The 54881-nt window shown below is 67.1% G+C and carries 56 protein-coding genes (1 of these 56 running past the window's edge); 30 read left to right on the top strand and 26 right to left on the bottom strand.

Features of this window, described 5'->3' with window-relative positions:
• The 11 genes from AC1DYS_RS24245 to AC1DYS_RS24195 all read left to right on the top strand — a co-directional run.
• A protein-coding gene (locus AC1DYS_RS24245) for an HAD-IA family hydrolase (RefSeq protein WP_477903926.1) crosses the window boundary here: on the top strand, positions 1 to 599 show its 3' portion. The gene continues 82 nt to the left of window position 1, outside the view; 599 of the gene's 681 nt are visible here — the last part of the coding sequence; its start codon lies beyond the left edge, outside the window; the stop codon is at positions 597 to 599.
• An 18-nt stretch (positions 600 to 617) separates the two neighbouring features.
• Complete coding sequence (locus AC1DYS_RS24240) at positions 618 to 1691, top strand: class 1 fructose-bisphosphatase (RefSeq protein ID WP_477903924.1); 1074 nt, start codon at positions 618 to 620, stop codon at positions 1689 to 1691.
• 35 nt (positions 1692 to 1726) lie between these two features.
• The gene (locus AC1DYS_RS24235; protein WP_477903922.1) at positions 1727 to 2605 is read left to right on the top strand and encodes a phosphoribulokinase; all 879 of its coding nucleotides are present in this window, start codon (positions 1727 to 1729) and stop codon (positions 2603 to 2605) included.
• An 8-nt stretch (positions 2606 to 2613) separates the two neighbouring features.
• Positions 2614 to 4683 carry a transketolase gene (gene tkt, locus AC1DYS_RS24230; RefSeq protein WP_477903920.1) on the top strand — a complete coding sequence of 690 codons (2070 nt, stop codon included), beginning with the start codon at positions 2614 to 2616 and terminating at the stop codon, positions 4681 to 4683.
• 40 nt (positions 4684 to 4723) lie between these two features.
• Entirely contained in the window at positions 4724 to 5743 is a 1020-nt protein-coding gene (gene gap, locus AC1DYS_RS24225; RefSeq protein WP_477903918.1) for a type I glyceraldehyde-3-phosphate dehydrogenase, read from the top strand.
• A 16-nt stretch (positions 5744 to 5759) separates the two neighbouring features.
• On the top strand, positions 5760 to 6941 hold the full coding sequence (locus AC1DYS_RS24220; RefSeq protein ID WP_477903916.1) for a phosphoglycerate kinase: 1182 nt from the start codon (positions 5760 to 5762) through the stop codon (positions 6939 to 6941).
• 34 nt (positions 6942 to 6975) lie between these two features.
• Positions 6976 to 8034, top strand: coding sequence for a class II fructose-bisphosphate aldolase (fba, locus tag AC1DYS_RS24215; RefSeq protein ID WP_477903914.1), 1059 nt, complete (start codon positions 6976 to 6978; stop codon positions 8032 to 8034).
• A gap of 39 nt (positions 8035 to 8073) precedes the next feature.
• On the top strand, positions 8074 to 9051 hold the full coding sequence (locus tag AC1DYS_RS24210) for an alpha/beta fold hydrolase (protein WP_477903912.1): 978 nt from the start codon (positions 8074 to 8076) through the stop codon (positions 9049 to 9051).
• Positions 9048 to 10418: a HAMP domain-containing protein gene (locus AC1DYS_RS24205; protein WP_477903910.1), complete on the top strand. Its 1371-nt coding sequence runs from the start codon at positions 9048 to 9050 to the stop codon at positions 10416 to 10418. Before AC1DYS_RS24210 ends, AC1DYS_RS24205 begins: the two co-directional genes overlap by 4 nt.
• Positions 10415 to 11044 (top strand): response regulator, encoded by a 630-nt coding sequence (locus AC1DYS_RS24200; protein WP_047491782.1) that lies wholly within the window; start codon positions 10415 to 10417, stop codon positions 11042 to 11044. Before AC1DYS_RS24205 ends, AC1DYS_RS24200 begins: the two co-directional genes overlap by 4 nt.
• A 173-nt stretch (positions 11045 to 11217) precedes the next feature.
• Positions 11218 to 11856, top strand: a complete 639-nt coding sequence (locus tag AC1DYS_RS24195) for a M48 family metalloprotease (protein ID WP_477903908.1) — start codon at positions 11218 to 11220, stop codon at positions 11854 to 11856.
• 212 nt (positions 11857 to 12068) lie between these two features.
• On the opposite strand, the gene AC1DYS_RS24190 is transcribed toward AC1DYS_RS24195, so the two are convergent.
• From AC1DYS_RS24190 to AC1DYS_RS24150, 9 genes are all read right to left on the bottom strand, one after another.
• Positions 12069 to 13193, bottom strand: a complete 1125-nt coding sequence (locus AC1DYS_RS24190) for a methyl-accepting chemotaxis protein (protein ID WP_477903906.1) — start codon at positions 13191 to 13193, stop codon at positions 12069 to 12071.
• 161 nt (positions 13194 to 13354) lie between these two features.
• Positions 13355 to 14026: an HAD family hydrolase gene (locus AC1DYS_RS24185; protein WP_477903904.1), complete on the bottom strand. Its 672-nt coding sequence runs from the start codon at positions 14024 to 14026 to the stop codon at positions 13355 to 13357.
• Positions 14027 to 14033: 7 nt separating this feature from the next.
• On the bottom strand, positions 14034 to 15902 hold the full coding sequence (pabB, locus tag AC1DYS_RS24180) for an aminodeoxychorismate synthase component I (RefSeq protein ID WP_477903902.1): 1869 nt from the start codon (positions 15900 to 15902) through the stop codon (positions 14034 to 14036).
• A gap of 7 nt (positions 15903 to 15909) precedes the next feature.
• A complete protein-coding gene (fae, locus tag AC1DYS_RS24175; RefSeq protein ID WP_477903900.1) occupies positions 15910 to 16443 on the bottom strand; it encodes a formaldehyde-activating enzyme in 534 nt (177 codons plus the stop codon).
• 39 nt (positions 16444 to 16482) lie between these two features.
• Positions 16483 to 17295, bottom strand: a complete 813-nt coding sequence (locus AC1DYS_RS24170; protein WP_477903898.1) for a formylmethanofuran dehydrogenase subunit C — start codon at positions 17293 to 17295, stop codon at positions 16483 to 16485.
• The gene (fhcD, locus tag AC1DYS_RS24165; protein ID WP_477903896.1) at positions 17292 to 18206 is read right to left on the bottom strand and encodes a formylmethanofuran--tetrahydromethanopterin N-formyltransferase; all 915 of its coding nucleotides are present in this window, start codon (positions 18204 to 18206) and stop codon (positions 17292 to 17294) included. The genes AC1DYS_RS24170 and fhcD overlap by 4 nt, the downstream gene beginning before the upstream one ends.
• Positions 18207 to 18309: 103 nt before the next feature.
• Positions 18310 to 19992 (bottom strand): formylmethanofuran dehydrogenase subunit A, encoded by a 1683-nt coding sequence (locus AC1DYS_RS24160; RefSeq protein WP_477903894.1) that lies wholly within the window; start codon positions 19990 to 19992, stop codon positions 18310 to 18312.
• Positions 19992 to 21254, bottom strand: coding sequence for a molybdopterin-binding domain-containing protein (locus AC1DYS_RS24155; protein ID WP_477903892.1), 1263 nt, complete (start codon positions 21252 to 21254; stop codon positions 19992 to 19994). The genes AC1DYS_RS24160 and AC1DYS_RS24155 overlap by 1 nt, the downstream gene beginning before the upstream one ends.
• 219 nt (positions 21255 to 21473) lie before the next feature.
• Positions 21474 to 22187 (bottom strand): HisA/HisF-related TIM barrel protein, encoded by a 714-nt coding sequence (locus tag AC1DYS_RS24150; RefSeq protein ID WP_477903890.1) that lies wholly within the window; start codon positions 22185 to 22187, stop codon positions 21474 to 21476.
• A gap of 22 nt (positions 22188 to 22209) precedes the next feature.
• Between AC1DYS_RS24150 and AC1DYS_RS24145 the strand changes: the two genes are divergently transcribed.
• From AC1DYS_RS24145 to AC1DYS_RS24120, 6 genes are all read left to right on the top strand, one after another.
• Entirely contained in the window at positions 22210 to 23187 is a 978-nt protein-coding gene (locus AC1DYS_RS24145) for an ATP-grasp domain-containing protein (protein ID WP_477903888.1), read from the top strand.
• Positions 23180 to 24328, top strand: a complete 1149-nt coding sequence (locus AC1DYS_RS24140; protein WP_477903886.1) for a hydantoinase/oxoprolinase family protein — start codon at positions 23180 to 23182, stop codon at positions 24326 to 24328. The genes AC1DYS_RS24145 and AC1DYS_RS24140 overlap by 8 nt, the downstream gene beginning before the upstream one ends.
• Entirely contained in the window at positions 24328 to 24927 is a 600-nt protein-coding gene (locus AC1DYS_RS24135) for an amino acid kinase family protein (protein ID WP_477903884.1), read from the top strand. Before AC1DYS_RS24140 ends, AC1DYS_RS24135 begins: the two co-directional genes overlap by 1 nt.
• Positions 24928 to 25671: 744 nt before the next feature.
• Positions 25672 to 26145: a hypothetical protein gene (locus tag AC1DYS_RS24130; RefSeq protein ID WP_477903882.1), complete on the top strand. Its 474-nt coding sequence runs from the start codon at positions 25672 to 25674 to the stop codon at positions 26143 to 26145.
• 11 nt (positions 26146 to 26156) lie between these two features.
• Positions 26157 to 26954: a hypothetical protein gene (locus AC1DYS_RS24125; protein ID WP_477903880.1), complete on the top strand. Its 798-nt coding sequence runs from the start codon at positions 26157 to 26159 to the stop codon at positions 26952 to 26954.
• 60 nt (positions 26955 to 27014) lie between these two features.
• Positions 27015 to 27740 (top strand): hypothetical protein, encoded by a 726-nt coding sequence (locus AC1DYS_RS24120; protein ID WP_477903878.1) that lies wholly within the window; start codon positions 27015 to 27017, stop codon positions 27738 to 27740.
• Positions 27741 to 27894: 154 nt separating this feature from the next.
• Here AC1DYS_RS24120 and AC1DYS_RS24115 read toward each other — a convergent pair whose 3' ends face one another.
• From AC1DYS_RS24115 to AC1DYS_RS24090, 6 genes are all read right to left on the bottom strand, one after another.
• A complete protein-coding gene (locus tag AC1DYS_RS24115; protein WP_477903876.1) occupies positions 27895 to 28725 on the bottom strand; it encodes a (5-formylfuran-3-yl)methyl phosphate synthase in 831 nt (276 codons plus the stop codon).
• Complete coding sequence (locus AC1DYS_RS24110) at positions 28725 to 29294, bottom strand: DUF447 domain-containing protein (RefSeq protein WP_477904172.1); 570 nt, start codon at positions 29292 to 29294, stop codon at positions 28725 to 28727. The genes AC1DYS_RS24115 and AC1DYS_RS24110 overlap by 1 nt, the downstream gene beginning before the upstream one ends.
• A gap of 105 nt (positions 29295 to 29399) precedes the next feature.
• Positions 29400 to 30800 (bottom strand): DUF6513 domain-containing protein, encoded by a 1401-nt coding sequence (locus tag AC1DYS_RS24105; protein WP_477903874.1) that lies wholly within the window; start codon positions 30798 to 30800, stop codon positions 29400 to 29402.
• A 36-nt stretch (positions 30801 to 30836) separates the two neighbouring features.
• Positions 30837 to 31505: a flavoprotein gene (locus tag AC1DYS_RS24100; protein WP_477903872.1), complete on the bottom strand. Its 669-nt coding sequence runs from the start codon at positions 31503 to 31505 to the stop codon at positions 30837 to 30839.
• Positions 31438 to 33492, bottom strand: a complete 2055-nt coding sequence (locus tag AC1DYS_RS24095; RefSeq protein ID WP_477903870.1) for a sigma-54-dependent Fis family transcriptional regulator — start codon at positions 33490 to 33492, stop codon at positions 31438 to 31440. The genes AC1DYS_RS24100 and AC1DYS_RS24095 overlap by 68 nt, the downstream gene beginning before the upstream one ends.
• 33 nt (positions 33493 to 33525) lie before the next feature.
• The gene (locus AC1DYS_RS24090; protein WP_477903868.1) at positions 33526 to 33816 is read right to left on the bottom strand and encodes a hypothetical protein; all 291 of its coding nucleotides are present in this window, start codon (positions 33814 to 33816) and stop codon (positions 33526 to 33528) included.
• On the opposite strand from AC1DYS_RS24090, the gene AC1DYS_RS24085 reads away from it, so the two are divergent.
• On the top strand, positions 33806 to 34252 hold the full coding sequence (locus AC1DYS_RS24085; protein WP_477903866.1) for a dihydroneopterin aldolase: 447 nt from the start codon (positions 33806 to 33808) through the stop codon (positions 34250 to 34252). The two genes, AC1DYS_RS24090 and AC1DYS_RS24085, sit on opposite strands and share 11 nt — an antisense overlap.
• A gap of 88 nt (positions 34253 to 34340) precedes the next feature.
• On the opposite strand, the gene fae (AC1DYS_RS24080) is transcribed toward AC1DYS_RS24085, so the two are convergent.
• The 8 genes from fae (AC1DYS_RS24080) to AC1DYS_RS24045 all read right to left on the bottom strand — a co-directional run bounded on the left by fae (AC1DYS_RS24080) (position 34341) and on the right by AC1DYS_RS24045 (position 41734).
• Positions 34341 to 34850: a formaldehyde-activating enzyme gene (gene fae, locus AC1DYS_RS24080; protein WP_477903864.1), complete on the bottom strand. Its 510-nt coding sequence runs from the start codon at positions 34848 to 34850 to the stop codon at positions 34341 to 34343.
• Positions 34851 to 34940: 90 nt separating this feature from the next.
• A complete protein-coding gene (locus AC1DYS_RS24075; RefSeq protein ID WP_477904170.1) occupies positions 34941 to 35792 on the bottom strand; it encodes a triphosphoribosyl-dephospho-CoA synthase in 852 nt (283 codons plus the stop codon).
• 31 nt (positions 35793 to 35823) lie between these two features.
• Complete coding sequence (locus AC1DYS_RS24070; protein ID WP_477903862.1) at positions 35824 to 36768, bottom strand: ATP-grasp domain-containing protein; 945 nt, start codon at positions 36766 to 36768, stop codon at positions 35824 to 35826.
• 202 nt (positions 36769 to 36970) lie between these two features.
• Complete coding sequence (mch, locus tag AC1DYS_RS24065; RefSeq protein WP_477903860.1) at positions 36971 to 37975, bottom strand: methenyltetrahydromethanopterin cyclohydrolase; 1005 nt, start codon at positions 37973 to 37975, stop codon at positions 36971 to 36973.
• Positions 37972 to 39126, bottom strand: a complete 1155-nt coding sequence (locus AC1DYS_RS24060; protein ID WP_477903858.1) for an ATP-grasp domain-containing protein — start codon at positions 39124 to 39126, stop codon at positions 37972 to 37974. Before AC1DYS_RS24060 ends, mch begins: the two co-directional genes overlap by 4 nt.
• The gene (locus AC1DYS_RS24055) at positions 39123 to 40046 is read right to left on the bottom strand and encodes an NAD(P)-dependent methylenetetrahydromethanopterin dehydrogenase (RefSeq protein ID WP_477903856.1); all 924 of its coding nucleotides are present in this window, start codon (positions 40044 to 40046) and stop codon (positions 39123 to 39125) included. The genes AC1DYS_RS24060 and AC1DYS_RS24055 overlap by 4 nt, the downstream gene beginning before the upstream one ends.
• Before the next feature lie 38 nt (positions 40047 to 40084).
• Positions 40085 to 41116 (bottom strand): beta-ribofuranosylaminobenzene 5'-phosphate synthase family protein, encoded by a 1032-nt coding sequence (locus tag AC1DYS_RS24050; RefSeq protein ID WP_477903854.1) that lies wholly within the window; start codon positions 41114 to 41116, stop codon positions 40085 to 40087.
• Between the two features lie 228 nt (positions 41117 to 41344).
• Positions 41345 to 41734 (bottom strand): 4a-hydroxytetrahydrobiopterin dehydratase, encoded by a 390-nt coding sequence (locus AC1DYS_RS24045; RefSeq protein ID WP_477903853.1) that lies wholly within the window; start codon positions 41732 to 41734, stop codon positions 41345 to 41347.
• 102 nt (positions 41735 to 41836) lie between these two features.
• Here AC1DYS_RS24045 and AC1DYS_RS24040 point away from each other — a divergent pair, with 102 nt between their 5' ends.
• The 4 genes from AC1DYS_RS24040 (at position 41837) to AC1DYS_RS24025 (ending at position 45096) form a co-directional block, all read left to right on the top strand.
• Positions 41837 to 42604, top strand: a complete 768-nt coding sequence (locus AC1DYS_RS24040; protein WP_477903852.1) for a pentapeptide repeat-containing protein — start codon at positions 41837 to 41839, stop codon at positions 42602 to 42604.
• Between the two features lie 45 nt (positions 42605 to 42649).
• On the top strand, positions 42650 to 43180 hold the full coding sequence (locus AC1DYS_RS24035; protein ID WP_477903850.1) for a GNAT family N-acetyltransferase: 531 nt from the start codon (positions 42650 to 42652) through the stop codon (positions 43178 to 43180).
• Positions 43177 to 43911: an AAA family ATPase gene (locus tag AC1DYS_RS24030; RefSeq protein ID WP_477903848.1), complete on the top strand. Its 735-nt coding sequence runs from the start codon at positions 43177 to 43179 to the stop codon at positions 43909 to 43911. Before AC1DYS_RS24035 ends, AC1DYS_RS24030 begins: the two co-directional genes overlap by 4 nt.
• 189 nt (positions 43912 to 44100) lie before the next feature.
• Positions 44101 to 45096: a sensor domain-containing diguanylate cyclase gene (locus AC1DYS_RS24025; RefSeq protein WP_477903846.1), complete on the top strand. Its 996-nt coding sequence runs from the start codon at positions 44101 to 44103 to the stop codon at positions 45094 to 45096.
• A gap of 28 nt (positions 45097 to 45124) precedes the next feature.
• Here the strand turns inward: AC1DYS_RS24025 and AC1DYS_RS24020 are convergent, their stop codons facing one another.
• Both AC1DYS_RS24020 and AC1DYS_RS24015 read right to left on the bottom strand, forming a co-directional pair.
• On the bottom strand, positions 45125 to 48175 hold the full coding sequence (locus AC1DYS_RS24020) for a sensor histidine kinase (RefSeq protein ID WP_477903844.1): 3051 nt from the start codon (positions 48173 to 48175) through the stop codon (positions 45125 to 45127).
• Positions 48159 to 48812 carry a response regulator gene (locus AC1DYS_RS24015; RefSeq protein WP_477903842.1) on the bottom strand — a complete coding sequence of 218 codons (654 nt, stop codon included), beginning with the start codon at positions 48810 to 48812 and terminating at the stop codon, positions 48159 to 48161. The genes AC1DYS_RS24020 and AC1DYS_RS24015 overlap by 17 nt, the downstream gene beginning before the upstream one ends.
• Positions 48813 to 48995: 183 nt before the next feature.
• Here AC1DYS_RS24015 and AC1DYS_RS24010 point away from each other — a divergent pair, with 183 nt between their 5' ends.
• The 8 genes from AC1DYS_RS24010 to AC1DYS_RS23975 all read left to right on the top strand — a co-directional run bounded on the left by AC1DYS_RS24010 (position 48996) and on the right by AC1DYS_RS23975 (position 54554).
• Positions 48996 to 49433, top strand: a complete 438-nt coding sequence (locus tag AC1DYS_RS24010; RefSeq protein WP_477903840.1) for a winged helix-turn-helix domain-containing protein — start codon at positions 48996 to 48998, stop codon at positions 49431 to 49433.
• Positions 49434 to 49485: 52 nt separating this feature from the next.
• A complete protein-coding gene (locus AC1DYS_RS24005) occupies positions 49486 to 49944 on the top strand; it encodes a DUF4440 domain-containing protein (protein WP_477903838.1) in 459 nt (152 codons plus the stop codon).
• 13 nt (positions 49945 to 49957) lie between these two features.
• Complete coding sequence (locus AC1DYS_RS24000) at positions 49958 to 50434, top strand: type IV pilin protein (RefSeq protein ID WP_477903836.1); 477 nt, start codon at positions 49958 to 49960, stop codon at positions 50432 to 50434.
• Positions 50435 to 50562: 128 nt separating this feature from the next.
• Positions 50563 to 51714, top strand: coding sequence for an ABC transporter substrate-binding protein (locus AC1DYS_RS23995; protein ID WP_477903834.1), 1152 nt, complete (start codon positions 50563 to 50565; stop codon positions 51712 to 51714).
• 40 nt (positions 51715 to 51754) lie between these two features.
• The gene (locus AC1DYS_RS23990) at positions 51755 to 52888 is read left to right on the top strand and encodes an ABC transporter substrate-binding protein (protein WP_477903832.1); all 1134 of its coding nucleotides are present in this window, start codon (positions 51755 to 51757) and stop codon (positions 52886 to 52888) included.
• 15 nt (positions 52889 to 52903) lie between these two features.
• Positions 52904 to 53602: a hypothetical protein gene (locus tag AC1DYS_RS23985; RefSeq protein ID WP_477903831.1), complete on the top strand. Its 699-nt coding sequence runs from the start codon at positions 52904 to 52906 to the stop codon at positions 53600 to 53602.
• On the top strand, positions 53602 to 54129 hold the full coding sequence (locus AC1DYS_RS23980; protein WP_477903829.1) for a GTP-binding protein: 528 nt from the start codon (positions 53602 to 53604) through the stop codon (positions 54127 to 54129). The genes AC1DYS_RS23985 and AC1DYS_RS23980 overlap by 1 nt, the downstream gene beginning before the upstream one ends.
• Positions 54126 to 54554, top strand: coding sequence for a roadblock/LC7 domain-containing protein (locus tag AC1DYS_RS23975; RefSeq protein WP_477903827.1), 429 nt, complete (start codon positions 54126 to 54128; stop codon positions 54552 to 54554). Before AC1DYS_RS23980 ends, AC1DYS_RS23975 begins: the two co-directional genes overlap by 4 nt.
• Before the next feature lie 24 nt (positions 54555 to 54578).
• Here AC1DYS_RS23975 and AC1DYS_RS23970 read toward each other — a convergent pair.
• Positions 54579 to 54881: hypothetical protein (locus tag AC1DYS_RS23970; protein ID WP_477903825.1), on the bottom strand; the 303-nt coding region annotated here is incomplete at its 5' end.

The following is a 54881-nucleotide window of genomic DNA, read 5'->3' as shown; positions in this document are numbered from 1 at the left end:
CGCTTGCCGAAGCCGAGCTGCCGAGCTTCGAGCTCGCCACCGTGCGCAGCTGGATCGGCGACGGGCCCGATGCGCTCATCCTGCGCGCGCTAGAAGCCAGCCGCCTGCGCGACGTCGACCTGCCTTCGCTCGCCGCTCGCCTGCGCCAGCGCTTCGACGCCGCCACGCTGGCCACGCCTTCCGCGCAGGGCGATGCCTTCAACGGCATCAAGGCGCTGCTGTCGCAACTCGACGAGCGTTACCCGATGGCGGTGGTCACGAACAAGCCAACTCCGCTGGCCCGCGTGGTAATCGAGGCCGCCGGCCTGCTCGATCACTTTGCACAAGTGCATGGCGCCGACGTGGCCGAGCAGCGCAAACCCTCGCCGCTGCTGATCCAGCAGGCGGCCCGCCAGCTCGGCATCGCAACGAAAGATGTGCTGCTGGTCGGCGATGGCCCGGCCGACCTCGCCTCTGCCCGCGCGGCAGGCTGCCAGTTCGCGTGGGTCAGCTGGGGCTACGGCCCGGCGCCGACCGGCGACGTGTGGCGCCTCGATGCCCCGGCCGAGCTGCTGGCGCGGCTGCCCGCGCACGACGCGCAGCGCACACCCATTCATTAGCAAAACAGGAGACTCGCCATGCTCACCGGAGGACGATCGACACTGACCCAGTTCCTGATCGAGGAACGCCGCCACCACCCCGATGCCACGGGCGACCTGAACGCCCTCATCACCGACGTCTCGCTCGCCTGCAAGACCATCGCGCGCAAGGTGGCCTACGGCGCACTCGACGGGGTACTGGGCAGCGCAGGGACGGGCAATGTGCAGGGAGAAGAGCAGAAGACGCTCGACGTGCTCAGCAACAACATGTTCCTGCGTGCCAACGAGTGGGGCGGCCACCTCGCGGGCATGGTGTCCGAAGAACTGGAGAAGCCGTACACGCTGCCGCCCGAGTACCCGCGCGGCAAGTACCTGCTGCTGTTCGACCCGCTCGACGGCTCGTCGAACATCGACGTCAACGTGTCGGTGGGCAGCATCTTCTCGGTGCTGCGCGCCGTTACGCCGGGCGAAGACCCCTCGCCGCAAGACTTCTTGCAGCCCGGCACGCAGCAGGTGTGCGCCGGCTACGCGATCTACGGCCCATCGACCATGCTGGTGCTCACGCTCGGCCGCGGCACGCACGCGTTCACGCTCGACCCGCTGCTCGGCGAATGGGTGCTCAGCCACCCCAACCTGCAGATCCCCGAGAAGACCTGCGAGTTCGCGATCAACGCATCGAACAGCCGCTTCTGGGAGCCGGCCGTGAAGCGCTACGTCGACGAATGCCTGGCCGGCCAGACCGGCACGCGGGGTGCCGACTTCAACATGCGCTGGATCGCCTCGCTGGTGGCCGAGACGCACCGCATCCTGATGCGCGGCGGCGTGTTTCTCTACCCGAAGGACAGCAAGGACCCATCACGCGCCGGCCGCCTGCGGCTGCTGTACGAGGCCAACCCGATCTCGTTCCTGATCGAGCAGGCGGGCGGTGGCGCGAGCACCGGCCGCACGCGGCTGATGGAGGTGCAGCCCGAGTCTCTGCACCAGCGCATCGGCTTCGTGTTCGGCTCGCAGCACGAAGTGGCGCGCATCGAGAAGTACCACCGCGACGAACCGGCTGCGAACTACGACTCGCCCTTGTTCGGCAAGCGCGGCCTCTTCGCCGCCACGGTCTAAACGCTTCCAAACGACTTGCACACGGAGGCACAGCCATGTCCGCCAAACACCCCATCGTCGCCATCACCGGATCGTCCGGCGCCGGCACCACCTCGGTCACCAAGACCTTCGAGAACATCTTTCGCCGCGAGAACGTGTCCGCCGCCATCGTCGAGGGCGACAGCTTTCACCGCTACGACCGCCAGGCCATGAAGGTCGCGATGGCCGAGGCCGAGCAGAACAACAAGCCGCACTTCAGCCACTTCGGTGAAGACGCGAACCTGTTCGCCGAGCTGCAGGAGCTGTTTCGCAGCTACGCCGAGACCGGCACCGGCCAGAGCCGCAAGTACCTGCACAACGATGAAGAGGCCGCGCCCTACAAGCAGCCGGCCGGCACCTTCACCGCGTGGGAGCCGCTGCCTTCGAGCGACATCCTGTTCTATGAAGGCCTGCACGGCGGCGTAACCACCGACAAGGTCGACGTGGCCCGCTTCGCCGACCTGCTGATCGGCGTGGTGCCGGTGATCAACCTCGAGTGGATCCAGAAGATCCACCGCGACCGCAGCACGCGCGGCTACTCTACCGAGGCGGTGACCGACGTGATCCTGCGCCGCATGCACGAGTACGTGGAGTACATCTGCCCGCAGTTCACGCGCACGCACATCAACTTCCAGCGCGTACCGGTGGTCGACACCTCCGACCCGTTCATCGCACGCACCATCCCCACGGCCGACGAGAGCCTGGTCGTGATCCGCTTCGCGAACCCGCGCGGCTTCGACTTCCCCTACCTGCTGAGCATGCTGCACGACTCGTTCATGTCGCGCGCCAACACGCTCGTGGTGCCGGGCGGAAAGATGGAGCTCGCAATGCAGCTGATCTTCACGCCGATGATCATGCGGCTCGTCGAGCACCGCAAAAATCTGCTCGCTGCGTGAGGGCCGCCATGAAGACGAATCAACTTCACGCGACCCGCACCCAGTGCGCCAACGCCCTGCGCATGCTCGCCGTCGATGCGGTGCAGGCCGCAAACTCCGGCCACCCCGGCATGCCGATGGGCATGGCCGACATCGCCGAGACGCTGTGGCGCCATCACCTGCGCCACGACCCTGCGGACCCGCAGTGGCCCGACCGCGACCGCTTCGTCGTCTCGAACGGCCACGGCTCGATGCTGCTGTATGCGCTGCTGCACCTGAGCGGCTACGACCTGCCGATCGACGACCTGAAGCGCTTTCGCCAGCTGCACTCGCGCACGCCCGGCCACCCCGAGGTCGACGTGACGCCGGGTGTCGAGACGACCACCGGCCCGCTCGGCCAGGGCATCTCCAACGCGGTGGGCATGGCGCTGGCCGAGAAGCTGCTGGCCGACGAGTTCAACCGCCCCGGCCACACGGTGGTCGACCACCGCACCTACGTCTTCCTTGGAGACGGCTGCCTGATGGAAGGCATCAGCCACGAGGTGTGCTCGCTGGCCGGCACCTGGAAGCTCAACAAGCTCGTCGCCTTCTACGACGACAACGGCATCTCGATCGACGGCGACGTTCGCGGCTGGTTCACCGACGACACACCCGCGCGCTTCGAGGCCTACGGCTGGACGGTGCTGCGCAATGTCGATGGCCACGACGTTGACGCGCTCGACCGCGCGATGGAGGCAGCCCACGCGTCGTCCGACAAGCCGGTGCTGGTGTGCTGCAAGACGACCATCGGCCACGGCTCGCCCAACCGCGCCGGCACGGCCAAGGCCCACGGTGAAGCGCTCGGTGCCGACGAGATCGCACTGACACGCGCGGCGCTGAACTGGACGGCCGCGCCCTTCGAGGTGCCGGCCGACATCGAACAGGCCTGGTCGGCACTCGAGCGCGGCGCCGCATTGCACGCTGCGTGGCAGGCGCGCTGGGATGCCTACACGCTGGCCTACCCCGAACTCGCGCGCGAGTTGCAGCGCCGCCAGCGCCGCGGCGGCCCGCTCACCGTGCAGGCCGAAGACGCACTCGCTACCGCCTGCGCCACGGCCGAAAGCACGCGCGCTGCCATTGCCACGCGCAAGGCTTCGCAAGACGTGCTGCAAGACATCGGCCCCGCGATGCCCGAGCTGCTCGGCGGCTCCGCCGACCTCACCGGCTCCAATCTCACCGACTGGAAGGGCCACCGGCCGCTGAAGGGCAGCGCCACCGGCAACCACGTGCACTACGGCGTGCGCGAGTTCGGCATGGCGGCCATCATGAACGGCGTCGCGTTGCATGGTGGCTTCCGCCCGTTTGCCGGCACCTTCCTCGCGTTCTCGGACTACGCACGCAATGGCGTGCGCATGTCGGCGCTGATGAAGCTGCCGGTGGTCTACGTGTTCACGCACGACTCGATCGGCCTCGGCGAAGACGGGCCGACGCACCAGCCGGTGGAACACGCGTCGAGCCTGCGCCTGATTCCGAATGTGGACGTATGGCGGCCGGGCGATGCCACCGAAACCGCCGTGGCATGGCGCCAGTCATTGCGCCGCGCCGATGGGCCGAGCTGCCTGCTGCTCTCGCGCCAGGCGCTGCCGCATGCCGGTGATGGGCGCGCTCGCGTCGAGGCCGTCGCCCGTGGCGCCTACGTGCTGCGCCGCCCTGAGCATGAGGCGGTTGCCTTGCTGGCCAGCGGCTCCGAACTCGGCGTCGCACTCGCCGCCGCGCGCCTGCTCGCCTACGAAGGCATCGCCGCACGCGTGGTGTCGGTGCCTTGCATGGACGTGTTCGAGCGGCAGGACGAGAGCTATCGCCGCGAGGTTGTGCCGCGCCATCTGCCGCGCCTGGCCATCGAGGCCGGCAGCACCGGCCTGTGGTGGAAGTTCGTCGGCGAGTACGGCGACGTGGTGGGCATCGACCGCTTCGGCGAGTCGGCTCCCGCGGGTGACCTGTTCAAGCTCTTCGGCATCACCGCCGAGGCCGTGGCCGCACGTGCCCGCGCGCTGGTGAGCAAGGCGCCGCCCGATGACGCCGTTGCTGCCGACAAGCGCTTCGTGCTGTCGTCCAACTGATCTCTCCTCTTCAACCATCCACCATCTGCGAGGCTTTCTCTTGAGCACCCGAATCGCCATCAACGGCTACGGCCGGATCGGCCGCAATGTCTTGCGCGCCCTGTTCGAATCGCAACGCCTGCGAGCGTCGTCCGACATCGAGATCGTGGCCATCAACGACCTCGGCGACGCGCGAGTCAACGCCCACCTCACACGCCACGACACCACGCACGGCCCCTTCGGCTTCCCTGTCTCGCACGAGGGCAACGAGCTGGTGGTCGACGGCAAGCGCATCCAGGTGAGTTCCATCCGCAGCCCGTCCGAGCTGCCGTGGAAGACGTTGGGCATCGACATCGTGATGGAGTGCACCGGCCTCTTCACCACCAAGGCCAAGGCCAGCGCGCACATCGCCGCCGGTGCGAAGAAGGTGCTGATCAGCGCACCGGGCGGTGCCGATGTCGACGCGACCGTGGTCTACGGCGTGAACCATGGCGTGCTGCGGGCCGAGCACACGGTGGTGTCGAACGCCTCGTGCACCACCAACTGCCTGGCACCGGTAGCCAAGGTGCTGAACGACGGCGTGGGCATCGACAACGGCTTGATGACCACCATCCACAGCTACACCAACGACCAGGTGCTGACCGACGTCTATCACGAAGACCTGCGCCGCGCCCGCTCGGCCACGCAGTCGATGATCCCGACCAAGACCGGCGCCGCCGCCGCAGTGGGCCTGGTACTGCCGGAACTCGCGGGCCGGCTCGACGGCTTCGCGGTGCGCGTGCCGACGATCAATGTCTCGCTGGTCGACCTGGTGTTCACCGCGAATCGCGAGACCAGCGTCGACGAGGTCAATGCGTTGATGCGCGAGGCCAGCGCGGCAGGCCCGCTGGCCGGCCTGCTGGGCTACACCGACGAGCCGCTCGTGTCGGTCGACTTCAACCACGACCCGCGCTCAAGCGTGTTCGACGCCACCTGCACCAAGGTCTCGGGCCGGCTGGTGAAGGTCTGCGCCTGGTACGACAACGAGTGGGGCTTCTCCAACCGCATGATCGACACGGCCCTGGCCATGGCGCGCGCCTGACGCACCGGGGCACGAGATGGCTTTCAAGACCCTCGATCAGATCAACCTGCGCGGCCAGCGCGTGTTCATCCGCTGTGACCTGAACGTGCCGCTCGACGCAGCCGGCCGCATCAGCGACGACACCCGCATCCGCGCCAGCCTCGATGGCATCCGCCAGGCCACGCAGCAAGGCGGCCGCGTGATGGTGACCTCGCACCTCGGCCGGCCGACCGAAGGCTCGCTGGAACCGCGGGACTCGCTCAAGCCGGTGGCTCAGCGCCTGAGCCAGTTGCTGGGCACGGCGGTGCCGCTGGTCACCGACTGGCTCGACCGCCCGTTCGACGTGCGCCCCGGCGAGGTGGTGATGCTGGAGAACTGCCGCGCTCACGTCGGCGAGAAGGCCAACGCGCCGGCGCTCGCACGCCGCATGGCCGCGCTGTGCGATGTCTACGTGAACGACGCCTTCGGCACCGCCCACCGCGCCGAGGCCACCACCGAAGCGCTGGCCCGCCTGGCGAACGAAGCCTGCGCCGGCCCGCTGATGGCGTCGGAGCTGCAGGCGCTGGGCCGCGCGATGGCCCAGCCCGAGCGGCCGATGGCGGCCATCGTCGGCGGCTCCAAGGTGTCGACCAAGCTGGCCATCCTGAACGCGCTGGCGCAGCAGGTGGAGTTGCTGGTGGTGGGTGGCGGCATGGCCAACACCTTTCTGCTCGCGGCCGGCCAACCCGTGGGCAAGTCGCTCTGTGAGCCGGGGCTGGTGGACGCGGCGCGCGAGGTGATGGCCACGCTGCAAGCGCGTGGCGGGCGGCTCTTTTTGCCGAGCGACGTGGTGGTGGCGCACGAGGTCTCGGACGCCGCGGTGCCGGCCATCAAGACCGTGTCGGAGGTGGGCGGTGCCGACCTGATCCTCGACTTCGGCCCGCAGTCCATGCGCCAGCTGGTGGACGAGCTGGCGCGGTGCAAGACCATCGTCTGGAACGGACCGCTGGGCGTGTTCGAGATCGAGAAGTTCTCCCACGGCACGCGCATGCTGGCCACGGCCATTGCCGAGTCGAAGGCGTTTTCGATCGCCGGCGGCGGTGACACCGTGGCCGCCGTCAACCAGTTCGGCGTGGCCGACCGCATCGACTACGTGTCGACCGCGGGCGGTGCCTTCCTCGAATTCCTGGAAGGCAAGACCCTGCCCGCCGTGCGTGCGCTCGAAGACCGCGTGCACTGACGGACCCCTTTTTCAAAACCGACCGGAGCCCACCATGGCCATGATTTCCCTGCGACAACTGCTGGACCACGCTGCCGAGCAGCGCTACGGCGTGCCGGCCTTCAACGTGAACAACCTGGAGCAGATCCAGGCCATCATGCAGGCCGCCGAGAAGACCGACAGCCCGGTGATCCTGCAGGCCTCGGCCGGCGCGCGCAAATACGCCGGCGAGCCCTTCCTGCGCAAGATGGTCGAGGCCGCCGCCGAGATGTACCCCGACATCCCGATCGTGATGCACCAGGACCACGGCGCGAGCCCGTCGGTGTGCATGCAGTCGATCCGCTCGGGCTTCACCAGCGTGATGATGGATGGCTCGCTGATGGAAGACGCCAAGACGCCGTCGAGCTACGACTACAACATCGGCGTGACGCGCCGCGTCACCGAGATGGCGCATGCGGTGGGCGTGTCGGTCGAGGGCGAACTCGGCTGCCTGGGCTCGCTGGAGTCGGGCACCGCGGGCGAGGAAGACGGCGTCGGCGCGGCTGGCCAGCTCACGCACGACCAGATGCTGACCGACCCCGAGCAGGCGGCCGACTTCGTCGCACAGACCGGCGTCGATGCGCTGGCGATCGCCATCGGCACCAGCCACGGTGCCTACAAGTTCAGCCGCAAGCCGACCGGTGACATCCTCGCGATCGACCGCATCAAGGCCATCCATGCGCGCATCCCGAACACGCACCTCGTGATGCACGGATCGTCGTCGGTGCCGCAGGAGTGGCTGGCGATCATCCGCGAGCACGGCGGCGACATCAAGGAGACCTACGGCGTGCCGGTCGAAGAGATCCAGGAAGGCATTCGCCACGGCGTGCGCAAGGTCAACATCGACACCGACATCCGCCTCGCAATGACGGGTGCGATGCGGCGCGCGATGAACCGCGACCGCGGCGAGTTCGACCCGCGCAAGTTCTTCAAGGACGCCACGGTCGCTGCGCGCGATGTGTGCATCGAGCGCTTCGAGGCCTTCGGCTGCGCGGGCATGGCGTCGCGCATCAAGCCGATGCCGCTGGACGCCGCGGCGCAAGCCTATGCAAAGACGGCGCAAGGAAAGCACTGAAGTCTGAAAGCTGCGCTGCGGGCTACCATGCCCGTGGCCATGCACACCGCTTCTTCATCGCGCACGTTCTACCCCGAGCTTGCACCGTATCGGGTGCATGAGCTGCCGGTGACGAGCGGCCATGTGCTGCATGTGGAAGAAGCCGGCCGCGCCGATGGCATTGCCGCACTGGTGCTGCATGGCGGCCCCGGCTCCGGCAGCTCGCCGCTGCTGCGCCGCTTCTTCGACCCGGCCCGCTACCGCATCGTTTGCCCTGACCAGCGCGGTGCCGGCAAGAGCCGGCCGCGAGGCAGCACGGTCGACAACACAACCGACCATCTGATTGCGGATCTGGAGACGGTGCGCGAGGCGTTGGGTATTGAGCGCTGGCTGGTGGTCGGTGGGTCGTGGGGTGCTGCGCTCGCCATCGCCTATGCAGCCGCGCACCCCCGTGCGGTGGCCGGGCTGCAGCTGCGCGCCACGTTTCTTGCGCGTGATGAAGACATCACACGGTTCTTCCAACCGGCGGATGGCGCGCATGCCGGGGCGTGGGCGCAGTTCGCTTCCATTGCACCGGCGGATCAGCGGCATGCACTGCTGCCCTTCCTGGCGCGCGAGCTGAACCGCGACGACGACACGGCCCGCCACGTCGCAATCGCCTGGTGGCGCTGGGAGAGCACGCAGGCCACCGGCACGGTGACGCAGCAACCGCCCTCAGGCGCAGCGCTCGAAGCGCTGGTCGACCGCTACCGCGTGCAAAGCCACTACCTGCTGCACCGCTGCTGGCTTGATGCACCGCCGCTGCTCGATCGCTGCGCATTCGTGCCCAAGGTGCCGACCCTGTTGCTGCACGGCGCCGACGACCGCATCTGCCGCCCCGAGGCCTCGCTCGCGGTGCACTCGCGTTTGCCGCACAGCCGGCTGCAAATCATCGAAGGCGCTGGTCACGACCCGACCCATCCGGCCATGGTGCAGGCCACGGTCGAGGCGCTGGATTCCTACGCGGCGGATGGCAACTTCGAGGCTGTTGCGTCATGACACTGCGGCTGAAGATCCACATCATCGTCGGTCTCCTGACGCTGCTGTTCCTGTTCGCGATGCTGGCCCTGCAGCTGCGCAGCATGCGCGAGTCGGTGAACGAAGAAGTGGTCGCAGCCAACCGCGTGGCGGCGCAGTTTCTCAACCGCACCGTGTGGCGCTACGCAGCGCAAGGCACGCCGGCGGTGCTGGGTTTCCTGCAGAGCATGGGGCGCGTGCGCTCCAACGACATCACGCTGGTCGACAAGCAGGGCGAGGTGCTCTACAGCTCGCCGGTATCACCGTACAAATCGGGCCGCGATGCGCCCGACTGGTTCGACGCGTTGGTCGCCCCGCCGCTGGCCGTGCAGTCGCTCGACCTGCCCGACGGCAAGCTCACCGTGCAGGCCAACGCCTCGCGCGCGGTGCTCGATGCGTGGGATGAAGCCATCACGCTGGTGCTCGGCGCGATAGTCATGCTGGTGGTTCTCAACGGGCTGGTGTACTGGCTGGTGGGGCGCACCCTGCGGCCCTTCGGACAGATCGTGCGCGCCCTCAACCAGCTGGAAGGCGGCCGCTTCGACGTCACCCTGCCGCCCTTGCCCGGGGCGGAGGCCGGCACCATCGGCAAGGCCTTCAACCGCATGGTGGGCATGCTGCAAAACCACATCGAAACCGAACGCCGCGCCGTGCGCGCGGAGCTGCAGCTGTCGGAAAGCCGGGAGCTCACCCGTTGGGTCGACCACCAGATCGAACAGGAGCGCCACCTGATCGCGCGCGAGCTGCACGACGAACTGGGCCAGTCGGTCACGGCGATGCGCAGCATGGCGCTCTCCATCGCGCAGCGCATGCGCACGCTCGACCCGCAGGCCGAGCAGGCGGCACGCCTCATCGCCGAAGAATCTTCGCGCCTGTACGACGCGATGCACGGCATCATCCCCCGCCTCACGCCGCTGGTGCTCGACAACTTCGGCCTCGCCGAGGCCCTGGCCGACCTGGTCGAGCGCACGCGCCGCAGCCACCCCGGCGTGCAGATCGACCTGCACGCCGACATGGCCGATGCACAGCTCGGCAGCGAAGCCGCGCTGGCGCTGTACCGGGCTGCGCAAGAGGGCATCACCAACGCGTTGCGCCACGGCCGGGCGCAGCACGTGGCCGTGCGCCTGAGCCCCCGCAACGGCAGCATCGAACTCGAACTGATCGACGACGGCGTGGGTCTCAACGGAGACTGGGCCGACAAGAAAGGCCACCATGGCGTGCGCTGGCTCGCCGAACGCGTGCAGGGCCTGGGCGGCAACTTCGAGCTGGTGCCGGCCCAGCCCCGCGGCGTGAAACTGACCGTTCTGCTTCCCCTGCCCGCTCCACGAACCGAGGCGATGACCGAATGATCCGAGTGATGCTCGTCGACGACCACGCGCTGGTGCGCATGGGTTTCCGCATGCTGCTGGCCGATGCCCAGATCGAGGTGGTGGCCGAGGCCGACACCGGCGAACAGGCTTGCATCGACTACCCGAAAGTCAAGCCCGACGTGGTCGTGATGGACCTGTCCATGCCCGGCATGGGCGGGCTCGAGGCTGTGCGCCGCCTGCTGGCGCAAGACCCGAAGGCCCGCGTGCTGGCGCTGTCGGCCCACGAAGACACGGCGCATCCACGGCGGGTGATGCAGGCCGGCGCGCTGGGTTACCTCAACAAGCGCAGCGCTCCCGATGCGCTCATCGCGGCCGTCACCTCCGTTGCGGCGTCCCGCCCGTATGTGGACGCGCAAACGGCTCAAGTGCTGGCGCTGGCCCAGGTGAAGGGCGATGCCAACCCCGCCGAGACGCTCAGCGAACGCGAGTTCTCGGTCTTCCTGCAGCTCGCTAAAGGCCTCAGCGTGGCGCAGATTGCCGCCAACCTGAACCTGTCGCCCAGCACGGTGGGCACCCACCTGTACCACGTGAAGCAGAAGCTCGGCGCCAGCAACCAGTCCGAGCTGACGCTGGTGGCGCTGCACTGGGGATTGATCCAGGCCTGATACGGCGTGGATCAGGCCTGGCGCCGCCGGGAACCGCATTTGCCCGTGCAAGACCGCACGGCGCCCCCCGATTCGAGGTAACCCCCTAAGGTAAACCCTTGGATCGGGCCCGCTTATTGCGCCGTAATAGCCCATAAGGGCCTGCGGTTCGGGCCCGGTGCGGGAGTTTTGACATGCGGTGGTGGTGGTTCATCGGAGTCGCACTGGTGGCGGGCGTTGCCCGCGGCGAAGACATCGTCGAGGTGCTGGAACGCTCACAACAAGTGCGCCTGGACGGCCTGCCCGCCGCACCGGTCGCCAGCGAGCGCGCCCAGAAAGTGCGCGACAGCTTCGACATGCTCGTGCGCACCCTCGGGCTGGAAGGCAGCGTCGAGCTGCGAGTGATCCGCGGCAGCACCCTGGCCGAGACCCTGCACGGTCGGGTGGTGGTCGCTAACGAAGCCATGGGCGACTGGCCCGAAGAAGATCGCCTGTTCGTGCTGGCGCACGAATTGGGTCACGTCGCGCTGGCGCACTGGTCGCAAATGGGCGTGATGTACCAGAAATGGGTGCCCGGCATGGTCACCCCGCAGCAGACCGACGCGGTCTCGGCGCTGCTGGGGCGCGAGGCCTCGCAGCTGGCTTACCAGCAGGAGTACGAGGCCGATGCCTTCGCGTCACGCACTCTGGAGGGGATGGGCGTCTCGCGGCAAGACGTGTTCTCCGTCTTCGTGCACCTCGGCCCGCGCAAGGACACGGCCACCCACCCCGGCACGCAGAAGCGCTTGGCCTCGTTGCGCGCGGCAGAGGCCAAGCCGACCGCGGCGCCTTGAGTAGGCTGAGCGGACTTCCTGAAGTCTGTCAGCAGCAGTCCCTAAGGCGACGCTGAATGAGTCCCTGCGAGGCGGCGCGCCTCGGTTTGGGATGGGCTGCAAGGCGCAAAGCGCAGCGATACCCGCAGGTATCGCGAGCATTTGCAACGCCGCAGACCGCCCCAAGCGAGGATGCGCCGTCCGCGAGGGACTTGTTCAGCGTTGCCTAAGCCTCAGGCCACCACGCGGAACGAACTCATCGCCTCGGTGAGCCGGCCCGACTGGCCCTTGAGCGACTGAGCCGCCGCCGCCAGCTCTTCCACCAACGCAGCGTTCTGCTGCGTCATCGTGTCGAGCTGCGAGATGGACTGGTGCACCTGGCCGATGCCGCTGCTCTGCGATTCGCCCGCTTCGGCAATGCCTTTGATCAGGCTCGCCACCTGGCTCACGCTGTCGACGATCTCACGCATCGTGCGGCCGGCGTCGGTGACGAGCTTCGAGCCGGCGTTGACCTTCTCCGTCGAGTCGCCGATCAGCGTCTTGATCTCGCGCGCGGCTGTGGAGCTGCGCTGCGCCAGGCTGCGCACCTCTTCGGCCACTACGGCAAAGCCCCGGCCCTGCTCGCCGGCACGTGCCGCCTCGACCGCTGCATTCAGCGCGAGGATGTTGGTCTGGTAGGCGATGCTGTCGATCACGCCGATGATCTCGCCGATCTTGCCGGCGCTGGTGTTGATCTCGTCCATGCGCACGATCACGTCCTGCATGGTCTGTGCGCCGCGCGCCGCGATCTCGCTCGACACGGTGACCACGCTGTGGGCCTCGCGCGTGCTTTCTGAATTGCTCTGCACCGTGGCGGCCAGCTGCGACATCGAGCTCGCCGTCTGCTGCAGCGCGCTTGCCTGCTGCTCGGTGCGGTTCGACAGGTCGGTGTTGCCGCTGGCGATCTCGTCGGAGGCGGTGTTCACGCTCTCCACCGTCTGCCGCACGTCGAGCACCATGGTGCGCAGCTTCTTGCGCATCGAGTTCAGCTCGGCACGCAGCCAGGAGATCTCGTCCTTGCCGTTGGACGTGATCTTGGTCTCGAGATCACCGCCGGCAATGCGGACCACGCACTGCACGGTCGATTCGACAGACTCCTTGATGCTGCCGCGGATCAGCCACCCGGCGAGCAAGGCCAGCGCGCACCCGACTGCCGCGCACAGGCCGAACCACCACGCGGCCGCGTCAGCGCGCTCGGTCAGTGAGGCGCGCAGCGCTGCATCGGTCGACTGGGCGTCGGCCGCCAAGCCCTGCACGAACCATGAGGCCGCAGCGCCCATCGAGAGCACGATCACGCCCATCAGGACGAAGCCGATCATGACTCGCCTGACCAGACTGACTTGCCGAATCCATTCCATGAACTTGTCTCCTTACTGCCGAGTTCGGACCCCACGGGGTGAGGCCAGCGTTCGGTCTGTAGCCAGGGAGGATAAGCCGACTCCTCCAAATCCGTGTACTGAGAAAAACGGAGAAACGGCCCTCAAATCTCCCTTTCAATCACGGGCCAAGCGGCTTGCACGGCATGTTCACGCAAGCTCGCATCCGGGCTCACCGCCACAGGGTGCGACACGGCTTGCAAGAGCGGAAGGTCACTCCTCGAATCGGAGTAGAACCACGATTGTTCGAAGGACCGCAGGCCCTCGGGCCATGGCGGCGTCTGTTTGGCGAGCCAGTCGAGCACGCGGGTCACCTTGTGTTCCCGGTAACAAGGCTCGCCGGCGATCTCGCCGGTCAGGAAGCCCCCCTTCTGCTCGGCTTCCGTCGACACCAGCTGCGTGATGCCGAAGAGGCGCGAAAAGGGTTCGGCAATGAAGCGCGTCGTCGCGGTGACGATGGCGCACAGGTCGCCCGCAGATCGGTGCCGCGCCACCAGCTCGTGCATGCTGCGCGGCACCTGCGGCGCCATCGCGGCTTCGAACTCGCGGCCCCAGGCGTCGATCTGCTGTCGGGGGTACACCGACAGCGGCGCCACGGTGACACGGTGCATGTCGTGGATGTCCAGCGTGCCGGCCACGTACTGGTGGCAATACCCGAGGTAGGTCTCCGGCGCCTCGGGCGGCAAGACGCCGCGTGCCACCAGGAAGCGCGTCCAGGCCATGCCGCTGTCGAAGGAGATCAGGGTGTGATCCAGGTCGAACAGCGCGAGGTTCATGGGTGCGTCACGCGGAGGCCAACTCGTGGGACAGCAGGTGCGCGGGCAACACGCCGCGCAGGGAATTGCACACCACGATCGCCTGTGCGCGGCGCAGATCCGCCATGCCGAGACTGCGCTCGACGGTGGCCCACCCCGGGTCGGCCAGCAGCCGCGCGCGCATCACGCCCGGCAAGGCGCCATCGCCGAGCGGCGGCGTGCACCAGCGGCCGTCGATCTGCAGGAACACCGAGCTCCGGCCTCCTTCGACCAGGCGGCCATCGGCGGTGAAGAAGAGGCTGTCGAACGCACCGGCCCGCTCGGCCGCTTGAACGCCGGCGTCGTAGTGCTGGCGCAGCGTGGTCTTGTGGGCTGCGAGGGGGTTGCACTCGGGCAGTGGCTGCGATGCAATCAGCACGCCGACCGGGCCTGCCGGCAGCGGCGCCAGCGGCGCATGGGTGATGGCAATCTGACCGTCATGTGCGAGCGCCACGCGCAGGCGCGACGGTGCCTTGGCCGGCAGCTCGGCGATGGTGGCATCCACCGCGGCGCGCACCTGCTCGCCGTCGAAAGCGAAACCGAGTGCCCGTGCACTGCGCTCCAGCCGGGCCAGGTGCTGGTCGAGGTGGCGCGCTTCGCCGCGCCGTGCCCACAGCGTCTCGAAGAGCTGGAAGCCGGGGTCGAGCCCGGTGAGGAAACGCGCTTTCAGCAAACACTCTTCGAATTCGTCGTCGGCGCGGCTGTCGAGCACGATGCCGGCGCCGACACCCAGGCGCGCTGGCCGCAGCCCGCGCTCTTCGGCGCCCAGCGTGAGCGTGCGGATGGCCACGCTCAGGCAGAAGTCGCCGATGCGTGCCTCGTTGGTGTCATCGCCCTGCGGCGCATCGACCCAGCCGATGGCGCCGCAATACAGCCCGCGCGGCGTCGTCTCCAAGCCCGCGATCAGCTCCATCGTGTGGTGCTTGGGCGCGCCGGTGATCGAGCCGCACGGGAACACCGCACGCAGCACGTCGGCAAAGCCCAGCTCGGGCTTCACCTGCGCGTTGACGGTCGATGTCATCTGGAACAGCGTGGCGTAGGGCTCGATCGAGAACAGCGCCGGCACCTTCACCGAGCCCGTCTGCGCGATGCGGCCGAGATCGTTGCGCAGCAGGTCGACGATCATCAAGTTCTCGGCGCGGTTCTTGATGTCGAGCGAGAGCAGGCGCGCGGTTTCGCTGTCGCTCTCGGGAGCATCGATGCGCGGTGCGGTGCCTTTCATCGGCCGCGCCGTCAGCAAGCCGCCGTCGTTGCGCAGAAAGAGTTCGGGCGAGCGTGACAGCACGTGCGTGGTGCCCACGCCTTCGCCTTCGGCGGGCAAGGCGATCAACGCGCCATAGGCCACCGGCTGTCTCGCACGCAGGCGCCGGTACAGATCCACCGGCGAACCATAGGCGTCGCCATGCAATCGATAGGTGTAGTTGACCTGGTAGGTCTCGCCCGCGCGAATGGCCTCGTGGATGCGGTCGATCGCCCGCGTGAAGCCCGGCCGGTCGACACTGGGCAGCAGGTTCATCACGCCGGAGGCGCCCTCGCCGCCGCGCGATGCCAACCACTCGGCCACCTCGTCGCTCGACAACCGCGCGAGGTCGCGGAACATCAGCACCCGCAGCGACGACGCATCGTTCGGCTGCAGCGCCGCATGCCCCGCCTTCATCAGCTTGGCGCCCCACTCGTAGTCGCCCAGCAGCACCGCATGCAGGCCGGCCCGCAAGTCTGCGTCCACCAAGGCCCACACCGCGTCGAGCGTCGACGGGTCGACGCAGCGGTGCTCACGCTCGAAGCCGGTGTAAAGCCGGCTCAGCGGATCGCCACGCGTCGCGTGGCAGTCATCGAGCAAAGCAAAGACATCGCTCATCGAGAGATCAGCTCCAGTCGTCCATGTCGTGTTTGATCTTGTGGCGGTTCGCGATGAGTTGATCGACGGACGGCTCATTGTTCAAGGCACGCTTGATCGCCAGCATCGTCGCCTCGTGGTTCGTGCGGTACATGTCTTTCTTATCGAGGTTCGGGTCCTTCGCGCAGCGCGGGTCGATCCACACCAGGCTGATGATGCAGAGCTCGTTGGCGATGTCTTTCGGGATCGTGCCGTCGATCAGGCAGTCGACCACCGCATCGGCGGTGGCGCTCTGCACCACGCCGCCGTAGAGGTCGATGTTGGCGAAGTCCTTCAGCGTGACCTTGGGCACGATGATCGTGGCCGGGCGCACGAGCTGATTGCAGGCGCGGATGGCAAACATCGCGGTGTGGCCCTTGCTCTGCGCCATCATGTTCGCGAAGGCCTGGCCGACCGGGCCGTCGGTGCGGCCGATCAGGATCTCGGGCATCGCGTCGGTGAACTGGCCTTCGCGGGCGAACACGGTGGCTTCGCCGGCGTGGAAGAGATAGTCCTTGCTCATGGTTCAGTGTCTCGGAGAGTTGAATGGAAAAGGGTGAGCTTACCGAGCCACGATGAGCTCGCCCCGGCCGTCTGACGCCAAGTCGCCCAGGTGGCGCTCGACGGCACGCGCCGGCAGCTGCGTGAACGGCCCGCCATGGCGCGCGAGGTCTCGTGCCAGCAGTTGCCAGAACACCCGCGCTTCGACCAGCGCCGGCACGAAAGTCATCGCGATGTCGGGCGCTGCCCCCGTGAACACCACGCTGCCGCGCCGCATGCCGTAGCCCACGTGCGCACCGACCTGCCCGCCGATGCCGATGGTGCCAGCCACCATGCGCGAGGCGGCAAAGTCGCCCACGTTGCCGAACACCAGTGCCGTGCCGCGCCGCATGCGGTCGCCGAAGCGTGCGCCGGCGTTGCCTTTCACGATGAGCGTGCCGCCGCGCATGCCGTCCACGCTGCCGGGCAAGGTGCTGGCTGCGAAATCGCCTGCATCGCCTTCGACGGTGAACTGACCGCCTGCCATTTCGCAGGCAGCGAGCAGGCCGGCATGGCCTTTCACCTGCAACTCACCGCCGCTCATGCAGCCGCCGGCGTAGTGGCCGGCCGGCCCGTTGACGGTGATGCGCCCGCTGGCCATCTGCCAGCCCACGCGGTCGAAGCGCGACAGGTCGCCTTCGAACGCCAGCGCGTCATCCTTGTCGTCTGCCTTGACGGTGAAGAACTCGCCCAGCGGCACCAGCGCATTGCCGTGGCCCACGCGCACCTGTTCGATCTGTGCAGGCGACAGCCCCGCAAGCGCGGCCGGCAGCACGCCCCGCATGTCCACGCGCAACGCAGGCGCCTGCCGCAGTGTCAAACGCCAGCCGCTCATGTGGATGCTCCCGCCGCGAGCAGCTTGCGCAAATGAAAGTGGAAGGGCCCGAGCTTGCCGCCGTAGTTGCCGGCGGAGATGCGCAGCAAGCCGCCGGCTGAGCCGAGCGCAATGCCGGCCTGCATGCCGGCGAGCATGGCCGCGCCCACATCGGCTTCGGTGAGGCCGTCGATCACGATCTCCATCACGCAGCGCGTTTCGGGCGTGATCTCGCTCTTGGCAGCGAGGCCATACAGGCTGGGGCAAAACGCATCGTTGGTCGACGCACTCAGCGTGGCGTACTTGCTGCCCACCTTGGAGCCGGAGCGCACCACGCCACCCGGGAACGGCATGATCACGTTGGGCAAGGCCTTCATTGCCGCGACCGCCGCCTCGGAGACTGCAAGCGCCGCATCGGTGTCGCGGCACAGCAGCAGCAGGTTGCCGCCGCCCACGCACTTCACCACCGCCGTCGTCTCCTGCGCGACGAACTCGCCGTCCATCACCGGGATGCGCCAGTAGCGCACGCCGTTGATCACCTTCGAGATCTGCCAGCCATCACCGAAGAAGCGCAGGTTCTTGCCGAGTGCAATGGCCTCGCCTTCAGCGATGCCGGCGAACACGGCCGTGGTCGGGCACGTCAGCACGCATTGGCCCACACGCCGCTCGACCTGCTTCGCCAACTCCTTGCCCGACATGGAGAAGATCAGCACGCTGACGCCCGGCCGGCCGTCGGGTGTTTCATCGCCGCTCAGCTCGCGCTCGATGCCGGCTTCGCAGCCGCAGGCGATCACCGAGGTGGCAAAGCCGGTGGCCGACACCGCCGCGTTCAAGGCCCAGGTCAAGTTGTGCGCCGTGATGATGAGGCGCGTGGCCTTCATCGGAAAAGCTTCGGCAAAGCTGTCGTCAATCGCAACGCCGTTTTCGATCATGCGGCCACCTCCGCAACGACGAAGCGACTCGATCCCGTGCGGCGTCGGCGGCTTGACCGCATTGCGCTGGTCGATCCCCCAAGGGGGCCCCTCGCCCTTCGCTTCATGTGGCCGCCTCAAAAAGAGCCGCAGGCAACAGCCGGCCGCCATTGCAGCAACTGCACAGCTCATCGTGGCTGATGGCCGCAGAGTCGAAGTTCACCGAACCATGAGATGCCATGTGTTTTCTCAGGTAGGTCTCGATGCCGCGGTCGTATTCCGGCTCGACGAAATGGGTGCCGCCCGTCGGCACAGCCATCACGCGGCCGGCGCGTGCGACCAGCGTGCCGTCTTTGTAGACATGCTCGGGCGTGCTGAACATGGCTTCGCGGTCGGCGTTCTCGCGGTACACCGCGATGTCGGCCGCCGCGCCCACGCCCAGGTGGCCGCGGTCTCGCAACCCAAGCAGCCGGGCCGGGCCAGCGCGGGTCATGATGGCAATCTCGTGCAGGCTCAGTTCGCGCGTGATCGAGCCGAGCGCGCTATTCGCCGCCACGTTGGGGTGGATCTTCGCGAGCTGCTCGTTGCGGAAGCTCTTGTCCATCAACAGGCGGATCAAGTGCGGGTAGCTGGTGAACGGCCCGCCGTTCGGGTGGTCGGTGGTCAGCGCCACGCGCCATGGGTCTTTCACGAGCAAGAAGATCTCCAGCCCGATGGCCCACTGCAAGGCGTTGACGTAGCTCTGCTCGCGGTAGCGGAAAGGCACGACACCACAGCCCGCATCGCACTCGATGTCGGCGCCGACCCACTTGCGCGGGCTCGCGAGGCCCGACTGCGCGTGCTGGCGCATGCTGTCGCCCGACGCGGTGACGGTCTGGCCGAACATGATCTGGCCGACGTCGATGCTGATGTTCGGGTTCGCATTAACCGCCTCGGCCAGCTGCAGCGCAGCCGACGAAAACTTCTTCGCGCCCTCGGTGCCGTAGGCGTGGAACTGCACATGCGTCAGGTGCGCCGGCAGGCCTTCGAGCGCGTCAATGGTGTCGAGCGTTGATTGAATGTTGCCCGCCACGCCCAGGTTGCTGCCATGGATGTGCAGCGGGTGCGGCACGCCGAGCTCGCGCAGCGCGCGCGCCAGCGTGTGCACCACCTGCCGCGGCGTCACCTGCCAGTGCACGTGGTTCTCGTCGACGTCGAGCTTGCGCTGGTTGAACTTGAAGGCCGAGATGCCAGCCGGGTTGACCACCTTCACGCCCATGGCCTTGCTGGCGCGGATGGTCCAGGCCATGTAGTCGCGGATGCGCTCGAAGTCCTGCTTCTCCGCCAGCATCTGCAAGAAGAGCTCGTCGTTGCCGAGCATCACGTAGGCGCCGTGGTCGAGCACGGGGATGTCGCCCATCTCCATGTGCGTGTGCCGCGCGTTCGACGGCATCATGGCCGGCTCAAAGGCCGCCGTGTAACCCATCTCCACATAGCGGTACCCGGTGGCCAGCGTGCCCGGCGTGCAGCCGTTGCACGAGGCCAGCTCCAGCAGGTTGTCGGGCAAGGCGTACGGGTTGGCGCCGTTGCGCTGCATCTCGGGCAGCAACAGGCGCGACAGGTTCACCTTGCCGCCGCCGATGTGCGTGTGCATGTCGATGCCGCCGGCCATCACGACGCAGCCGCTCGCGTCGACCTCTTCGTCGACGGGCTCCTGCGGCGCCAGCGCGACGATGCGGCCGTCGCGCACGCCGACGTCGCGCACGTCGGCACTGCTTCCGTTGGTTGGGTCGATCACGCGCCCACCGCGTAAGCGCAAACTGCTCATCAAACCTTCTCCAAGATGCGGTCGACCACGCTGGCCAGCGTCGGCAGCGTGTCTTCATACACCGCGTACAGCGGCAGCACCACCGAGCCGTCCGCGCGGAACAGATGCCCCGGCGAGCCGATGCCCGGCGTAGACACCGGGATGAACACCGAGGCCCGCGCTCTCGCCAGATCGGGATGGCCGAGCATGATGGTCGGCAGTGCCGTCGCAGGTAGCGCTACGTCGGGGTCGAAGCTCGACACCCACAGCAGGCTGTCGACCGCCTGGTCAGCCAGCAGGCGCTGCGCATCGAAGCACATCGGTTCGTGTTCCAGGCCGAGCGGCCCCGCGCGCGAGCGCAGCGGCAGGCCCGACATCCACCCAAACACCTGGTTCACCGTGCCTGCACCGTTGCCGCCACCCAGCCACATGGCCGCCGCGCGCGTGCTCATGTTGAGCGTGCCGACCGTGCGGTTCATGCTCTCGACGATCAAGGCGCCTTGCGCCGGCAGCTTGCGCGTCTCGCCGACGAACACCGCGTAGCGGGCCTGCTGCAAGCGCGTGGCCAGCGCCTTCAGCGCAGCCGGCGCTTCACGCACCGCGCGCCCGGACACCAGTGCCGACAGCGTGGCCACCGTCGCGAACAAGTCGCCTTGCAAGGGAATGGATTCGACGGTGACACCGGGACGCGTGGCCAGGCCCGCGAGCACCGCATCGTCGGCCGCGCTCGCGCCGATCACCACCACATGCCGCTTGGCGACCAGGGCCTCGCCCACGCCGCAGCGCTCGAAGAAGTTGGGTGCCTGCTCGACCGGCGTGCCGCCCACGCAGACGATCACGTCGGCGCGCGTTCGCACTTCGGCCAGCGTGGTGAAGAAGGCACCGCGGTCTTGCGAGGCCCGCAGCGTGGCCATCAGGGCCGTGCCTTCGGCAGCATCGGAGATGGCGCCCGTCTTGCACGCCAGGCGGTACAGCGCACGCGCGCCCGACACGTCGGTGCCCAGGCCGCCGAACAGCGGTTGGCGGCTGGCGGCGAGCAGCTTGGCGGCCGCGGCAACGGCCTCGTCGAGGGTGCAGTCTTTGCCATCCACTTGCGGCGAGGCCGTGCTGGGCTCGGCCGAGAACCGCGCCAGCGCGCGGCTGGCACAGGCGCAGCCGGTGCCCGACAGGGTCAAGGCACCCGAGGCATCGACCTGCACGGTCGAGGTGTCGCAAAGCAGCAGGCAGAACGGGCAGGTCCAGCGCGTGGCGCCAGCGCGCGGGATCACGGAGGTTTCGGTCATGTGCCCACTTTCACGCAAACGATGTGCCACGAGACAAGCCCGGGCAGCGGCGATTTTTCACTCGCTGCGCCGGCCAGAACCGAGACACTGTGTCGCGTTTCTGGCGGTTCGAAGGCCTTGCGGCTGCTGCGAGCCGCGGCATCGGCTGGCACGAAACGTGATGCATCGCCGGGTCATGAACGCATGTGCTTCATCCGCAGCAACCCTTAGAACCCCCCCTCAAACCGACAGGCGGGGCAGCTTCAGGTCGTGCAAGGCGCTGGCCACCAGCCAGGCCGATGCGTCGGCTTCGCGGGCCAAGGCCAGGTCGGCTTCGCTGTTGATGCCGCCGGCGCCGATGAGCTGGGTTTGCGGCGACCGCGCGGCCACTTCAAGCAGCGTGGCTACGTCGGGCCCGGTGCCGGCACCGACGCGCTCCAGCGTCATCACGATGACGCGCGGCGGCCACAGCGCGGGCGACTCCCAGCAGCCGGCCGGGTCCATGCGCTCGCCGTTGCGGCGGTCGAGCGACAGGATGCCGCGGCCCGGTGATGTGAACTGCGACGTGAAACACGCTTCGAGTGCCTTGCGCGAACGCAGCGATTCGCTGCCGAAGACCGGCACCAGGCGCTCTGCCATTGGCCCCAGCCCTGCACACAGGGCCTGGGCCTGCGACGCGTCGGCAAAGCCGGCGTCCAGCCACAGCTCGATGCCCGGCAAGGCCTCGAGAAGTTGCCGCACAACGGCGACGTGGCCCACCCCGCCTTGCAAGGCATCGAGGTCGGCGACATACAGCTGCCGCGCCGCGCTGTGTTCGCACAGGATGCGCGCGACGGTCAGCGGCTCGCTGCTCGCACACAGTGCCGAGACGATCGGTTGGTAATGCTGCCGATCACCACGCACGGCACGGACCACCTGGCCTTGCAGCAGGTCGATGACGGGAATCACATTCATGTGGGACGGACAGGAAGCATCGATGAAACATGTGTTCGTGTACGAGTATCTCAGCGGGGGCGGGCTGATCCCTTCTGCCCACGACCCTTCCATCAACGACGAAGCCGCTGCCGCCGAATTGCTGCCGCTGGGCTTGTCGATGCGCGACGCGCTGGCGCAAGACTTGTTGCAGGTCGACGGCGTGCAGTTGACGGTCGCCGCCAGCTCGCGCGCACCGCGCGTGCCGGGCAACGCGGAGCCGGTGCGGCCGCGCGCGGGCGAGTCGGCCTTCGATTTCGTGGCGCGCCAGGCCGCCTTGCATGACGTAGTCTGGATCGTCGCGCCCGAGACCGGCGGCCTGCTCGCGCAGATGCAGCAGCTGGTCGGCCCTGAACGCTGGCTGGGCTGTGCGGCACCCGCCATTGCCCTTGCCTCCGCCAAGCGCGCCACGCTGCTGCGACTGGCCGAGCATGGCGTGGCCACGCCGCTCGCCTTCGAACACGTGCCCGAGGTGCGGCGCTGGGTCGTCAAGCCCGACGACGGCGCGGGCGGCGTTGCCACCCACGTGCACAGCTCGCAAGACGACGCCATGGGCGACTGGGACCGCCGCTCCAAGGCCGGCAGCCCGATGGCCATCGAGCCCTGGGTCGAGGGCGAGCCGCTCAGCGTGTCGATGCTGTGCAAGGCGCATGGTGTCGAGATGCTCAGCGTCAACCGACAGCGCATTGCCATCGATGCCGAAGGCGCCCTGTCGTTCGAAGGGGTCGACGTGAACGCCATCGCGGTCGACAGCCACCGTGGCCGCGTGCTGTCTCGCCTCATCACGCAGGTGGTTGGCAGCGTGCCCGGCCTGCGCGGCTTCGTCGGCATCGACCTGGTGTGGCACCCGCGCTGCGGGCCGGTGGTGATCGAGGTCAACCCGCGGGTCACCTGCGCCTATGTGGGCCTGTCGGCCTCGCTCGGCCGCAACCTCGCTGCAGAGCTGCTTGCCGACCACGCGGCGGGGCGGCTCCATGGCTGAGCACACCGTGATCGGGTGGGACATCGGCGGCGCGCACGTCAAGGCCTGTTTGCTGCAGCAAGGCCGCGTGGTCGACGTGGCGCAATGGGCCTGCCCGCTGTGGCAAGGCATCGAGCACCTGGAGCGCGCGCTGCAGTCCGCACGCGAACGCTGGCCCGCGGCAGCGCAGGCTCGGCATGCGGTCACGATGACCGGCGAGATGGTCGACCTCTTCGAGCACCGCGAAGCAGGCGTGCAGCGCATTGCCGCGTTGCTGTGCGATGCCTGGCCCGCGCCATCGACGGTGCAGTTCTTTGCCGGCGACAAGGGCTGGTGCGGCCGTGATCGCGTGGGCCGGCTGTGGGAACACATCGCCTCGGCCAACTGGCTGGCCACCGCACAACACGCCGCGCGCGAGTTGGGCGAAGGTGTGCTCGTCGACATCGGCAGCACCACCACTGATGTCATCGCGTTCAAGGGCGGCCGCGTCGTCACGCACGCGCGCAGCGACGTGGAGCGCCTGGCCACCGGCGAGCTCGTCTACCAGGGCGTGGTGCGCACACCGCTGTGCGCGCTGGCGCACCAGATCCCGTGGCAGGGCAAGTCGCTCAACGTGATGAACGAATACTTCGCCACCGTGGCCGACGTGTACCGCCTCACCGGCGAGCTGAACCCGGCGCACGACCTCTACCCCAGCGCCGACAACGCGCCCAAAGACCTGCCCGCCACGCGCAAGCGCCTGGCCCGCATGATCGGCATGGACGCGCGCGACGCCAGCGAGGCCGAGTGGCTCGTCTTCGCGCATGCGTGGCGCGCCGCACAGGTGGCCGAGCTGGGCGAGCAGCTGCGCGGCGTGATGGCGCTGCATGCCATGTCGGCCGACGCCGTCGTTGTGAGCGCCGGCTGCGGTGACTTTCTCGTGAGCGACGTGCTCGCCCACAGCGCGATTTGCCCGGCGCCGGGCCGCCCCAAGCCGGGCAGCGCCCCTTGGGGGCAGGAGCGGAGCGACTGGGGGGCCGACCGTCCCTCGCGTGCCTGCCGCTCTTATGGCGCTGACCTCGCCCGCCTCGCGCCCCACGCCTCGGCAGACGCAGCCACCTGGGCACAGGTGTGCGCGCCCAGCGTGGCCGTGGCCATGCTGCTCGACATGGAGCTGCGCTGATGTGGATCGTGAAGCTCGGCGGCAGCCTGTGTGCCGATCCGATACTGCCGCAATGGCTCGACCTGCTGGCCCAGCTCGGCGGAGGCCGCGTCACGCTGGTCGGCGGCGGCGGCACCTTCGCCGACGAAGTGCGGCGCCTTCAATCGCACTGGCAGTTCAACGACCTCGCGGCGCACAACATGGCCGTGCTGGCCATGGCGCAGACGGCCTACCAGCTCAACGCGATGAACCCCACGCTGAAGCTCGCCAGCAGCCGCAGCGACATCCGCCGCGTGCTGCACAAGGGCCAGACCGCGCTGTGGCTGCCCTTCGAGCTGCAGCGAGAACAAGCCGATGCGCAGACCACGTGGGACGTCACCTCCGACAGCCTCGCACTCGACCTCGCTCGACGCCTGAACGCCGAACGCATGGTGGTGATCAAGTCATGCCGCATCGAACCCAAGGCCACGCTCGCGCAGCTGAGCGAAGAAGGCGTTGTCGACAAGCGCTTCGCATCCCTGGCGGAAGGGGCTGCGTTCCCGATCGAGATCCTGCACAAGGATGAGCTGGATGCGATGCGGGCGTTGCTGTTTGGGGAGATTCGGATGCTGGGGGTTTGAGGCGAGGCGCCTGAAAATCATGGCATTGGGAGTAGCGCGGGGAGCCTGACGGTTTGCTGAACCGTGGCTCGGCAATCAAAATGCACACTGGAGACTGCACGACAGCAGCAGCCCCAAAGTTCGAGGTACGTCTTCGGTCAGCGCATAACCCAAACGTCCCACGCCCCGCCAGAATTGGAGCGGGTCAGCCCAACTAAGGCTGATCCCATGCCAGTCACGGAATCCATTTGTGGAGCGCTCGGGACAACCCTCGGGTACTCCAAGTCCGCAGTCCCCTCGCCTGCCCCGAACAGCGCCAATTGCGTGACGCCCGGAGTTGTCTCCGCAGGCTTTGCCCCGGCTGCCCAGAAGCCAGAAGCGAGGCCCCGTGGAGGCACACGCTATGAGGGATCAAGGGAGCTGTTGGTATACCGGCCTGTCCCGACAGGCAACCAGTTGCGTAGGGCAGTCCACGCTGTCGCTCCAACACTGAGCCGACTTTCAACAAGCCCTTCATAGTTCCCTGTAGCGCTACGAGCGCGGGAAATCATGCGCAGGTCGCCTCCGGCACTACCGATGCATAACTGGATAAGACTTGCGAGACTGGCTCCGCCTGCGGAAACGACCCGCGCATGAGGGGCCCAGCGAACTGCAATGCAGCGTTTAGCCGCATCATGACGACCCACGATACAACTGAATCTCTTCGGGAGGGATATGAGAAAGATGTGCTTAGTTCTGGGCCTTGCTGCGGCTCTTTCATGCGGCATGACCCACGCGCAGCGACGGTTCCTTCCAGTCGTAGACCTGGTGGACGTGCCGGTCTCGATAGCCAATAAAAAGGCCCTTTCAGTTGACCAAGTCCGCGCTGCCATCATCGCGGCCGCGCTTGCCGCTCAATGGGACGTTGAGCCTATGAGCGACGGAAGCATGGTACTAAGTACCCTGCGAGACATGGAGTACCGCATCACGATGCGTGCCACATACACGCCGACAACATACTCGTTGACTTATGTCAGCAGCCAGAACCTCAAGACGTTAAAGGCTGATGACTACATTCCAATCAAGCACGGTGAAACGCTGGAAAACTATGCAAAGACTTGGAGGGAGACCCGGGGAGCACTGCAGCCCGAGTACACGTACGCAGTAAATCGAGCTGACCTGTCTATCCACCCGACCTACGAGTTGCTGGTTTATGAGCTTTCCGCTGGGGTACGACGGCACTTGCGGCTAGTGCAATGACTGGAGTAGCCATGAATCATTTGCAAACCACGTGGCGCCTCTTTTCAAGCTCGATATTTGGGCGCCCAGGCATGTCAAACACGGAGCGCTTCGCCGCTGCTGGTTTGAAGCTTTTGGCTATCAGCGTGCTCGCCGTATGGACGGTCATGGCCGTGTACTTCTGGAAATTCGCGCCTGGTCATTGGTTTGAGTTGTCGTCCAACGGCGCAGATTGGAACAACTTCGGTACCTTCTTCGGCGGCATGCTTGGGCCATTCTTTGGGTTTCTGGCATTTGGAGGAGTGCTGTTCACAGTTGTCCTGCAAGCACAACAGATTGATTCGGCCAGTGAACGCGGGGAACTTGAAGAGATACAGCGCGTTATGGCGAGCCTTTGGAGTCGGATTGACGATGGTTTCCAGAAGCAACCCTGCGGCGACTATCGGCGGTTCGAGCACATCGAAACCCCAAGAACCTTGTTCGATGTGCTGAGGGGCGTGGGTAACACTGCTATTGAAGAACTTTCCCACAACACCGCTCGATCGGAAGGCTCGCGGCGAATCAACAACGCCATGTACGACTTGTGCAGGCAAGAGCTTCAGCAAACTCGAGTTGATTTCAACTCTCTCGGGTGGTGCATATCGCGATTCAAGGCAAAAGGAGGCAGCGCCGATGTCGTCACTTTCTACGTCGATCGCTACGTCGTCCCGGTGATGTGGTTGTATGCCTTGGCAGCGCCTCTAGACGAACATGTAGTCGAGGCATTCAAGCCTGATCAAACCTTGAAGGCGGTTCTAGCGTCGGAGTCGGCGCAGGAACATTCGGTGTAGCACCGTAGCCGCGGGGTCCGTTCGCCAGACTTCGTGTCAACAAGATCGAAAGGGGAGGCATTGAGCACCGGGAAATCACAAGTCAGACCCTGGTATCACGATCCTTGGGAATGGTTGCTTCGAGTTCTGGTCTGCAGCCTTGCCGCAACTGGGGTGCTGTTAGCGCTTCTGCGAGATGCCGAGTCATGGAAGCAGTTTTGGGATTCAATTTCTGGGCAAACCGCAGCGGCCTGGATTCAAGCATTCGGTTCGATCACAGCGATCTTGGGTGCAGTGTTCGTGGCGTCGCTGCAAATGAGGGACGCGCGGGACAAGGAACTACGGCTCGCCAACTTCAACATGATCAAGCGATACGTTGCAATTCGGTCGATTGCTCAACGTGTTGGCTATTACTGCAAGGTAATGGATGCACACTTTGCGAACTGCCCTCCAGGCAAGGAGCTCGACGTCTTCTCTCTCCCGGAGTTCCTCGAGTTCTCGGAATACAAGGAACTGGTGCAGGGCTTTGATCTCGTTGAGATGCCTCGTCCAGTGCTGATCGAGCAGATGAGTAGTCTCGCGTCATATCTAGGTCGCGCAGCACGAGCGGTTGCCAGCACAAACTCTCAGCTCAAGAGCGGAGTGCCGCTCAATCCTCAACTGTGGCCGGTTCTAATCATGCAAGTTGGTGACGCAAAACTCGAGGCAATTGAGTTGTTTCACGAATGCAATCGAGGACTTGTCGATCTAAATGCCAATCACCTAGTCAGAGAGCTTCACAGCCTCTTTGATGAACCGGTTGTTTAGGCGCTGTACGGAACAGTGGAACAGAAGCGCATCGCCATGTACCAGCCCGCCATTGGCTACGACGAGCGTTCGCCGGGTTAAGGGCGCTGTGAGGCTGATGACCATCGCCGCCTTCAGTGAGCTGAAGGCGGCTTGGACATTCGTTTTTGGAGCCTTACCGTGATGACGGAGTCAATTCTGGCAGTGCATTACTCGATCGGGCACTGTCAGATGTTGCAGTGTCGGGACCTGATTTGAGCGAAAGAGCACGCTCCGAGGACCCAATTGGCGCGTCGGAGGCACCCGGGGACGGCACTGAGGCCGCCGCTACATGCCCGTGCAGCCGTTCAGCCAACGCGCGCACGCGCTGCACATCGAGCGCCGAGCTGCGGTCGCTGGAGCAAACCGCACTGCGAAAACCGGCGAAGTCGGGTGCCAGCTGCTGCAGCTCGGGCAGATGCGGTGTGCGCAAGGCGCCAGCCAGGCCAACCAGCTTGCCGGCTTCGCGGACGCTGCGTGCGAAGCGCTGCAAGTCGCCCGGGGCGACGCAATCGAACAGGCTCCCGCGCAGCTTGTCGGCGGTATCGGCCATCACCGCCGGGAAGCGCAGGCGGCAGGCGTGGGCGACGAGGTCGGCGTCGATGCCGCGGTCGGCGATGAACACCGGCACGATGGCCAGGCCGGTGGCGTCGAGCATGTTCAGCACTTCTGCGGCCTCTGGGGTGCGCTCGATGCCGACCTTCACGTAGTCGACACCACAGGCGGCCACGGCTTGGGTTGCGGCGGCGATGCGGCCGATCTGGCTCATCGACACGTCACCGATGGTGGCGCTGAGCGGCAGATCGATGGCGTGCTGGCGCAGCGCCGCCACGATGGCCCGGACGGTCGCCACCGGCAGGCCGCCCAGCGCGCCGTCGCGCGGCTCCTTCAAGTCGATGAAATCGACGCCGCCTTCTGCGGCGAGCAAGGCCTCGGCCTCGCTGCGAACACTGACCAGCAGGCGCATCAGGACGGCTCCGCCACCTTGGCGCGGTGCTTGGCGATCGCCTCGCGCAGCCAGCTCCAGGCTTCTTTCTCCGCCGAGCCGGCGGTCTTGTCGATGGCGATCTGCAGGTAGGCCATTTCACTGTCGATCTTCTCGGCCGACAGCATGTGCAGGCGGCTCACGAGCACCGACCCTTCGACCACTGCGGCCTGTGCGCGGTTGAAGCCCATGAAGGGCGCGTGGAGGCCTTCGTGCACACGCGCCATCTGCAGCACCGGGCGCTGCGGGTCGTCGCGCCGCCGCTCCAGTTGCAGCTCGATGTGGCCGAGCGCGTTGGCGAGCCGCGAGCCCTTGACCTTGTCGGCCGGCACCAGCGGCCACGTCTTTCGGCCGGTGACGCAGCCGGCGAACACGCGCGTGTCGGTCAGCAGGTTGAGCACCGCGAATTGCGTCGCGATGATGTTCTCGTGCGTGGTCGATGGCTTGAAGGGCATCAGCACCACATGCGCGTCTTGGTAGCGCACGCCCATCGGCGCCACGTGCGGCACGCCGTCGACCGACACCGTCGTCACCACCGTCTCGAAGATCATGTCATTCATGTGTGAACCCCTCGTCAGATGAATACATCAGCCGATCCCCCGAGGGGAGCCGGCCGGCTTGGGACGGCCCGGCGCTCGGCCGGTGAATGTCCCCCTTCATGGTTTGCTCCTTGCGTTGCCCGTCACCATAGTCGCCCCCGGCGCACACCAGCTGTTGAGATCTTGCGCCTTGTTCTCGGCCGCCACGCCCCAATCGAGCGGCTGGTCTTGTACGTAACGTTTGCCGAGCTTCCACGCGATCTCGGCATGCGCCAGCTCCACGCCCATGTAGAAGGCATGCGCGGCATCGTCTTCGAGCTTGAGCTGCGGCCACAGCTCGAAGGCGCCCTGCCCCAGTCGCAGCCCGTCGCGGTTGTAGACGTGCAGGCCGAGCGGCGACACCTGCACGCGAAAGTTCGGGTCGCGCACCAGGGCCGCGGTGTCCGCGATCTCTTGCGGCGTGTCGGGGAACGGGTGCTTGGCGTGCACCGTCATCAGCTTGTCGCTGATGCCCTTGGGCAGGCTGCTGTGGCGAGCTGCGGCATGCATGATGCGGCGCGCCCAGTCGGCCTCGCGCACGGCGCGGCGCGCATGGTTGCTGACCTGCGTGGTGAGCACCGCCGCCACGTTGAGCTCGGCCGCAATGCCGAACAGCACGGCGTTGATGCCGCTGGTGTCGGCCTCGGTGAGCTCGGTCACGTTGCCGATGCCCATCATGATCGGCGCCTCGGGAAAGCGCTCGCGCAGGCGGTGGTAGCGCACGATGGAGCCGGTGAGCCCGAACGGAATCGGGTCGAGGATGGAATCGGCGAAGAAGGGCTTGCCCATCGCCTGCATCTGCTCCACGGCTTCGAACAGCGAGGCTTCGTCGGCCGGCGTGCGCGGGATCAGCACCGGCACGGAGTCGACTTCGCCGGCCACCCACAGCGTGTCGAGCGTGAGGCTCAGTAAATAGTCGGCACCGGCCTGGCCGCCACGCAGCAGCTCTTGTGCGTCGTTCGAGTCGACGCTCACCGAGAAGCCTTCGGCCTTGAGCGCCTTCACGCTGTCGACCAGGTGATCGAAGCGCGTGGCGGGCAGGCTGCCGAGGTCGATCACGTCGGCACCGTCGGCCTTGAGTTGCCGCGCGCGTTCAAGAATGCCATCGACCGACAGGCGAGGCGCGTCGACGATCTCGGCAAAGATGGCGACCTCGTACTCGCTCAGGTCCATGGGCTTGGCGGCGCGGTTGAAGAACAGCGGCAGGTCTTTCAGTTCTTCAGGGCCGCGTTGCACCGGGATGCCGTAGTGCTGCGTCAGCGCATCGAGGTCACCACGGCAACGGCCGGGCACGAGGATGCGGTCGGCCTTCACCGGGCCGGGGATGCGGCGGGCAATCATCTCGGCTGTCATCAGCGCAGCCACCTGCAGACCGAGTTCGCGAACCTCCCAGGTGAATGGCGCCGACTCGATGCCGTTCAGCACGCGCTCGAGGCTCGGCTGCGCGAGACGGCCAGTCAGGAAGACGATGTGTTCCATTTCAGCGCGCCCTCGGCGGCCGATGAACAAAGTGAGTCAGGTGCTGGTCCATGCGAGCGACAGCTCCGTCAGGCGCGCGCCGAGCGCGGCCTCCAGTTCGGCGGGCGAGCACACCACATGGCAAAAGTCGATGCTGCGAAGACGGTCCACGTTGTCCAGTTCGATGCGCCGCGGGCGCAGCGTGACCCAGTCGTGTGGCGACTGCGTCACCACCACCGGTTCGGTGTCACATGCAAACACGATGCCCGGAATGCCGAGCTTGCCGGCCTGCGCAAACATGTTGGTCGGCAGCGTGTCGCTGAAGCCGAAGGCGCACTTGGCCACCGTGTTGCTGGTGGCCGGTGCGAGCACCACGGTGTGATAGACGTCGTCGTACAGCATGCCGACCGGCACGGCACTCGCGGTCTTGTCGCGAAAGATGCGAAAGCGCTGCCGCAGTTCGTCGAGCGGGAGCTTGTAGATGGAGAGCACCTCTTCGGCTGCGGCCGAGAGGAACAGGTCGCACGAGGGCAAGCGCGCCGCCAGCGCGAGCGATTCGGTCAGGAAGTGGCCTGAGCCGGTGATGCACCAGGCAAAGCGGGAGCGCGGCGCTGTGTCAGCGGGCAGGGAGTCTTCGTCACCCTGCAAGGACAAAGCGTCACTCGGGATGCGAGATTTCGATGTGGAGCTTGTGGAGCTTGCGGTAGAGGGTGTTGCGGCTGACATCGAGCGCCTTGGCGACATTGCTCACATTCCAGCGGTGCTGCTCGAGCATCTGCAGCAGCACCTGCCGTTCGTTGGCCTGGATCGGGTTCAGTTTGAGAGGGGCCGAGGCATTCTCGGCAGAGGCATGCGCGAGCGGCGCGCTCGCGCTGGGCGGTGCGACCAAGGCAAGTGGCACGGCCAGCACGGGTGCGGGGGCGGCGGCGCTGTCGTGCAAGGCGGGCAGGTGCACGGAGTCGATGGTGGCGCCATCGGCGAGTGCAGCTGCGGTGCGCAGCACGTGGCGCAGCTGGCGGATGTTGCCGGGCCAGGCGTAGTCCATCAGCATGCGCTCGGCTTCGGCGCTGAGCGTGGTGCCGTGGCCGCCTTCGGCTTCGAGCACGCCGCGGATCAGCTCGCGCTTGTCGGTGCGCTCGCGCAGCGCGGGCAGCAACAGCTCGATGCCCGACAGGCGGTAGTACAGGTCTTCGCGGAAGCGCCCTTCGCGCACGAGCTCGGGCAGGCGCTGGTGGCTGGCGCTGATGAGCTGGAAGTCCACCGGGTGGGTGTCTTCGGTGCCGAGCGGCGTGACCTGGCGTTCGTCGAGCACGCGCAGCAGGCGGGCCTGCAGGTCGAGCGGCATGTCGGCAATTTCGTCGAGGAACAGCGTGCCGCCATCGGCCTGAAGGATCTTGCCGCGGCGGCCGGTGCGCTGGGCTCCGGTGAAGGCGCCGGCACGGTAGCCGAAGAGTTCGGATTCGATCAGCGTCTCGGGCAGGCTGGCGCAGTTGATGGCAACGAACGCACCGCCCGCATGCGGGCTGGCCTCGTGCACGGCACGTGCGAACACCTCTTTGCCGGAGCCGGTTTCGCCGCACAGCAGCACCGGCGTCTGGCGTGCGATCACGCGGCGCGCGGTTTCCAGGTGGGCCGACAGGCGCTGGTCCTTGAAGGTGGGCGACTGTGCTGCGGCACGCGATGAAGCCAGGCGCGGCGCGGGGCGCGACACCGCCGGAACCGACGACGTGCCGGCGGACGAGGCAGCCGCCGCCGACAGCGTGCGCACCGGTGTGTCTGACTCGGTGGCCGGCCGGCGCGCGACCGCGAAGAAGCGCAGGGCCGCATTCGCGCGGAAGGTCACGATCGGGTGGAACGACGACTGCGTGCTTCGCTGCAGCATGTCTTCGAGCGAGGTCTGGAACAGGTCTTCGATGTGGCGCGAGCGGATCTCGTCGACCGACTGCAACCCGAGCTGGAACAGCGCGCTGCGGTTGGCCGCGAGGATGCGACCGTCGTCGCCCACGGCGAGCTTGCCTTCGTGCAGCGTGTAGACGAACTCGGGCCGGCTGTGGAAGTGCAGCGGGTGCGCATTGCGGAAGCGCCGGTCGATCAGGCGGTTCTCGATCATGCGGGCCGTCATGCCGAGCAGCACCAGCAGGTGCTGCTGCATCATGCTCGAGCGGCTGCTGACGTCGAGCACCGCGGCGATGTGGCCGGAGGGGTCGTACACCGGCACGGCCGAGCAGGTCAGCTGCGTGAACTGGGTGAAGAAGTGGTCTTCGCGGCGAACCGAGATGGGTGCAGCGGCAGCGAGGCAGGTGCCCATGCCGTTGGTGCCGGCCTCGGTTTCGCTCCACATGCCGCCGGGGCGCAGGCCCAGCGGGCCCATCTCGGCGGCGAACTCGGTGGAGGTGACCATGTGAACGATCACGCCATCGGTGTCGGTAAGCACGACGGCAGAGTCGGCGTCGGCGAGCTGCTGGTACAGCGTGGTCATCTCGTAGCGGGCGCAGTCGATCACGTCGGCCTGGCGTGCGCGCCGCTCTTCGAGCGCGGTGCGGCTGATGACAGCGGGCTCGCGGGCCTTGTCGGGGTGCAGCCGGTATTCGTTGAGGCAGCGGCTCCAGGAGCGTGTCACCACGTCGTTGGCCGACTCGTGCAGGCCGCTTCGGACCACGTCCAGGACATGCTCTGCATGTCGATCGTCACCCGTTCGCAACACCAGGGTCATGTGGGTCTCCAGAGTCCGGGGCCGGCAGGGTCATTAGGCCGGCAGAAGGCCGATTCTGGTGGGATATCGGCCGGTGCATACCCGGTGAAACGATGAGTCGATCGCTTCGATTTCGTAGTTGCTTTTCGACGGCATGCCGGGTGGCCTGCTTTTTGCGATCCGCCCCTTGATTCTGAACAGACTGCGCGCACGTGCATCTGTAAGGTTTTCATCCAAAAACAACCCGGAGACTCGATTGAACAGCCACAGCCGCCCCCTGAGCGTCGCCCTGAACGGACCGGCACATTTGACCGATTCGACCACCAGCCTGGACATGATCTTCATCGAAGGCCTCACCGGCGAAACGGTCATCGGCATTCACGAGTCTGAACTCCACCGACCGCAACCTCTGGTGATCGACGTGCATGCCGGCCTGCCGCGCGCACGCGCCTGCGACACCGACCGCATCGGCGACACCATCGACTACAGCGTCGTGCGCGAACGTCTGCTGCGCCTGCTGGCTGAGCACCAGCTCAAGCTGCTCGAAGCGCTGGCCGAAACCGTGGCCGACATCCTGCTCGACGAGTTCGGTGCGAGCTGGGTCCGCGTGAAGATCGTCAAGCCGCGCAAGTTCGACGACGTGGCCTCCGTCGGCGTGCAGATCGAACGCGTGGCGAGCCCTGTTTCTGCGGCAGGCCGCTCGGCCACCGTCGTGCAGCTGCTCGGTTCGGGCATGGTGGTGCCCGGCGAAAAGAACTCTGCACCGCACAACAAGCCTTAAACGACCCGCCCCTGAAACAGCAAAGCCGACCCGGTCAGGGTCGGCTTGCATAGAGCTAGTTTCTGGCTTGTTTCCGAGATCGTCGGGATCAGCCAGCAGCGAACGGGTGCGGGCTCGAACCCTTCTTGGCAACCACTTCAGCAGCAGTCGGCGAGCCGGTGACGGCACGCTTGATCGACTCCTTGACGGCCTGGTAGTTGTATTGCTGGATCTTCTTGTCGTCTTCAGCCAGCCAGTGGATGAAGACGCCGACGCAGATGAAGAGGTTGTCGGCTTCGGCTGCGGGGATGGTGCCGTCTTCGACACAGTCGGCCACGGCCATGGCCACGCCGCGCTGTGCAGGGCCGAACATCTGGACGGCCTGCTTGGCGCCCTTGATGGTGACCTTGTTGAACATCACGGTTGCGGGTTTGGTCAACAGGTTCGGGGCCACCACTGCGAGCAGCGAAGTGAAACCGTCCTTGTTGTTGGTCAACGCGTTGGCGAACGCGGCTTCGGCAGGGCTGCCACGCGGTCCGATGAGCAGGTCGATGTGGGCAACTTCATTGCCGTCTCCGACGAGCGACTCACCGACCATCATGCGATCGATCTTGGCCATAGTTTTGTCATCTCCTGTTAGCGGTTCTAGGGACGTTCCCGACACTGGCGAGACGCCAGTGCTTCAAGGCTGTTATCACGTTCCGTGCCATCAAGTGCACAGGCCGGAGATCATCAGCGTGGCCACCGTCAAATCGGCGCTCGTACCGGGGTTGATACCCCGTGCCTTGAGTGATTCGTCCCACGCGGTGAAGGCCGGCGACACATCGGTGTCGGCGACGCCGCGCCACGCTTGCGCCGAGGCCATGACAGTGTGTGCCACGGCCTCGCCGTGTTTCCGAACAATGTGTGAATCGGGAAACGCCCCGACCAGCGCGACGTAAAGCTGCTGCACGGATGCGGTGGTGGCGGCGTCGGGCGACTCGCAGCCAGCACCCGTCGGACATGCAAAGCGCGGACCCAGCGCCGGCAGCGCCATGTTGAACAAATCGGCATAGCCATCTCGATATTGCCGCGCAATCAGGTCGCGCCCGGCGGACAGGGCCATGGCCGCGCGCAGGTCGATGGTCGGCGCGTCGTGCACGTCTTCGGCTGGCGCCTTGCCCAGGCCGCCCGGGTTGGCCCGCACGATGGCGCGGTAGGCGTGTTCGGCATCGGCCACGGTCAGGCCGGCCAGCACCTCGCTGATGGCACCGCGCAACGCGGCGGGGCTCGTGGCCTCGGGCCGCCGCTCTGCCGCCACCGCGACCGGCGCGCACAGCAGCAGGATGCCGAGGTTGGTGTTGCAGTGCGCAACGGCCCAGCTCGCCTCCACCGCCGCCTCGATGCGCTCGCCGACGCTGGCGCCCAGCCTGAACAGCGGCTTGGCCGCAGCGCGAGCGCTGTCGATGAACATCGAGGCCTCCATGCGGTGGCCGGCGGAATGCAGGCTCACGTTGCCCGGCTTGCGCACGGCCACATCGAGCGAGCACGCACAGAGAAAACTCGCCTTCGCGCGCTCCATGGCCACGTGCGCGGCGCGACTCACGCTGCCCTCATGCGCGGCGCTCGGCCGCCTCGTCGTCGAGCGTGCGAAGGGCAGCGCACTTGCGGTCGAGCAGGTCGTCGACGATGGCGCGGGCGATGTTGAAACCCGTCACGCGCTGCAGGCCACGCCAGGCCGCCACGCCGTTGACCTCGATCACCTGCGTGCCTTGCGCGGAGGGGATCAGGTCGACACCGGCGTAGTCCATGTCGAGCGCGTGGGCGGCTTGCTGCGACAGCTGCGCGAGTTCGGGCGTGAGCTCGGCCGGCTCGCAGCGCGCGCCTTGTGCCACGTTGTGGATCCAGTTCTCGCTGACGCGACGCATCGCAGTGACTGCGCGACCGCCGATCACCAGCACGCGCCAGTCGTAACCCGGCGTGCTCACCGGCGGCACGAAGCGCTGCAGGTAGGCGAGCGACCCGTGGCCCTGGCTCAGCACCGGCAGCGTGTGGTGCACGCCGTTCACCTCGCCCACCAATTGCAAGCCCTTGCCTTGCGAGCCGAACAACGGCTTGAGCACGAGCGCGTGGCCGGCCGCGCCTTCGCGCACGGCGATGCGTTGGGCATGCGCCTGCGATTCGGTGGCCCAGGTGGGTGGCGTGGCCACACCGGCCGCATGCAGCAGCAGGCTGGTCATCGACTTGTCGACACTGCGCTCGATGGCACGCGCATCGTTGTAGACCGGCACGCCGAGTTCGCGCAGCGCATGCAGCACGCCGAGCCGCTTGGTGACTTGCTCGAAGCTGCCACCCGCCACACCGCGCACCAGCACCGCGTCGGGCAGCTCGCGGCCGAAACCCGGGAGCACGAGGCCGTGCCAGGAGGCGGTGGTGTCGATGTGGCAATCGGCCAGGTCGATGCAACGGCCAACGGCGCCACGCGCGCGCAAGGCCGCTTGCAGCTGGCGCGTGTGCCAGCCGGTCTCGTCGGCCATGATGGCCACACGCAAGCTCATGTGAAGGCCCGCCACGTGATCCCGGGGAACGCCGGGGTCCCCTCTTCAAGGGACACAGCTTCGGGCAAGGTCTTTTTGGACGCAAGGATCGCGAAGAAAGACGCAAAGCTCGCAGAGGAATACAAGGCTTTCCTTGCGACCTTTGCGTCTTCCTTTGCGTTCTTTGCGTCCAAAGAAAGCGTTCGAATGGGGAGATTCGGCATCACGCCTCCTGAAGCCAGAGCCGGCGGAGGAGCGCCATGTTGAGGCCGCCGCCGTGCCAGGTGTTGCCGCTGTCGATGTTGCTGACCCACACCTCGGCCGGCGCGAAGAGGCCGGGGTCGATCTTGTAGAAGTCGTAGCCGGCTTCCTTGAAGATGTCGGTGAACGAGCGGCCGTGGTCGCGCGAGTTGGTGGACGGCAGTTGCTGCGCGAGTGCGCGCGCGGCGTCGTCGTCGCCATGCACGGTGAGATGCACCTTGCCGCCGTAGAGGATGGCGTCGTTCGTGCGGCCCATCGCCAGGCTGCCGTCGGGCGTGGGCGATGGCAGCGGCGCAGTGGCCGTTCCCTCGACGATGTGGCCCAGCGCAAAGCCCAGCGTGTGGGCCTTGTGCAGCGCCGTTTCGAGCACGCGCGCGACGATCTGCGTCGTGCCGGCGATGCTCGAGGTCGGCGTGAGGATGATCGTCAGCGCCTCGGGCTTCAGCGCGCAGTCGTGCAGCAGCTTGTCGATGATCACCTTGGGCGGCGGGCGGTCGACCTCCATCACCAGCACACCGCTGTCGCAGCGATCGCGGTAGCCGAGTTCCTTGAACAGGTCTTCCTTGCCGGCGAGCGAACGCGCCGGGCCGGAGCCGAGCGAGAAGAACTTCTTGCCGCCGGTTTCTTCTTTGGTGGCCGCGAGGCTCCAGCCGGCGTACTGGCTGCCGAGGCAGGCCAGCACCGGCTTCGAGCTGCGCACTTCGATCCAGGTGGGCCAGCTCTCGAGGCCACTTGCGTGCAAGCCGGCCTGGCCCAGCCCCCCCATGCAGATCTCGCCGATCAGCAGGCCGGCGGACACGCTGCCACGCACGTCGATGCCCGCGTCGACGATGCAGACGCCGCTCTCGTCGCGGCGCACCGCCACTTGAAAGGCCTCGGCCTCGGCGATCAGGCGCTGGACCAGCGGAAGCGCACGCGCGTTGACGCTCAGCGTCGTGGCCGCGAGCGGCGGAGTGGTGTCGGTCATGGGGGTGTCTCCAGTGTGTCCAGCAAGGCCTCGCGGGCCTGTTGCAACGCGGCCCTCACCTCAACCGCATCGGCCCCGCTCGCGCTCAGGCTGCACAGCGGGTCGCCGGCTTCGAGGCGGGTGCCGGCGCGCGGCAGATCATGGGCATGGGGCCAGGTGCTCAGGCGGCGCGCCGCCGTGTCGTCGATGAGCCCATCATGGCGCGCAAACACGATCTCGGTGCCTTCGACATGATCGGGCTCGCCACGCGGTGCGGGCAGCGCGTCGTGCAGGCAGGCTTCCACGTGCGCCGCCATCAGGCCGTCACCGTACAGGGCCATGCTGGCGGGCGGGCGGGGGTTGACTTCGAGCACGGCGATCTCGTCGGCATCGAGCATGAAGTCGAGGCTGCACAGACCACGCAACTCGAACTCAGCGGTCAGCGCACGCACGGCGGCCAGTGCGCGCGATGCCGCGAGCGCGGGCAGCGTCACCGGCCCCACAGCGCCGCAGAACACGAAGGGCCGCGTGCCGAAGTGCCGCACCGTCAGCTCGTTGAAACCGAGGATCACCGCCTGGTGGCCGTTCGCCACGAAGGTGGCCGACATCGGCACGCCCGGCGCCTGCTGCTGCAGGTAGTGGTGCGCGGGCATCTCGGCCACGCGGCGCGGCGTGGCACGCCACACATGCCAGCCGCCGCAGCCCAGCGCGTCTTTCACCAGCCACTGCGTGCCGTCGTCCGGCAGCGTGCGCGCGAGGGCACCCAGCCGCACCGGCGGATAGTGAATGCCTTGCGGCGCGAGAAAGCCGAAGAACTGGACCGGGTCGCGCACGCGGCACACCGCCGCCGCCGAGGTGCCGACCAGCGGCAGCAGCGCCGCCGCTTCGGCGAGCAGGCCAGGTCGGCTCTCGAAGCCGCTGCCGGCCACCCAGCCGCTCACGTCACCGCGCTTCGCCAGCTGGCGCAAGGCCGAGAGCGTTCGCTCGTCGTCGATCGTGAGCGAGGCGGGTTCGCCCAGGCTCATCCATTGCGACGCGGCCTCGCGGGTGTCTGCATCGCCGAACAGGTCGAGCGCCACCACGTCGAACCCATCGCGCGCCGAGGCCTCGGCCATCATGCGGGCGGACAGCGCCGCCACGGCGATCGTGCCGGCAGGGTGCGCTGGGTTCAATCCGACTCGCCGGACCCGCGCTCCGCAAGAAACGCCCGCGCCGTGGCGAACGCCTCCGTGAAGCCGAGCACCAGTGCCTTCTTGTTGGAGTCACGCATCTGCACCAGCAGGCGGTGCTGCGTCTGGTACTTCACGTTGCCGATCGCGAGCGCACCGATGCCCACCGCGGCCGTGCCGGCCAGCGCCTTGCCTTCGTCCATCACGCCCACGCCCGCAATGCCTTCGGGCGGAACTGCATTCACGTCGGCCGCGACCTTCAAGCGCTTGGCTTCTTTCAGATCGTCTGCCGTGACGACCTGCACGCCGGCGGCTGCGCACGCGAGCACCACGTCGGCATCGGCCAGAGAAGCGCGCACCGCGGCATGGTCGGCGCCCGAGACGCCATGCATCGTCACCTTGAAGCGCGTGGCGGTTTCATGGGCGCCCTCTTCCGCTGCTGCCGCACCGCTGCGGCTCGAGAGCGACACGAGCGCACCCTCTTGCGCAGCGATCACGCCGGCGATGCGGCCCACCGGCCCGAGGCCACCGAGCACCACCACGCGTTGCCCTTTGAGGCCATGCCCATGCTGCTTCTGCAGTGCAGCCTCGGTGCAGGCCACCATGGCCGCGGCCGTGGTGTAGGCACCGCTCGGGTCCGCCATCACCGAGACGATGAAGGGCTTGACCATCGAGGCGGTGGCACGCTCCATCATGTCGGCCGCAAGCATTGCGTTGCGTCCGCCGATGAAGATGCCGGTGCGTGCCACGCCCTTGGGGCCGCGCGAAAAGATGGCGTCTTGCGTGAGCGCGGTGATGCCATCGAGCTCGACGTCGCAATACGGCGCGAGCACCTGGTAGCCGGCGTCGGCGGCCATGTTGACGTCGAAGGGGCTCATCTGCTTGCCCGGCGTGAACATGTGGAGGATGTAGGGGCGGTCCATGGCGGTGTTTTCTTGGATGTTTGGTTGTTCTCGGATCATCAGGCGGTGCCGGCGTGCTCGCTGAGCACCGCCCCGCGGTTGAGGCCGGCGACGATGCTCACGGTGAGGCCGGGTTCGAGAAGGTTCGCGGCGCGCAATGCCTGCACGGCCGCTTCGGCGCTCGCCTGCGATGGCAGGATCGCAAACCCCGTCGGGCCCCATGAGCTCTGGCCGATGGCAGCGCCGTGTTCGAGGGACTTGTCTGCGCCACGCAGCTCGCGCCCCGCGTCGGCGATGAACTGCACGATGCGCCCCACCGCCACGCTCGTGTACGCGCCCCCTTGTGCGGGCGCAAAGTGGTTGCCGAGCAGCTGCTGCACGCGGTTGATGCCAGCCGCGAACGGCGCGAACTCGCCGCTCGCGGCACCGGGCAGCACGCGCATCAGCACCTGGTGGCAGATGTCGGCCGACTGCGTCTGCGGCAAGGGCTCCAGCGTGGCAATGGCCTTTTTCTCTTGCGTGCCCGACAGGCCGCGGTGGCGGTCGTCCTGAACCACCACCACCCGCCACGCGTCAGGAAAGGCGATGCGCGACAACAGCGGTGCTGGCATGCCGTCGACACCGGGCCCACCGTCCACCAGCAGGCCGCCCTGGTCGAAGCCGGCGATGCCGATGCCCGAGCGCAGGCCACGCGCCAGCCAGTGCGCGAGCGTCATGCTGCTCAGCTGCAAGCCGTGCCAGTGTGCGAACACGCGCCCGATGGACAACGCGAGCTGCGTGCCCGAGCCGAAGCCCGCATGCGGCGGCAGCACGCGCGAGAGCTGCAGGCGCAAGGGTGTGTGCAAGCCGGTGTGCTCGCGCAGCAAGGCCAGGTAGCGGCTGGCGCGTTCGATCTCGACCTGCGCGCTCGCGTCGCCAGCGACGACTTCGTCGACAGTGGCGGCGCTCAGCTCGACCTCGGTCCCGATGCCGTCGATCACCAGCCCGAGGCTGCCGAAGCGGCGGCCCAGGGTGCCGGCCGGGTCCAGAAACCCGAGGTGCAAACGGCCCGGCGCGCGCAGCGTCAACACACGGCGGCCGTCAGTGCGCATGGCGTCTCTTCATGAGGGCGGATCGGGCTTCGGCAGGGCGTGTGGCAGCGGACATTCGCGCGTTGATAAGCAAGCCCCGTTCCGCACAGGTTTACCCGGAGAAAGCGGGGTGCGAGCCCCATGAAAAGACCCTGCGCCTGTCCCGGCAAGGTGACACAGTGTCATGGCCTCGCCTGACGTGCGGCGCGAGACGACCTGCCCGCCGAACTGCCGTCTCGCGTACCGAACTCAGTCGTACTTGATGTACTTGAAGCGCGGATCGTCGGGCGTACCTTCCAGCGCCGAGCCTTCCACCGCGCCGGGCTGCCACATCACCACCTCTTCGATCTTGGCGGCGAGCGCGAAGTCTTTCTCGGTGATGCCCTTGGCCGCGTGGTTCATCAGCTTCACGGTGACGAAGGCATATGAGACGGTGAGGTCCGGGTGGTGCCAGGCCGCTTCGGCCAGGTGGCCCACGGTGTTGACCACCATCAGCGTGCCCTTCCATCCGCCGGTCTTGTACTTGCGGCGAATCCAGCCGTCTTCAAAGGTCCAGCGGGGCAGCTCGGCCTTGAGCCGCTCCTCGACCTCCTCGGGCGGGTACACCTCGTCGGGGGTTTTCTTGCGCCATTGCGTCATGTCGGTCTCCTCGGGTTGTCGTGCGGGATCTGAGGCAGGGTTCACGGCCTTGATCTTCTGCGCCGCACCGCACAGCATCATTGCTCCACCGGAGCAAACACTGTGCGCAGAAGGGTCTGGAACGTTGTCGTCGCATCTGCCGTGCTGGGCTTGGGCAGCCGCCGGGCGTGGGCTGCGCGGCTCACTGCCGAGCAGGTGCGCGAGCGGCTCGCTGCGGCGAGCGCGCAAAGCCCGGTCGACCTGTCGGACCACGATCTCTCCGACCTCGATTTGAGCCGCCTCGATTTCCGGCAGGCGCGGCTCACGAATGCGAACCTCTTCGCATCCAAGCTCGTGATGAGCAAGTTCATCGGCACCGACCTCACGCGCGCCAACCTCAACGGCGCGTGGTTGATGGGTGCCGATTTCAGCGGCGCCGCGCTGATGGGCAGCAGCATGCTGAGCGTGGTGGTGCTGGGCGGTGAGGTGAAGACGCCGCCCAACTTTGCCGGCGCCGACCTGAGCGGCGCGCGCATCATTGCCGACTTCCCGGGTGCCAACCTGCGCCGCGCCAAGCTCGTCAAGACCAACCTCGGCGTCAACATCAAGAACCAGGGCATGGGGCAGATGCGCACCGACCTGTCGGGCGCCGACCTCACCGAGGCCAACCTCGAAGGTGCGGACCTCAACCGCTCGCTGATGGCCTTTGCCAAGCTCGCTGGCGCCAACCTCCGCGGCGTGAATTTCTTCAACGCGAAGATGGCCGGTGCGGACCTGCGCGGTGCCGACGTGACCGGCGCCGACTTCACCGATGCCGACCTCGACGGCACGGTGTTCACCGACGCGAGGGGGTTCGACAGCGCGAAGGGCTTGGGCAAAGTACGGCGCTGAGGCCGCTCGGCGACGTGCGCGGCCTGGCAGGGCAAGATAGCGCGCATGCCGACCGATCACACCCTGCACATCCGCCCCCTCGACTCATCGGACGCCAGCGAGTACCGGGCCTTGATGCTCGAAGGCTACGAGCTGGCGTTCGACGCCTTCACGTCCACGGCGGCCGAACGAGCCGCCAAGCCCCTGGCCTGGTGGGAGAACCGCGCCCACGACCCGAAGGGCCTGGGCCAGGCCTTCGGTGCATTCCACGACGGCGCGCTCGTCGGCACGGTGGCCGTCGAATACTCGGCGAGGACCAAGACGCGGCACAAGGCGCTGGTCATCGGCATGTACGTGTCGCCCACAGCGCGCGGACTCGGTGCCGGCAAGGCCTTGCTGCAATCGGCCATCGAGCACGCACGCGCACGGCCCGAAGTGAAGGTGATGACACTCACGGTGACGCACGGCAATGCCGGGGCGACGCGCCTGTACGAGTCAGCCGGCTTTCAAGCCTTCGGCCTGGAGCGCATGGCCCTCTTCAACGGCACCGAATACATGGACAAGCTGCACATGCAGCTGATGCTGGATACCCCATGACACTCGCGTCCAAGCCCTACTTGCAAACCGTCTCCATTCGACCGGATGCCGAGATCGACTTCGATGTCTACCCGTTCACCATCCCTGCGGTTCGCGAACTCGGGCACCTGGAGCTGCACCCCGACGTCACCTTCTTCGTCGGCGAGAACGGTGCCGGCAAGTCGACAGTACTCGAAGGCATTGCGCTGGCGCTCGGCTACAGCCCCGAAGGCGGAACGAAGAACTTTCAGCTGCGCACCGCAGAGTCGGAGTCTTCGCTGCACGAGGTACTGCGCCTGGCGCGCAGCTTTCGCAAGCCACGCGACGGCTACTTTTTGCGGGCCGAGAGCTTCTACAACGTGGCCACCTTCATGGACGAGACGGGTTACCTCGGTGGGTATGGCAACAAGTCACTGCATGCGCGGTCGCACGGGGAAGCGTTCATGACCCTGCTCACCCAGAAGTTCAGCGGTCGTGGTCTGTACCTGATGGACGAACCGGAAGCTGCGCTGTCGCCCAACCGGCAACTTGCAGCGCTCACGGCCATCCATCAATTGGTGCAGGACGAGTCGCAATTCATCATCGCGACACATTCGCCGATTCTGCTGTCATACCCGCGCGCAAAGATTCTGCAGTTCGATGGCTCGGGCATCACCGAAGTGGCGTTCGAAGACACCGAGCACTACGCCGTCACACGGGATTTCCTGAACAACTATCCGAGGCGGCTGGAACAACTGCTGGCAGATGAGTGAGTGCTTCACCTGCTCGCATCCGAGCAATCAAGCCATTCGGTGGGGCTCGCCGCTGAATGCCAAGAAGGGCACGCTTCGCCACAGAATTGCGGTGCAGGGGTGAAACCGGGTGTGTGCTGTCGTTCACGGAGAATGTATAAACCGACGCCGGTGCAACGATCTGTGCACGGCGCGTGCTTTACCCATCCCATGAGCCACGACAGTCCCAACGACCCTCGACCGATCACCGAAGCGCGCCTGCTCTCCATGGTGAATGCGAGCGGCGACAGCTTCTGGGAGTCGGACGTGCAACGCCGCTTCGTGCACATCAGCGACAACATGTGCCGCATGATGGGCTACGCACGGGAAGAGTTGCGCGGCCGCTCGGTGCTGGAGTTCATGACGCCGGAGTACCGCGACGAGATCATTCGCCACGCCACGCAACGCGGCACCGCGAACGATGCGCCGGCGAACATCGGGCCGATCCGCCACGAGGGCGAGTTCTTCCGCAAGGACGGCTCGCGGCTGTGGATCGAGACCGTGTCGGTGCCGGTGTTCGATGACGACGCGGTGCACATCGGCTACTTCGGCATCACCCGCGACATGACCGACCGCAAGCTGGCCGAGCACGCGCTGCGCGATGCGAACCGACAGCTCGAAGACCAGCTTCGCCACATCAACGAGCTGCATGCGCGGATGCGCGAGCAGGCCATTCGCGACGACCTGACCGGCGTGCACAACCGGCGCCACTTCGTCGAGGTGGCCGAGAACGAAATCGAACGCGCGCGCCGCGACGGCACGACGCTGTCGCTGGTGATGCTCGACATCGACCACTTCAAGAACGTCAACGACGCGCATGGCCACTCCACCGGCGATGCGGCGCTGCAGGCCGTCGGCTCGATGCTGAGTGCCACCACGCGCGCCGGCGACCTGGCGAGCCGCCTGGGCGGAGAAGAGTTCGCGGTGCTGCTGATGGGCATGGACCACGAAGGCGCGATGGAGCGTGCCGAGAGCTGGCGCTCCACGCTGGCCGCGATGACCATCCTGGCCGACGGCGCGGCGTTGAGGCTCACCGCCTCGTTCGGCGTGGCCACCTTCCCGCAGCAGGCGGGCACGCTGGTGGAGCTGATGAAGGTGGCCGATGCGCGCATGTACCGCGCGAAGTCGCTCGGGCGCGATCGGGTGAACGGCGAGAGCGTCGGATAGCGCAACGCAGAGGCGTCGCGGGCAGCCTTCAGGGACCGGTATCTGGCTGCGTAGCCGCAAAGCGCAGGCGCACCGTCGTACCGGCACCGGGCGCGCTGTCGATCTCGACTGACCCACCGAGCAGCCGCGCGCGCTCTTCCATGCCGAGCAGGCCGTGCCCGCTGCGATCCACACTCGGGTCGAAGCCGGCTCCGTCGTCGGTGACGGTCAGCATCCAACCGGCGGCGTCGCGCCGCAGCGCCATGTTCACGTGGGCCGCCTGCGAGTGGCGGCGCACGTTGTTGAGCGACTCCTGGGCCACGCGGAAGACCTGCGTGGCGGTGTCCGGTGCCAGGCTGTCGGCGGCGGTGTCGACGTCGGTACGGCACGGCGTGCCGGTGGCCTTGGTGCATTCGGACGCCAGCCATTCCAGCGCTGCGGCGAGGCCGCCATCCAGGGCGGGCGGGCGCAATTGCTTCACGAGCGCACGGAGGCCGCCGGCCAGCTGGTCGATGCGGTCGAGCAGCAGCTGGAAGTGCTCCATCGCCGGCGGCCGCTCGCTGCGCGCATGTGCCTTCAGCACCGAGGCCTCCATGCGCAGCGCAGCCAGTTGCTGGCCCATCTCGTCGTGCAACTCACGCGCGATGCGTTTGCGCTCTTCTTCGAGCACGCGCGTGTTGTGCTCACCGAGCCGACGCAGCGTCTGTTGCGAGGCTTCGAGTTCCGAGGTGCGATCGGCCACTGCGTGTTCCAGGCGCCTGCGGTCGGCTCGCTGCCGCCGGTTCATGACGAGGTTCGCAAGCCACCAGAGCAGCACCAACCCGGCCACGGCGGCGAGCTTCGCTGGCGGCGACAGCCACCATGGCGGCGCGACGGTGAAGGCAACGCGCAGCGGCGGGCCGGCCTCGATGATGGAGCGCCCGTACGCCGCCCGCGCCTCGAGCACATGAGCGCCGGCATCGGACGATTCGATCGTCACCACATTGCCTTCGATCGCTTCCCACGTGGTGCTGCCATCCAGCCGGTACTCGACGTGCAGCGCACCAGCACGGCCGATGTTGGGCGTGGCCACCGTGAGCTGCAGGTGGCGATCGTTCCAGGCAAGCTCTCTTTCTCCCACAGCGGCCATCTTGCTGCCAACCCGCAGCGTCTCGATCCGCAGCACCGCCGGCGCTTGCTTCGCAAGCGCTGCACGGATGCGCGTGACTCCGGCGCTGGTGCCGATCCACGCCGTACCGTCCGCCTCCAGCAGAACCGCGTTGCCGTCGACGTCATCCCACAACAGCCCGCTCGTGCGATCGCGGTGCGACCAATGCGTGCCGTCGAAGACAAAGACGCCCTGGTCGGTGCCGAACCAGATCTTGCCGTCGGGCGCGGTGTTCAGGAAGTACGCAGTCGGACCACCGAACGATGCCAGATCGACGCGGCGCTGAAGCCGTGCAACGCCCTCGCCGTCCAGCGTGTAGATGGCCAGGCTGCCAGGTTCGAACGCCCAGAACTCGGACGGGCTGGCAAACGTCCCATACCCATAGACCTCCACCAACTGCCCGTACTGGTCGCGCATAGGCGCCCAGGCTCCATCGACGATCCGCGAGGCACGGTGCTCGCTGATAAACCATTCGGTCGCTCCCGCTCCCGATCCGGAGACTGCAATGCCACCCACCCATTCGCGGTCCGGCAGGCCGCTTGCGACCGGTTCGCGGCGCGGCCCCGAGGCCGAGACGACGACTCGATCAACACCGTTGCGTCCTGAGACGTAGATGCCGCCATCGCTGCCCCGGATGACTTGGCTCAGCGAAGGGTCGCTGAAGACCTCTTCGGCGCGGGTGGCGCCAGCCTTCAGCCGCATGACGCGAACTCCTTGGACCCACCACAGGTCGCCGCCCGCATCGAGGGCCAGCGAGCCGACTTCTGCGCTGTGAGAACCAGGCGATGGAGAGAGCAACGGCTGGAAGCGCTGCGTGGCCTCGTCGAGCCACGCCACGCCCCCTGCTGTGCCGACCCACAGACGGCCGCGGCCATCGCGTGCGAAGGAGAAGGCGGCCGGTGCCGGAAGCCCGAGCGCCGGCGTCCAATGATCGGCCTGCTGGTAGCCGACCCAGTGGTGCAAACCGCGGCCATTGGTTCCGAACCAGAGTTCCCCATCGGCGTCGAACAGCAGCGTGCGCACGAGGGTCTCGGGCAGGCCCTCCTTCGGCGTCCACTCCTGCCACCGGCGGCCATCCCACCGGGCGAGGCCTGCATCGGTGGCGGCGACGATGCTGCCTGTGGTGTCCTCGACCATCGCCGCCGTGCTCGTGAACCGGCGTGCCGGTGGGGCCTCGACGGCGCTGAAGCGCCGGTCGCCTGGCCGCAGGCTGGCCAGCCGATCGGTGCTGCGTGCCCAGACGCTGCCGTTGCGGCCGATCACCAGGTTGTTCCACGTCTGTGCGGGCAGGCCTTCGGCCTCGCCCCAGGTGTGAAGCACACCGCTGCGCCATTCGCACAACCCGTGGCCACAGCCGAACCAGAGAGCCCCGTTGCCGACACGCAGCGGTCCGGAATCGGCACCCACGCCTTCCGGCGGTGCCGGGAACGCCGGCGTCGGCACCCGCTGCCCGATCGGCGCCGTCTCTTCGGACGCCGTGACGTCGATCGACCAGATCTGACTCTGGCGATCGATGGCGTAAACGATGCCGCGCTCATCAATGTCGAGGCGTTGCCCCGGCTCGACCGCGATGCGTGCTCCGCTGGACCGCGTCACCGGGGCCCAGTCCGGCGCGCCGTCCTTTTGGCGCCGCAGGAACAGGCCATCTTCCGTCGCCACCCAGAGCCTGCCGCGAGCATCTGCCTTCGCGGCGAGCACCGACGCCCTTTCGGAGCCCGGCGCCAGCGGCTCGCGGCGAACGCGGAAACCGTCGAAGCTGAACAACCCGTTCTCGGTGCAGAGCCACAGCGTGCCGTCGGGTGCCTGGGTGAGGCACCTGACGGTCATGTTGGTCAGTCCGGCGGACTGTTGGTAGTTCTCGAACACCGCATGCTGCGCATGCGCCGCCATGGCGACCCCGAACAGCAGGAGCGCCGCGAGCGCTGCCTTGCCGCGCTCAATCGACCAGGCCATGCCTCAGCGCGTAGCGCACCAGGTCGCTCAGCGAGTCCTGGCCCAGCTTTTCCATCAGGCGCGCCTTGTAGGTGCTGACGGTGTTGGCCGCGAGGTGCAGTTCGGTGGCGATGTCGGTGGGCGCCTTGCCCTTCACCAGCGCGATCAGCACCTGGCGTTCGCGGGCCGACAGCAGCGCCATCGGCTCTGCCTGCGTCTGCTCGGCGCGGATCAGCTCGGCGCTCAGCGACGGATCGACATAGCCCTTCCCGGCGGCAACGCGGTGGATTGCGTCGAGCAGCTGTTCGGGCGAGACATCTTTGGTGAGGTAGCCGAGGGCGCCTGCCTTCAGCGCGCGGCGCGCGATGTGCGGGTCGGCATGCATCGTCAGCACCAGCACCGGCAGCTTCGGATGCGCAGCGACCACCCGCTCGATCAGGTCAACGCCGGTGCAACCAGGCATCAGCAGGTCCAGCAGCAGCAGATCGACCCCGCCGGCTTCGAGCCCGGTCAGCACCTCGGAGGCCGACGCCGCCTGGCCGGCGAGCACCAGTGCGTCGTCGAGCTCGAGCATCTTGCGCAGGCCCTCGCGCACGAGCGCGTGGTCGTCGGCAACGAAGACGCGGGTCTTGGCCGCACCAGGTGAAAAGGTGTTCATGGGCGCCCCCCTGGGCGGGTAAATCGGTGTAGTGATCAGTCTACAGGATGTAGGTCACCTAGTGTTTATAGGTATGTGGCAACAAAACGTTGGAATCTGAGAAAAAATTCCATCGACATGCGTCGATCTATTTGTAGATAATTCTCTACACGATTGGCAGTAACTCTACACCACGAGGTCTCCATGTTCAGCTTTCCGTCTCCGCGTCACCCCTTCGAGATCACTTCTCTCACGGCAGCCTCATCGCCGCTGGACACCACGCTCTCGAGCCGGTCTTCGCAGTCTGCGAACCGGGCGCGCCCCGTGTATCGCTTCGGGCGCTGCGAAGTCCGCGTGGCCTCGCGTGAGGTGCTGGTCGACGGACAGCTCCGGCCGCTGCAGCCGCGGCCCTTCGATCTGCTGATCTGCCTCATCGAAAGCCGCGACCGCGTGCTGCACACGAACGAGCTGCTCGACGAGATCTGGCGCCAGGCGATCGTGCAACCCGGCTCGCTGGCCGCCGCCATCACGCGAGTGCGCAAGGCGCTGGGCGACACCGACCTGGGCGTCGGCCAGATCATCCGCACCTACCCGCGGGTGGGCTACCGCTTCGTCGCGAAGCTGGACGGCGAGATGCGCTGAACGACGCGCCGAACGCGCCGATTCGAGCCCAGCCTCCCCCAACGGAAACGCCATGAAGAACCGAACCCGGGCCGCCGCATTGGCTGCCACTTTTGCCCTGGCCAGTGCCGGCGCGTTCGCCCGCTCCGAAGTCTGCATGGACGTGAGCGACGCGCAGATCGCCGCCCTGTTCGATGGCTGGAATGCATCACTGCAAACCGGCGACGCGAAGCTGGTGGTGGCCCGGTATGCACAGAAGTCGGTGCTGCTGCCGATCTTGTCTGACTCGCCGCGGCTGACGCCGCAAGCGAGGGAAGACTACTTCGTGCACTTTCTCGCGCGCAAGCCGGTCGGCCACATCGACAGCCGCAGCATCGAGATCGACTGCAACACCGCCATCGACACCGGCCTCTACTCCTTTCGCTTCGGCGACGGCAGCGAGTTGAAGGCCCGCTACACCTACACCTACAAGCGCTTCGGCAACCAGTGGCTGATCACCAGTCACCACTCTTCGGTGCAGCCGAAAAACTGACCGCATCGAGACCATGATGAGCCGCCGTATGTACCGGACGGCCGTGCGGTTGCGCGGTCGCGGTCTCACCACTGCCCGAAAGATGGCGATCGCCACGGCGATCCTCGCGACTTTTGCCGGCGTCGAGTGGTGGGTCTATTGCGGCCGTGACATCGCCTTGCGCAGCCACCTCGTGGCCGGCACCCAGGCACTCACCGAGTTGCGCATGCGCATGGAGCAATACCGCGCTGAGCACCACACCTACCTGACGGTCGACGGCCACGTCGTCAGCCCCTGCGACGCCATCGCAGCCGCGGGAACGTTCACGCTGGCCTGCCCGACCTTGTCGGAGGCCTCGTACCAACTCGCCGCCACTGGCTCCGGCCCGACCACCGGCTTCGTCTACACGACTGATTCACAAGGCAACCGCAACACGATCCGTGTGGCCGATGGCTGGAGCCACGCCGCGCCGTATGCCTGCTGGGTCACCCGCGAGGACGAATCGTGCTGATCAGCGCAGGCCCCATGACGGCGCCAGCCCACAACGATCGACGTGCCGCCACGCCTGCAGCACGCGCGATCACGACGTTAGCGGCTCACGCCGAGCCCGCAGTTTCAACCAGGCAACGAGGTAACCCGATGCAGATCTCCCAACGTTCAGCGCTGCGCCGCTGGCTTCGCACCACCCGATGTGCCATCGGTCTGGCAGCACTTTCGCTGCTGGCCGCGCACTCGGTGCGCGCCGAGATCGTCGTCGGCCAGGTCGCGCCCTTCAGCGGCCCGCAAGCCGTCACCGGCAAGGCCGTTCGGGCAGGCGCCCAGCTCTACTTCGACTCGGTCAATGCACGCGGCGGCATCAAGGGCCAGCAGATCCGCTTCGTTACCCGCGACGACGAGCAAAAGCCCGAGCAGACCGTGCGCCTCGTCAAGGAGCTGATCGAGAAGGACGCCCCGGTGGCCCTGCTGGGCACCGTCGGCACGAGCAACTTGGAAGCGCTGGCCGCGGACGGCGTGCTGCCGCGCACTCACGTCACGTTGATCGGTGCAGTCTCCGGCGCCGCCTCGGTGGCCCGTGCCGACGGCATGCTGGTCGTCAAGGCGAGCTACCACGACGAGGTCGCTCGCCTGCTCAGCCAGTTGTCGCACCTGGGACTGCGCCGCATCGGTCTTGTCTACCAGGACGACGGCCTCGGCAAGGACGTGCTGACCGGCATGGAAGAGTCCGCCGCGCGCTTCGGCATGACGCTGGTGGTGCGCGCCGGCTATGCGCGCAACACGGTCGACGTGAAGGGCCCCGTCGAGCAGATGCTGAAGGCCGCTCCGGAGGTGGTCCTGATGGGCGCGACGACCGCGGCGGCCATCGAGTTCATCCGCCAGTACGACAAGGCCGGCGGCCGTGCCCTGCTGTACGGCATGTCGATCATCGACACCGACGCGTTGCTGAAAGGGCTGGGCGCGCAGCGTGCACGCGGCTATGCATTCAGCACCGTGCTGCCGCAGACCTCGCAGCAGAGCCGTCCGGTGGCACGCGAATACCAGGCGTTGCAGGCCGTGGCGCGCAACCCCGACTTGTCGGTCCGCTCGATGGAAGGCTTCATCGCCGCCAAGGCACTCGTCATGTCGCTCGAGAAGACGCCTCGCTTCACCGCCGACGCGGTCGGCACCGCGCTGCGCACGGCCGCGCCGTTCGACGTCGGCGGCTACGTGCTGGACTTCAGCACCCCGAAACGCAACGGCTCGCACTACGTGAACTTCGGCATCTTCGGTGCCGACGGACGCATCGTGCAGTGACCTCCTCCCTTCAATTCATCTGATCGCGAAAGGCCAAATCATGCGTCTCCTCAGCGCCCTGTGCACCATCGCCTGCTGTTCGTTTTCCATGGGCAGCCAATCGGCCGAGCCCGACCTCGTCGGCAGCACCATCTTGCTCGGCCAATCGGCACCCTTCAGCGGGCCGTCGTCTCAGCTGGCCACCGAGTTCAACCTCGGCGCACGCACCTACTTCCAGTCCGTCAACGAAGCCGGCGGCGTGGCCGGTCGCAAGATCGAGCTGCGCACACGCGACGATGCCTACGACCCCACGCGCACTGCACAGAACACGCAAGACCTGATCGAGAAGGACGGCGTGTTCGCGCTGTTCGGCTACATCGGCACCTCGACCACGCTCGCAGCGCTGCCGGTGATCAGCGCCGCACAGGTGCCGCTGTTCGCGCCGTCGACCGGTGCGGCCGCCTTGCGCCAGCCGTTCAACCGCTACGTCTTCAACATCCGCGCGGGCTACGACCAGGAGGCCCAGCACATCGTCGATCAACTGAGCGTCACCAACCTGACGCACATCGCGGTGTTCCACCAGACCGACGCCTTCGGTGCGGCCGGCCTGGAGGCAGTGACCCGCGCCCGTGCCAAGCGCAACCTGCAGCTGGGCACCGTGGCATCGATCGAGCGCAACAGCACCGACGTGGGAGCAGCCGCCAAGACGCTGGTCGCCGCGCACCCCGATGCCGTCGTGCTGGTCAGCTCCTACGTGAGCAGCGCCGCGCTCGTCAAAGAGATGCGCAAGGACGGCTACAAGGGCCAGTTCGTGAGCCTGTCTTCGGTGGGCGGCAAGTCGCTGGCCGATGAACTGGGCAATGCCGGCTCGGGCGTGCAGATCTCCGAGGTGGTGCCGTTCCCCTGGGGCGAGGCGAACGCGCTCCAGCGCGAGTACTCGCAAGCCATGCGCAAGGCCGGCGTGCCAACGCACAGCTTCGGTTCGATGGAAGGCTTCATCGCCGCGAAAACAATCACCGAGGGCCTGCGCCGCGCAGGCCACGCGCTCACACGCGCCAAGCTGATCGCCGCGCTGGAATCGATGCACGACTGGGATGCCGGCGGCTTTCACGTGACCTTCGACGCGAACAACCACAACGGCGGCCATCTCGTGGAGATGACCATGATCGGCGCCGACGGCCGCTTCGTGCACTGAGGCAGGCAACGCGCCATGGCAGTCATCGAAAGACGCCGGCTGAAGTTGCTGGCGCAGAACCTGACGGACGTCGACCAGGCACGCATCGCGGCCTTCCTGCGCGTGAGCAGCGCCCGCTTCTACTGCCGCTGGGAGCTGGTACCCGAGGGCGATGCCCACCTGCTGCTCTCGGGCTGCGAACTGCCGGACAGCCCAACCGACGAGACGCCGGTTCTCACCGTGATGGACCCGCAGATCGGGCGGCCCGACGATCGCCTGGTGCTCGTGCGACCGCTGGAGTACGAGCCCTTCGTCGAAGCCTTGTGCGCGCTGGAGGTTCGGCTGCTCGGGCTCGAGCCGTCACCGCCCTCCGGGCTCACCTGGCTCACCGCGCAGCCGCTGGGCGAGGTCACGCCGGTGCTGTTGCCCGCACTGATGCCTGGCGCACTGTGCCGTCTGCGCCGCTGGCCGCCGGTGGCGATGCTGCAGGCGCACCGCCACAACCGTCGGCTCGCAGGTTTCATGGCCACGCGCTACATCGGCCTCGACGAACTGGCCCACCTGACCGACGTCGACCGCCGCCAGTGCGAAGAGTTCGCCGAGGCGCTGCTCGGTGCCGGCCTGCTCGACGTGCAACCGGGGCGACAGGCCAACCGAGGCCACACCACGGTGCCTGAATCGTCGGCCGGTTTCGGGCTGTTCAAGCGCATCCGCCGAGGCCTGGGGTTGGGCTGATGAACGACTTCAAGATCGTGTTCACCGGCCCGCCAGGCGTTGGCAAGAGCACGGCCATCGCCGCGCTGAGCGACATGCCGCCGGTGCGCACCGAGGTGCGCAATGCCGATGCCAGCCTGGGCCCGACGCACACCACCGTGGCGCTGGACTTCGGCCAGGTCGATCTCGGCCGCGGCCAGTCGGCCCGCCTGTTCGGCACGCCGGGGCAGGCGCGCTTCGAGTTCATGTGGCGCATCGTCGCGGCCGATGCGGCGGGCGTGGTGATCCTGATCGACAACTCGCGCGTCGACCCGCTGGGCGAGTTCGTCGCCTACCTCGAGGCGTACCGCGATCTGCTGCCGCAGATGACCTTCGTCGCCGGCATCGTCCGCACCGAGGTTTGCCGCCAGCCGTCGGCAGACGACTACGTCCAGCAACTCACCTCGCGCGGGCTCGCCTTTCCGGTGCTCGAAGTCGACGTGCGGCGCCGCGACGACGTGCAGGTGATGGTCGACATGCTGCTCACGAAGGTGCGCTCACGCCTGTGAAACGACGCCTCGCATCAGCTCCGTTCTCGGTTGCCCCGCCCTCCGACTCTGCACTGGCCGATCAAGCACTCGGTGTCGTGCTGGCCCTGCTCGTCGACCTCGACGGCACGGCTGGCATCTTGGTCGCGAGCGCCGACGGCGTGCAGCTGGCCCACGGCGGCCGGCTGCACGGCGACCCGGAGCGGCTCGCCGCCATGGCGAGTTCGGTGGCCGCGCTCAGCGATACCGCTGGCCGCGAAACCGGCATCGGCTCGCCACGGTGCACCGTGATCGAGTCGAACGACGGCCGGCTGGTCGTGCGCGGCATGCCGCTACGCGACCGCGCCGTCGTCGTGGCCGTGCTGACCGGCCCTGATCTGCCGCTTGACCGGGTCAGCAACAGCATGGCCACGGCCGAGGCCCGGGCCGCCCTCCAGCGAGGCTGAGGCGGACAGGGCCCGGCTGGCACATCACGGCCGCCAGGTCAGCGTGGTCTTCTTGTTGATGTCGGTATCCGAGCCCACGTTGGACGTCGGGTCCACGAACCCGGACCGCGTGCCGCTGCTCAGATTCAACCCAGTCCCCCGGTACTCCACATCCCCCACCAGGTTCAGCGTGCCCGACGCCCCCTGGTTCGGCTCGAAGAAGCCCAGCGGGTAGAACGTGGTGCGCACCTGCGCCGAGCCCGACACCGTGAAGGCGTTGTTGCCCCACGGACTGCCGCTCACCCCGATGACGCTCAAGCCCCCCACTGTGCCGCCGGTGACCGACCC

It is taken from the genome of Rhizobacter sp. P2_G4, assembly GCF_056403575.1.
The sequence above is the reverse complement of the archived record's forward strand: the minus strand, read 5'-3'. Positions and strand labels throughout refer to the sequence as shown.

Excerpts from the sequence above, each read along its gene's own strand:
- AC1DYS_RS24240 (WP_477903924.1), top strand. The coding sequence starts at position 618 with ATGCTCACCGGAGGACGATCGACACTGACCCAGTTCCTGATCGAGGAA.
- AC1DYS_RS24235 (WP_477903922.1), top strand. The coding sequence starts at position 1,727 with ATGTCCGCCAAACACCCCATCGTCGCCATCACCGGATCGTCCGGCGCC.
- tkt (WP_477903920.1), top strand. The coding sequence starts at position 2,614 with ATGAAGACGAATCAACTTCACGCGACCCGCACCCAGTGCGCCAACGCC.
- AC1DYS_RS24220 (WP_477903916.1), top strand. The coding sequence starts at position 5,760 with ATGGCTTTCAAGACCCTCGATCAGATCAACCTGCGCGGCCAGCGCGTG.
- fba (WP_477903914.1), top strand. The coding sequence starts at position 6,976 with ATGGCCATGATTTCCCTGCGACAACTGCTGGACCACGCTGCCGAGCAG.
- AC1DYS_RS24210 (WP_477903912.1), top strand. The coding sequence starts at position 8,074 with ATGCACACCGCTTCTTCATCGCGCACGTTCTACCCCGAGCTTGCACCG.
- AC1DYS_RS24205 (WP_477903910.1), top strand. The coding sequence starts at position 9,048 with ATGACACTGCGGCTGAAGATCCACATCATCGTCGGTCTCCTGACGCTG.
- AC1DYS_RS24200 (WP_047491782.1), top strand. The coding sequence starts at position 10,415 with ATGATCCGAGTGATGCTCGTCGACGACCACGCGCTGGTGCGCATGGGT.
- AC1DYS_RS24195 (WP_477903908.1), top strand. The coding sequence starts at position 11,218 with ATGCGGTGGTGGTGGTTCATCGGAGTCGCACTGGTGGCGGGCGTTGCC.
- AC1DYS_RS24190 (WP_477903906.1), bottom strand. The coding sequence starts at position 13,193 with ATGATCGGCTTCGTCCTGATGGGCGTGATCGTGCTCTCGATGGGCGCT.
- AC1DYS_RS24185 (WP_477903904.1), bottom strand. The coding sequence starts at position 14,026 with ATGAACCTCGCGCTGTTCGACCTGGATCACACCCTGATCTCCTTCGAC.
- pabB (WP_477903902.1), bottom strand. The coding sequence starts at position 15,902 with ATGAGCGATGTCTTTGCTTTGCTCGATGACTGCCACGCGACGCGTGGC.
- fae (WP_477903900.1), bottom strand. The coding sequence starts at position 16,443 with ATGAGCAAGGACTATCTCTTCCACGCCGGCGAAGCCACCGTGTTCGCC.
- AC1DYS_RS24170 (WP_477903898.1), bottom strand. The coding sequence starts at position 17,295 with ATGAGCGGCTGGCGTTTGACACTGCGGCAGGCGCCTGCGTTGCGCGTG.
- fhcD (WP_477903896.1), bottom strand. The coding sequence starts at position 18,206 with ATGATCGAAAACGGCGTTGCGATTGACGACAGCTTTGCCGAAGCTTTT.
- AC1DYS_RS24160 (WP_477903894.1), bottom strand. The coding sequence starts at position 19,992 with ATGAGCAGTTTGCGCTTACGCGGTGGGCGCGTGATCGACCCAACCAAC.
- AC1DYS_RS24155 (WP_477903892.1), bottom strand. The coding sequence starts at position 21,254 with ATGACCGAAACCTCCGTGATCCCGCGCGCTGGCGCCACGCGCTGGACC.
- AC1DYS_RS24150 (WP_477903890.1), bottom strand. The coding sequence starts at position 22,187 with ATGAATGTGATTCCCGTCATCGACCTGCTGCAAGGCCAGGTGGTCCGT.
- AC1DYS_RS24145 (WP_477903888.1), top strand. The coding sequence starts at position 22,210 with ATGAAACATGTGTTCGTGTACGAGTATCTCAGCGGGGGCGGGCTGATC.
- AC1DYS_RS24140 (WP_477903886.1), top strand. The coding sequence starts at position 23,180 with ATGGCTGAGCACACCGTGATCGGGTGGGACATCGGCGGCGCGCACGTC.
- AC1DYS_RS24135 (WP_477903884.1), top strand. The coding sequence starts at position 24,328 with ATGTGGATCGTGAAGCTCGGCGGCAGCCTGTGTGCCGATCCGATACTG.
- AC1DYS_RS24130 (WP_477903882.1), top strand. The coding sequence starts at position 25,672 with ATGACCCACGCGCAGCGACGGTTCCTTCCAGTCGTAGACCTGGTGGAC.
- AC1DYS_RS24125 (WP_477903880.1), top strand. The coding sequence starts at position 26,157 with ATGAATCATTTGCAAACCACGTGGCGCCTCTTTTCAAGCTCGATATTT.
- AC1DYS_RS24115 (WP_477903876.1), bottom strand. The coding sequence starts at position 28,725 with ATGCGCCTGCTGGTCAGTGTTCGCAGCGAGGCCGAGGCCTTGCTCGCC.
- AC1DYS_RS24110 (WP_477904172.1), bottom strand. The coding sequence starts at position 29,294 with ATGATCTTCGAGACGGTGGTGACGACGGTGTCGGTCGACGGCGTGCCG.
- AC1DYS_RS24105 (WP_477903874.1), bottom strand. The coding sequence starts at position 30,800 with ATGGAACACATCGTCTTCCTGACTGGCCGTCTCGCGCAGCCGAGCCTC.
- AC1DYS_RS24100 (WP_477903872.1), bottom strand. The coding sequence starts at position 31,505 with ATGTCAGCCGCAACACCCTCTACCGCAAGCTCCACAAGCTCCACATCG.
- AC1DYS_RS24095 (WP_477903870.1), bottom strand. The coding sequence starts at position 33,492 with ATGACCCTGGTGTTGCGAACGGGTGACGATCGACATGCAGAGCATGTC.
- AC1DYS_RS24085 (WP_477903866.1), top strand. The coding sequence starts at position 33,806 with ATGATCTTCATCGAAGGCCTCACCGGCGAAACGGTCATCGGCATTCAC.
- AC1DYS_RS24090 (WP_477903868.1), bottom strand. The coding sequence starts at position 33,816 with ATGAAGATCATGTCCAGGCTGGTGGTCGAATCGGTCAAATGTGCCGGT.
- fae (WP_477903864.1), bottom strand. The coding sequence starts at position 34,850 with ATGGCCAAGATCGATCGCATGATGGTCGGTGAGTCGCTCGTCGGAGAC.
- AC1DYS_RS24075 (WP_477904170.1), bottom strand. The coding sequence starts at position 35,792 with ATGGAGCGCGCGAAGGCGAGTTTTCTCTGTGCGTGCTCGCTCGATGTG.
- AC1DYS_RS24070 (WP_477903862.1), bottom strand. The coding sequence starts at position 36,768 with ATGAGCTTGCGTGTGGCCATCATGGCCGACGAGACCGGCTGGCACACG.
- mch (WP_477903860.1), bottom strand. The coding sequence starts at position 37,975 with ATGACCGACACCACTCCGCCGCTCGCGGCCACGACGCTGAGCGTCAAC.
- AC1DYS_RS24055 (WP_477903856.1), bottom strand. The coding sequence starts at position 40,046 with ATGGACCGCCCCTACATCCTCCACATGTTCACGCCGGGCAAGCAGATG.
- AC1DYS_RS24050 (WP_477903854.1), bottom strand. The coding sequence starts at position 41,116 with ATGCGCACTGACGGCCGCCGTGTGTTGACGCTGCGCGCGCCGGGCCGT.
- AC1DYS_RS24045 (WP_477903853.1), bottom strand. The coding sequence starts at position 41,734 with ATGACGCAATGGCGCAAGAAAACCCCCGACGAGGTGTACCCGCCCGAG.
- AC1DYS_RS24035 (WP_477903850.1), top strand. The coding sequence starts at position 42,650 with ATGCCGACCGATCACACCCTGCACATCCGCCCCCTCGACTCATCGGAC.
- AC1DYS_RS24030 (WP_477903848.1), top strand. The coding sequence starts at position 43,177 with ATGACACTCGCGTCCAAGCCCTACTTGCAAACCGTCTCCATTCGACCG.
- AC1DYS_RS24025 (WP_477903846.1), top strand. The coding sequence starts at position 44,101 with ATGAGCCACGACAGTCCCAACGACCCTCGACCGATCACCGAAGCGCGC.
- AC1DYS_RS24020 (WP_477903844.1), bottom strand. The coding sequence starts at position 48,175 with ATGGCCTGGTCGATTGAGCGCGGCAAGGCAGCGCTCGCGGCGCTCCTG.
- AC1DYS_RS24015 (WP_477903842.1), bottom strand. The coding sequence starts at position 48,812 with ATGAACACCTTTTCACCTGGTGCGGCCAAGACCCGCGTCTTCGTTGCC.
- AC1DYS_RS24010 (WP_477903840.1), top strand. The coding sequence starts at position 48,996 with ATGTTCAGCTTTCCGTCTCCGCGTCACCCCTTCGAGATCACTTCTCTC.
- AC1DYS_RS24005 (WP_477903838.1), top strand. The coding sequence starts at position 49,486 with ATGAAGAACCGAACCCGGGCCGCCGCATTGGCTGCCACTTTTGCCCTG.
- AC1DYS_RS24000 (WP_477903836.1), top strand. The coding sequence starts at position 49,958 with ATGATGAGCCGCCGTATGTACCGGACGGCCGTGCGGTTGCGCGGTCGC.
- AC1DYS_RS23995 (WP_477903834.1), top strand. The coding sequence starts at position 50,563 with ATGCAGATCTCCCAACGTTCAGCGCTGCGCCGCTGGCTTCGCACCACC.
- AC1DYS_RS23990 (WP_477903832.1), top strand. The coding sequence starts at position 51,755 with ATGCGTCTCCTCAGCGCCCTGTGCACCATCGCCTGCTGTTCGTTTTCC.
- AC1DYS_RS23985 (WP_477903831.1), top strand. The coding sequence starts at position 52,904 with ATGGCAGTCATCGAAAGACGCCGGCTGAAGTTGCTGGCGCAGAACCTG.
- AC1DYS_RS23980 (WP_477903829.1), top strand. The coding sequence starts at position 53,602 with ATGAACGACTTCAAGATCGTGTTCACCGGCCCGCCAGGCGTTGGCAAG.